Here is a 45,433-nt window from a genome sequence, read left to right as displayed (position 1 = left end):
CGACGAGCTAACGAGCGCGAAACAGGATGTTGAGCTGGGCCAGAGTCACATGGATGTGACTCTGAGCGTCTGGCGCGATAGCGAATTGGCATCATCAGCACAAGGGGTTTTCCGCTGCGTCGCGGGTCGCTGGGGGTTTGGAAAGGGGGCGAGTCGATACAGCCCCCTTTCCTCGGGTGTGGGGCGGCGAGTGTCGCGTAGCGACCGGCTACGAGCGAGAGCCAGGGATGGCGAACTGGCCCTTGTGCATGGATGCACTTGCTCCACGACTTTAGGCTGCTGGCACAGCGGCTATCATAGCTTTGCTTCTAGCTAAAAGTTCTTAAGTTAGTGCTGGCCTAGCTTCCGGCCACGGTGCAGCCCATCACCTGCGGTGCGCTCTCGCACAGGCGCTCCTGTGACTCGGCGTGAATACGTCCCTGTAGCCTCGACGAAAACGTCCCTGTTTTCGACGGTCACAGTTCCGCCTGTGCCTGGAATTAGGCGTATGCCTGTGGGTCTATCTGCAATTTCAAGCAACGCTATCATTACAGAATTGCACCGCTACCCCTCCGGAGCCGCCGCTGGCGTTGTTGCAAATTGGCGTAGCCGAGACAGGGAGGTCGAGGCTCGAAGGTCGAGCAGGGCGAATGTTGCGAAGCGACAAGTTCATGAGCGCGAGCCAAGGAAGGCGAGCTGGCCGTTATGCATGGATGCATTTGGCGAGTCCTGAGTGTAGCCAATTTGCTTCATAAGCCAGCAGGGATTTCGGCTACGTCGGGGTGTCCTTGGGGATGCAAGGGGCTTTGGACAAGCAAAGCCCCTTGCCCGGTGTGGAACACCACGACTTTAGGCCGCTGGCACAGCGGCTATCATAGCTTCAGGCAAAACTCACCAATGACCTTTGGTTTAGCTGCTGGTTTTAGCTGCCAGCTAAGCTGCAGCCCATCACCTGCGGTGCAGATGGACAGGAAGCCCATGGCAAGTGTGCCGCTAGTATTCAGCCCCAGCTTGCTCCTTCCCCAGCCGGGGAGTACCCTCTTTTGCAGCCAACCGTTTAAGCAGTATCGGGAATTGACCGCCATGCCAAAGGAAATATTTATACTACGCCACGGCCAGACTGAGTTTAATGCCGCCGGTAAGCTGCAGGGACACTGTAACTCACCGCTGACCGAACTCGGCAGGGCGCAGGCAAGAGCTTATGGTGTTGTCCTGCAACAACGACTGCAATCGGCAAGAAATCCTCAACAAGAATTTCAGCTGGTTTCCAGCCCGCTGGGAAGGGCCATGGAAACGGCGACTCTGGTGGCAGAAGTGCTTTGCCGGGATCCCGGCACCATTATTGCCGAGCCCAGGGTTATTGAATGCGGTTTAGGTGAATGGGAGCAGACCCGGGTCGCCGATATCCACGCCGCCAGACCCGAGCTTGCCGGGCGCAATGACTGGTATCTGCAGGGCCCGGGCGCAGAAACACTACCCCAGGTGCAACAGCGGCTGGCACATTGGCTGACCGATCCGGCAACCCCGGAGCGGGTGATCCTTGTGTCGCACGGCCTGACAGGGATTATCCTGCGCGCCCTGTTGCTGGGCCTGGATAACAAGGCACTTTGGCGTCAGGACAAACCTCAGGATGCCCTCTATCACTTTCACAGTGAGGCTCAGGAGAGACTCAAACGCATCTGTTGCTGACTCGCCAACCAGTCGAAGTGGCCCAACAAGGCCTGCAAATAGCGCTGCTCTTCCGCCGGGAGTTGCCCCTCAGCCGCGGCTATCTGTTGTAAATCGCTCAGCAGTTGCCTGACCAAAGGCTCGGTGCAGTAGCCCTTCCACAGTCTCAGGGCGGCTTTTTTCGGCGAATGGCTGTAGCGCCGCAGCTGAATATCGACAAACCAGTCGGCCCGCTCCCGGGCACTGGGCATCAGCGTCATCACATACCAGTTCATCCTCTCCTCCTCAGGCGGATAACTTGATCCTGTCGCGGCCATCGCTCTTGGCCCGGTACAGGGCTGTGTCCGCCGCGCTGAGCATGGCCTCGGCCGTGCGGTACTGGCCATTGATCTCAGTGGCAATCCCCTGGCTGACACTGACACAAACCTCACGGCTCAGCCCCAATTTGACAAAGTCCAGGCTACGAATGGCCTCGGCTATCTGCTCGGCCACCACCCAGGCCATGGCGCTGTTGAATCCGGGCAACACCAGGGCAAACTCCTCACCGCCAAAACGCGCCGCCAAACACTGGGGCGATGGCAACGCCGCGGCTATGGTCTTGGCCATCAATTTCAGGCATTCGTCCCCCATCAGGTGACCATGCTGATCGTTGAACTGCTTGAAATGGTCGGCATCTATGATCAAGGTGCTGATGGGCTTGTGCTTATCGACACACTGCTGCCACTGGCGTTCCAGTGTCTCGGTAAAGGTGCGACGATTGGCCAGTCCGGTCAAATAGTCGGTCGCCGCCAGGGTGGACAGGCGTTTAATCTCATCCCTGTGACCGCTGAGATCATGCAAACCAATCACAAACAGCGGCAGCAAGCCCTGAATAAAGGAGAGCGATAGATTCACCGGCAGCTCGACCCCATCGACACGTCTGAGCAATACCTCCCAGGGACCATGTTGCAGCGGTACCTGGCGACCGTATTGGCTGCTGAACATGCTGGCGTAGCGGCTACGATAAGGCGCCGCCAACCAGGTATGCCAGAATTCACCGGCAAAGGTTTCGCTCTGATCGCCCAGCAGCTCGGCCGCCGGAGAGTTCACCGCCAGCACTTTGCCATCACCATCGGCCAGCACCATAGGTTGCTGCATGCACTCAATCAGGGTCGCCAGAGCCTCGCTGTCACACTCACACTGACTAAAACCAGCTTCATTGCTGTAGGGGCTTGCCATGCTGTTCTCCCTCCCGACCTGCGGGTTGTTCAATTTCGACAGGGATAACTCTAGCGCGTACGTACAAGGCTAACCTTCTGATAAGCTTACGATGTAATTTATTGAAAAATATCGTTAATAATTCAAACCTTCTGTAGACAGGAAAGGCGTCCAACTACAGAAATGCGGCAATGATTGGCAACCATAGGAGCTTTTCGGGCGGGAAAGAATCCCCCGATCGGCACGGATCGGAGGGAATAATTACTTTATATCCTTAGTGACAGCTTTAAGATTAGAGCCCCCACACTGAAATGAGAACAAGCAGAATATCTCTAATGAGTGGCATCTGAGACAGACACCACTCCGATTAATGCAATCAAGCCGGATTTAAAGTTTGGGTCGATTAATAACCTGAGGATCCGGGCTGGCCAGCAAGAGCGACGATTCATCACTGCTGAACAGGAATTGATACTTGCCTGTGCCTGGGTTGCGCATAGAGTCATGCAGCTGCAGCGTCAGGCCATCGGCGCTGACCTCGACCCGATCGATATGACCATCGAAGGGATTGGTGAAGGCGGCACCAACAAACTTCAGCCCGGCCGGAGAATCTTCCAGGTTCAACAGTTGGTAGGTGAGCACCGCAGGTTCACTGACCACCACATCACCACTGCACTCCACGCCCTGCTGCGAATAGTGAAAGCTCGCCTGCCGGGCGTTATCCAGAGTAACACTCAGCACCACTGGCTCACTGACGTGACAGTAAGGTAAACGCGGCCTCAACAATAGGCTGTCGGTTTGGCTCAGCTGCGCCGCCTGGTCAAACTCGGCCATCCGTGACTGCCAGCCAAACAGCGCCAGGATCCGATAGACTTCCGAAGCACTCAGTTGTTGTTGCAACAGCCGGCGATCCAGCTTCACCAGCCCCTGCTCGTCAAACACCAAACTATTGATAAAGGCGGGTAAAGACTGCCCCAAGGGCTCCAACGGCGAAGGCTCGGCCAGCAAGAGTTGCAACTCGGCGTCACTCTTTACCGGCGCCATCGCCATATCGATCTCGGCCTGAGTAGCGGCACTCAGTGCCAGGGGAAAGCTTGCCAGCAACACGCTGACCATCAAAGCAATACGCATAACGACTCCATGTCAATTCGCTCCACATGCCTTATGTGGAGATAACAAACTTAATAAGTGGCATCAGAGACAGATACCACTCCAATTAGTGCAATCAAGCTGGGGTCAATATCAAAATTAGTCAGGTCTGTTAATGATCTCGGGGTCCTGGCTGGAAACCAGTAAAGTATTGCTGCTGTTACTGAGGATCAACCTAAAGCCTGTCTTACCCACTACAGAGTTGGTGTCCATCAGTATCAACATGTCCGGTGCCTCGGTTTTGACTGCATCGATAATGCCGTCGAAGGGAGTATCGAAAGAAGCGCCGACAAAGGCCAGATCCATATCTGTCTTGTCCTGCAGCTTATAGATAATATGAGTGTTGGGCTTATCTACCACTACTGGGCCGTCCGGCTCATAGGCAAACTGAGGCACGCGGTTATCATCCAGAGTAATGGTGACAATGATATTTTTTACGGGTACAGACATAACTTTCATCCTTGTTGTACAGGTTATTGATAGCCATCCAGCTTGGGATAGCCACGGGCTTTTAACTCGGCAAAAAGCTGCCGAGCAGTTTTTGGGTCATCAAGGCAATCTAACGATTTTAAGTAAGGCATAACAAACCCTGGTCTTTTATCTTTCTCGATAAAAGAGCTCAGACGAGTAGCAACCTTCTGACAATACTCAGAAACCATAATGTCAGTTGGGTTTGATGCTTTTAAAAGGCTCGCCTTTAATATTTCCCCATCCGATACATTAATAAGATATGAAACCTTTTTCGGACTTTTTTCATGCAATTTCTCAAATACTGCGATTGATTGAGTAACATAAGCACTCGCGGCACTATAATTCCCATTTTTTTCAAGTTGTCTTGACGCCGCCAAGTAAAGCAATCCACTCAACTCTTGCCGGGATAGCTCAGTCAAAATGTTGTCCTGCTTTATCTCACTTTCAAGATCGACCAACTCCCGTTTGATGTCTGAGTACGAGGTATCTGTTTTTAACGCAAGCATATATACCTGAAGATGGTAGGCATCCCTACGCCAAAGCATGTTTTCCGGATCCTGTTTCAATGCCTGCTTTGCAACCTTAAGAGCAAGGGTGGTAATGTTGAATGCCTCATCTTGTCTGTCAATACGATCCAGCAGCTCCACATACACTCTCAAATTGGCGACCAGCCGCTCCGCCAAATAGGCCTCGGAAATCTGTTCATCCCCCCCCAGTTCAGCCAGGATTTGTTGATGAATGGTCAACGCCGCCAAGATATCCCCATCTGCACTGGCAGCACTGGCTAGCCATGAGCGGGCATTGGCGACATCAGCCAGCCGCTGAGGGTCATCCGGCGACTCGGCCAGTGCGATCAGCTTGAGCCGCAGCGATTCTTCAAAGCCCTGGCGCGCCTTGCTGAAGTCCTGCAGCTTCATCGATAAAGACCCCAGAGAGTTATGGGCGTAGGAAAGTTCCATCAGCGCTTCGCTGTTGTCCGGCGCCAGTCGGTACATGGCCTGGCTGTGTTGCAGATAAGCCTCAAGCCAGGGGCGGGTGCCCTGCCAATCGCTCTGGTCATACTTGAGTTGCCCAAGCCAAAAGGCATTGGCGCCAAGGGTCTTTAACAGCTCCAGCTGATCTGTACTGCCGGACAGCAGTGGCAAGAGTTTGTCTCTGGCGGCCAGCAGCGCCTTTTCCGCTTCATCCACCCGGCCACGGGAATAGGCCACCTCACCCATGGCTTCCAGTGTCTGGCCATGGCGAAACAGCGCCGCCTCACTCAGGCTGCTGTCGGCCTCGCGAAAATAATCCAGCGCCTTGTTGCTGACACCATCGAGCAGATCCATCCGGCCTATGCTGCGCAGCTTGTCGGCAAAGTCACCCACCATAAAGCCCAGCAAGTCTTCTGCCGCCAGGCGCTTGGCCTGCGCCTGCTGCTCGGCTTCAACGCTGCGATAACTCATGAATACCGAGATGAGGGTCAAGAGGCATAAAAGCATGAAAGTCGCGCCCTTGAGGCGCCGCTGGCGCTGCCCTCTGGCGCTGGAGGCGGCAACATAGCTTTCGCTGACTGGATCCAGCTCCAGCAGGGGATCGTTTTTCAGCGCCAGCGCTTCGGTCAGTGGCTTGCCCTGGGGCAGCAGAAAATCGCGACTGCACTGCTGTTGCTGCCAGCGCCTGGCCTGATGGAATAGCCTGGCCTTGGCCGCCAGCCCTTCCCTGTGGCTATCTATCCAGTCTCTGGCCCTGGACCAACGTCTGAGCAAGGCTTCATGGGCTATGCTGAAACCGGGTTCGCTGTCCTCCAGATGGGAGACAAACAGCCGACTGTCGACCAAGGCCTGTACCAAGGCGCGCTCGGCATCCGTGGCCAATTCGGAATATCTGGCGCTGCGACTGGTGACCGACTGCTCATCTTCCCTGAGGGTCACCAGCAGCGACAGCACCCGCGGTAAGGCCGCCCTTTGCGAGCTCGACAAAGAGGCGATGGCATCTTCGGCGGCCTGGCCTATGGCTCCGGCCAGCCCACCCAAGCGGTGATAAACCGCCAGTTGCAACTGGTTGTCGTCACTGCGCTGCAGATACAGGGCCTGCAGCATATACTGCAACATGGGCAGGGCATCCGGGTTACTGGCGGCCTCACGGCACAGCAGCTCATCCAAGCCCAGTGCCGATTCAGGGTCAAATTCCCAACTCAAGCCTGCGGCTGCGGCCGGCAAGCGTATCATCTGCAGCAGTTCCTGACGGCTGGGCGGCAAGAGATCGAAATGGGCGCCATTGCCCTTGCCCGCCATCAAGCTGGGGCTGGCAACCACCTGAGGGTAGAATTCATTGCGACAGGCGCTGAGCAGCAATACGGCTCCGGAACGCGCCAGGGTGTCGAGCAGCGCCAGCCCCTGCTCACGGGCGGCGGCCGAGAAGCGCGGCGAAGACAGCAGCACTTCCAGACGGTCGACAAACAGGCCGAACCTGGGCTTCTGCCAACTTTGGGACGGCAGCGCCCGGCAGAGTTGGGCGCAGAGGCTGTCGATATCCTGTTCCAGTGCATGAGCCAGCGTTTCGGCGCTGTAGCCTGCCAAAACCGGCGCATCGTCCAGCTCCCAGTCGAGCATGGCGGCGGCCAATTCCAGCAGCAGTTGATCTTCGGCGACATCGGCCAGATCCAGTATCGAATAGCAGGCCAGGCCTATGCCGTGAAAGCCCTGAGGCGAAGTCAGATTGGGCAAAATGCCTGCGTTGATCAGCGACGACTTACCGCTGCCGCTGGGGCCAAGCAGCAAGCAAAACCCGCGGCCATGTTTAATCTGCCTGGCTATGCGTTCCAGTAAGGCGTTGATCTGTTCGCTGCGGCCGAAAAACACCCCGGCATAATCGGCGCTAAAGGGTTTTAACCCGGGAAATGGTGAGCCCTGGCTCCAGGCCAGCGACGGCAAACTGGCTTCGTGGCCGATGGGGAAACGGACATCGGCTACAATTCGATAGCCGCGTTTGCGGATAGTTTCGATGAAAGAAGGATCGCCGGCCTTGTCGTCCAGCCCCCGGCGCAGCTGATTGATGGTCTTATGCAGCGGGTTATCGCCCGTGTCGCTGCCGGGCCAACAGGCATCCAGCAGCTCATCGCTGCTGACTACCTCGCCGCTGCGACGACACAGATACAGCAGCACATCCATGGCTTTGGGTTCCAACTGCCGCAGGCGCTTTCCCAGCCGCAAACTATTGCTGCCGGGATCGACCTGCCAATCACCCAAAAAGAAGCTGCTGTCGCTCATGGAACCTACCGCGATAAGAGATTGACCGCATCTTACCCGGTATACAAAGTTAACACCATGATAACAGCGTTAAGTTTTACCTAATGAGCGTTAACTCAAATACTCAAACCCCAGAGCTCGAATGTCTCCCGGCACAGGGATTCGCGAAAATCCGGATGCGCTATGTCGATTAAGGCTCTGGCCCGCTCGCGGATACTGCGGCCCCTGAGGTTGGCACAACCATATTCGGTGGCAATATAGTGCACATGGGCCCGGGTAGTCACTACCCCGGCACCTGGGCTCAGCACAGGCGCGATACGGGAAAGCGCGCCATTGGCGGCCGTGCTCGGCAGGGCGATAACCGAGCGTCCGCCGGGAGAAAGACCGGCGCCGCGAATAAAGTCCATCTGCCCGCCTACCCCGGAATAGATTCGGGTACCTATGGAGTCGGCGCACACCTGGCCGGAAATATCCACTTGCAGCGCCGAGTTGATGGCCATTACCTGCGGGTTGCGGCGGATAACCGAGGTGTCATTAACCTGCTCTATATCCAGAAACAGTACTTCGGGGTTGTCATCGACAAAGTCATAGAGGGCGCGGCTGCCAAGCGCAAAGCCGGTGACCAACTTCCCCGGATGCACCTTCTTGCGGCTGTTGTTAATCGCCCCGGAGCGATAAAGCGCCAGAATGCCGTCGGAAAACAGCTCGGTGTGGATCCCTAAGTTTCGTCTGTCCGCCAACTGCCCCAATACGGCATCCGGAATGGCACCTATGCCCATCTGCAGGCAATCGCCGTCTTCAACCAGAGAGGCTACATGCTTGCCGATAGCCTGGCTGATGGCATCGGCTCCGGCCATGGGGTGTTCGGGCAAAGGCGAACTCTGTTCATACACGGCGGCAAAGCGGTCATAGGGTACAAAGCTGTCGCCATGGGTGCGCGGCATTTGCGGGTTGATATGGGCTATGATCCGGCCGGCCACATCACAAGCGGCGCGACTGGCTTCGACACTGATCCCCAGCGAACAGTTGCCATGGCTGTCCGGCGGTGACACCTGTACCAGCGCCGTATCTATGGGTTGCTCGCCGGAGCGAAACAGCTTGGGCACCTCGGATAAAAAGACAGGCACATAATCCGCCTCGCCACTGGCCAGCAGGGCGCGGGTCGGGGCGCCGCCAAAGAAACAGCGATGGCGCAGATGCCCCTTAAGCTCGGGCACACTCAACGCCTCGGCTTCCTCGGTATGCAGTTGCAGCAAGGTCAGATTCTGCCGCGTCATGGCATGCTGTGCCAGCGCCTCCAGCAAGACTCTGGGGGTGGCTCCCATAGAGTGGGTCCAGATATATTCATCATTCCCTATCAGGGATACCGCTTCCAATGCACTGGAACAAACTCTTGGCGCCATGCTGCTTCCTTATTAGCTCGGTGATTTGCTCCTAACCCTAGCCAGTTGCTCTGTGAAGGGCAATCCCTTGCGGCCAGCCAAGGCCCCTTGCCGGTGGAAAGTGGGCGCTACGCCACACTGGGCCTCAAGCCACGTCCAATTTCACAAAAATACCGCTGCGGTGGATAAGGCGTTTACCCTCAAGGTCTCAGTCGTTAGACTAGCCGGGCCCCAGGCTACAGCAGCAAGTTCCACTGAGTAGCTGCGCCCGGGCAGGACTCAAGTTTCAAGGAAGTAGTATGTCTCAGTTCGACAAGACCCTCAGCGTCAGCCTCAATCCAGAAGATCCCGCCAGCATCGCCCTGGCACTGCAGCAATACCGGCAACACCTGAACGACGGCAGCGCCTTTCGGCTCAATGGCTCCTTGCTGTTCAATATTGAGTTCGTCAATCAGCAGCAAAGGCCGCTTAACCGTGACGATGCCGGTGCCAACCGCCCCTTGTTGGAACACGCCCTCGATGCTGCCCGCCGGGATCACAGACTCAGCTTTTACACCGAACCGGTACTTTTTGCCGCAGCGCTGAACTTTCCCGAGCTATTGGACGAGCTCAAGGCCACAGCCGAGGCCATGGTGGCCTTCTCCCGCCGCCGCAACGACTCCAGCGATCTCTTTATCGATGACTACAACGTCTTCGGGGTGGAAGCCCTCTACATGCTGGCCAGGCAATATCCCGAGCTGAGCCATTATCTGGCCGCCTTTCTGGTGCCTTACTGGAACTTGGAAAGCTTCTACCAACCTGTGTTACTGCTGGGCAAACTGGTGGAGGAGTTCGGCTGGCGCCGCGAACTGATCCACGCCTATCTGCACTGCGACGGCGAACAGAATCGCCGCTGCTTTTTCCAGACCACAGAGGGTAATTCAGTCAACCTCAGCCTGCAGGAACATTTTGCCCGGCATCCGGACGATTACCCCTGGTTTAAGACGCAGCTGCTCAAGCGTCTCGAACAAACCCCGCTGCTGGCCTATGCCAGTGAACAACCGCTTGAACAAACCCAGACGGTACTGGAGTTCTTCTACAGTCTGGGTGACTGGCCGGTAGGGGCTGACATTGACGACACTGAACTGTGGCGGGATCGGGTCAAGCAGCAATTGATCTTGGGTCACCGGGTAGAGGATGAAGCACTTTCCTTGCTGGCGCAGCTGAGCGAGCAGAGCCAACCTCTGGTAATAGTGGCTGAGGCCTGGCGGGAAGACGACCGTCATAGTCTATGGCAAACCGTGGAAGAGCAGGCTCTGGCAGAGGACTATGACTGGGATCAGTATGATAGCGAGCCTGGCTCTGACTATGCCGCGCTATTTTATGACCTGGAAGAGCCGGAAGACTATCTCAGGATTGGTGAGCTGGAAGAGCTGGATGCCGAAGTGGGAGAGGCGATGCTTTGCGCGCTGGCCGAACTGCCCAAGAGCCTTGGCGCCTGCGCCTATGCCGCCTATCGCCTGAGCCGCCTGAACTCGCCGAACAGCTTAAGCCCGGAAGCCGACAAGGCCAACGAGGCCGCGGCGCTGCTTCGCTGGCTGGCGCAGCAGTTGCCGTTACAGTTTCAGCACCATATCTTCTATGAGGGCGGAGAGTACCAAAAGAAAAGGCGTGAACATCGCCTTCTCAAGAGCTGGCTCGCGGATATAGACACCGAGGGCGATGTTGCCAAGATGGCTCAAATTGCCTCTGAGATACTCTATACCAGTAAGGACGGAAAGCGTATTGCACTCTTATGGTCCAATGGCAATAAAGGATTCCAAAACGGCTTGTTGGCGCTGTATTTCCTGCTCTGCGCCCCGGAGCTCGAAGCGCCGCAGTGGCAGGCCTTGAAAACCCTGGCACAAAGGCATTGGCAGCTATGGCTGACACTGGATCCGCTGCAACTGATTGAAAAAATTTATTATTGCTGGGCTGACTACGCCTTCTATCCGGCCATTGATGATGAGCATATCGAGGCCGAATTGCGGCAAAATCTGCTCAAGCTGGGTGTCAGCGAGCCGCAGCTCGATGCTCATACTCTACTGACAGAACAACAGGTGGCTGCCTATCGCCCAGCCGATAAACGCTTCTGGCAAAGTTATATCACCAGGCTTAGCCGGTTTGCCGAAGCCGACCCAGAGGATGACAGCATAATAGGCCGCCGCCTCTGGCAGCAACTGCAGCAGTTGTTGCAAGCGCTTGACTCTGGCCGCGAGCTGCCGAGGCTGAGCTTTTTTGGTCATCTCAAGGCCAACTTCCCCGAGACTCCTCTGCCGCAGGCGTTTTTCGAACTGTTTGATCTTTGCCTGCGGCAAAGCTTCAGCAAATCATTTACCGAAGAGCAGGCGCAAAGCCTCTGCCGCCAGCTCAAGGCTTATCTGACATCGGGCGAAGGGCTTGAACCCTTGACGCCCCAAGCCACGGCCGAGTTACAGGACTGGGTGCCTTGCCGCTCGGACGACCCCGCCGATGCGGCTGAGCTTAGCGACTTTGTCTGGCTATTGCCCGAAGCGCAAGGGCGAGGTTTGGCCCTGTTTCTCGCAGGCCTTGGAACCCAAAGCCTGTATTGGCTTCACCGGCCGAGTGTGGAGACGGCCTATGTCAACCACCTCATTGCCGAGGGTGGTCTCTCGATGGCGCAGCGCTGGGAAGATCAAAGCGTAGGACACAAGCGTCACAGCGACTATGACACAGGGTTAGCCTTTCAGAGTGCCAAGGAAAACTGGGCTCTCTGCTGGCTGGACGGCATAGGCGTAGCGCCGCAAAGCACTGTCTATTTCGCCGTAAGCCAAGGCCGCGCCCCGGCGCCCTTCCTCAAACATTTGGCCGATGAGGGTCGACTGCCGGAGACCTCGCAGCTCTTGACCATAGACGGACGTGTACGCCTGCTGAAGTTGCTGGCACAAGCCGGGGTTGACGCCGAGCTTTTCAGCTCCTTCCTGCAAGACGAGTCTGCCGCGGTCCGGCAACTGGCCAAAGATTTGGCGCAAGGCTCTTAGAAGAGCTCTTAGATAGCAGGCTCTTAAGGAAGACATTGATAAAACAGCAGTTGGGAACACCCCAATAAACGAGTAATAACGGATAACTGCCGCGCCCTGACTCATGGCGCGGTCGCCGGTTGTTTAACAGGAAGTGCCTTACTGGCAGCGACCGGCAAAAGCATTAATTTAATATCAAGGAAGCAATATGCCCCAGTTCGACAAAACCCTCAGCATCAGCCTCAAGCCACAAGATCCCGCCAGCATCGCCCTGGCGCTGCAGCAATACCGGCAACACCTGCACGATGGCAGCGCCTTTCGTCTTGAAGGCTCCCTGCTGTTCAACATCGAGTTTGTCAACGAGCAACAGCAGCCACTCAGCAATGACGATGCCGGCGGCAACCGCAACTTGCTGGTGCATGCACTCAGCGCCGCTCGAGCGCACCACACCTTTAAATATTGCACTGAAGCCGTGCTGTTTGCCGCAGCGCTGAACTTCCCCGAGCTATTGGACGAGATCAAGGCAACAGCCGAGGCCATGGTGGCCTTCTCCCGCAGTCGTAACGACTTTAGCGATCTCTTTCTCGATGACTACAACGTCTTCGGGGTGGAAGCCCTCTACATGCTGGCCAGGCAATATCCCGAACTGAGTCATTATCTGGCCGCCTTTTTAGTGCCTTACTGGGATTTGGACAGCGGCTACACACCCGTGGAACTGCTGGGCAAACTGGTAGAGGAGTTCGGCTGGCGCCGCGAACTGATCCACGCCTATCTGCACTGTGATGGCGAACAGAGCCGCCGCTGTTTTTTCCAAACCGCCGAGGGTGATCCAGTCAACCCCAGCCTGCTGGAACACTTTACCGAGCATCCTGACGATTACGCCTGGTTTAAGGCGCAGCTGCTCAAACGTCTGGAGCAAACCCCGCTGCTGGTCTATGCCGATGAACAAACGCAGGAAGAAACCCAACCAATACTGGAATTCTTCTACAGCCTGGACGACTGGCCGGTAGAAGCGGAACTTGAAGACACTGAGCTGTGGCGGGATCAGGTCAAGAAGCAATTGATCTTGGGGCACAGGGTGGAAGATGAGGCGCTGGCGCTGCAGGATGCGCTCGGCGTTGAGCCCAAAGCACAGGTTGCCGAAGCCTGGCTGATGGACGACAGGCTCGCCCCCTGGCAGCAGGATAAAACCGATACCGGCAGCGCCCAGGCAGAGCAGGATAAAACCGATACCGGCAGCGCCCAGGCAGAGCAGGAAAGTGGCAAGAGCTCCGGGCAAACTCAAGGCGACTGCCAACTACCCAGCTTGGAAGAGCTGCCTTTTTTCCTGCTTAGCCATACCTGCAAGCAAAGTGACTTCGCACAGTTGGATGCAGCCATTGCCGATCGTCTGCCGGCGGCACTGGACAAGTTGCCGACCCACCTGGGAGGCGTTGCCTATGCCGCCTATCGGCTCGGCCGCCCCGAGTGCACAGCGGCAGAAACCCAGGCTCTGCTTGGTTGGCTGGAACAGCATTTCCTCACTGCCTATATGCGTGTCTTCAAGCGGCATGGTGGCAGTTTCAATAGCGATAATCCGCAGCATTTGACACTCAAGGCCTGGCTCACTGAGGCCAAGGAGCAGCAGGATGCAGGCACTATGGCCGCCGTTGCCGATTCGCTACTGGACAAGGATGGCGGAACCCGCGGAAGCCAGATAAGCCAGCATCAAGCGGCCTACTGGTTGTTTTTCCCGGACGATGGTTTCCAGTGCGGCCTGCTCAGCCTGTTTTTCCTGTTAAATAGCCAACTGCCACAGGCTCACACCGAACTGCAGATCCTGGCCAAGCGCCACTGGCAACTGCTTTTGAAACTGGCGCCTATGGTGCTTATCAGCCGCATCAGTCAGTTTTACGCAAACTATGAGGGATATGCCGCCATAGATGATCCGCAGACAGAACAGAGCCTGCATCAAAAGCTGCTGGCACTGGGAGTCAGCGAGGCGCAGCTGGATGCCCATACTTTGCTGCAAGACAGGCGTATCGCGCGCTATGCGCCGGCCAACGAGCGCTTCTGGCAACGTTACCTCGAGCGATTGGCAAGCTTTGCCGAAGGCGATCCCGAAGATAACAGCATGATAGGCCGCAGCCATTGGCTGGCTCAGCAAAAGCTGTTGGATGCCCTAAACTATTGCGATGAAACGGCCATGCTGGGGTTTATTGCCGATCTCAAGGCCTGTTTCCCGGAGCGCCCCTTGCCGCAGCAAGCCTTTGAGCTATTTAACCTCAGCCTGCAACGTGGTCTGGAGCAAAGACTCAAACCGGCAGCGGCGAAGGCTGTATATGACAAGTTACAGGCCTATTTGCAAAGCGGCGAAGGCTTGGAAAACCTGACACCACAAGCCTTGAAACTGCCGGTTCTACAAGGTTGGGATCCCTACAGCGATTATCGCGGCAAGGTTGGCGTGGCAGACTTTGTCTGGCTGTTGCCTACCGAGATGGGAGAGCGACTGGCACTGTTTCTCAGCGGTCTTGGGAAACGAGGGCTGCACTGGTTGGGCTGTCCCAGTGTCAGGGAAGCCTATGTCAACCATTTGGTTGCCGAAGGCCATCTGAATATGGCCGAGCGTTGGCAGGATGAAGCGCTTGGGCACTCAAGCATCGGCGATGTCGATGTGAGCCTGCAACTTGAAGCCGACAAGGAGTTCTGGGCGCTACTCTGGTTGGATAGGATAGGTGTGACGCCACAGGCCACTGTGTATTTTGCCATGCACGAAGGGCGGCAACCTGAGTCTTTTATTATTCACTTGGCCAGCCAGCAGCGGCTGCCGGATATGTCCAGGCAGCTGACCGCAGACGAGCGCAAACGCCTGCTGGAAATCATCGCCAAGTTTGATTGTCTGACCGAAGAAAACGCAGAGCCATTCAAGCAAGACGAGTCGAGCGTCGTCAAGCGTATGCTGGGCAAGTTGTTTTAAGGCTAAAGAGGCGTTGCCGGTCAATGCGGCAACGCCTCTTTAAGATAGTTTCAGCTGCCTTTGAGTGAGCGCAGGAACAAACCTATGCCACCTGTCAGCAATACCAGGATCACCAAGAGATCAAAACTGCTCATGCTGCGCAGGCTAAAGTGAATGGTAGAGATCACCCCGAAGATCATCGCTGTGATAGAGCCAATCGCCAATAACCAGCCAAGAATATTCTTGCCGTTATAGAAAATCATCCCAACCCCCAGAATAAAGGGCACCAGGATCATACCACCTGTGATCCCCCATTGGCTGCCAAATGCGGGGACACCATACAAGCGGGTGCCCAGACCAAAGCTGCTGGATACCCTAATGGCGTTGAGCAGCATGTAACCACCACCACACATCATGATAAGGCCAATAAAAAATTGACCGACACCGCCGGAACTCCCTCCCGCTCCATTCATGTAAAACATCCTATATTCAATTGATTTATGCGGCGAAAATTCTAGCCGTTTTAGGCCCGGGCGGCAAACCGGGCCATAAGGTTACGAGTCGCGGCCGTTGAGGCGTTCAATAATCTGCGCCTTGGCTTCTTCCTGCGCCTGCTGCGCTTCCTCTTCCTGTTTCTGCCGCATCAGTTCGTTGAAGGTAATACGGGCAGCCTGAGCTTGCTCCGAGGCTTGCAGCTTACGTTCCTTCGCCGCCATGGCTTCATCTGTGAGGCGCTGCAACTCGGCAAGTGACTCATCGGGCGCATCCCCCAACTCCAGGTGCGACTCACTGCGGCTCAAGGCTTCACGGCGCAGCTGTTTTTTCAGCTCCCAGATGGCATCCAGGGCTTCACGCTCGGCGTCGGCGGCTTCAATGGCGCTGTCCCGCAATTGCTCAAACTTGGCCAGTGCCTGACCTTCACGACTCCAGGGATCGACCTCAGGCAAATCCGAAATATTAATCACGGGATCCTCGTAACCATCCTGATGACTCAGGTCCAACATGGCCGCCTTGACCCCGGACATCATCAGCATCACGGCTATCACCAAGAGTGGCAAACCACCAACGATAGCCGCTGTCTGCAAAGTGGCGAGCCCCCCCATAAACATCAGTACCGAAGGCATAAAAGACAGAGTAAAGGCCCAGAACAAGCGGTTCCAGCGCAGTGGTTCCTCGGTGACATTGTTTTGCACCACAGACGCCAGAATATAAGAGATGGAATCAAAGGTAGTGGCGGTAAAGATGATACACAGGAGGGTGAAAACAGCGATCACCAGATAGCTGAACGGCAACTGCTCCAATACGGCGAATATCGCCCTGGTCGCCCCTTGATCATTGAGGATTGCCACCACATCCAGCTCACCGGATAATTGCAACGACAAGCCGAAGTTACCCAAGATCATAAAGTACATGGCACAGCCCAGGGAGCCGAAGAAAATCGAGCCGGCCACCATCTGTTTGATGGTTCGGCCGCGGGAGATCCGCGCCACAAACAGTCCCATGCTGGGGGCAAACACCAACCACCAGGCCCAATAGAAGATGGTCCAGTCCTGAGGAAAATGGGTGTTCTCAAAGGTGCCCAAACCACCGAAAGGCTCGGCCCAGGTCGCCATGATAAAGAAGTTGCTCAGCATCCGCCCCAGAGAGTCCAGGCCGGTTTCCAGCATAAAGATGGTAGGGCCGGCAAACAGAATAAATGCCAGCAGTGCCAGCGCGCCCCAGAAGTTGATATTACTCAGCACTTTAATGCCTTCGTCCATCCCCTTGTAGGAGGAATAGGCAAACAGTGCAGTACACAAAAGTAATACGGCTATCTGACTGCCTGTGGTCGATGGCAGATCAAACAGGTAACTCAGGCCTTCGTTGATCAGTGGCGCCGCCAACCCCAGAGTGGTAGCCGCCCCGCCGAGCAGACCGAAGATAAACAATACATCGATAAACTTGCCGAGCTTACCGTGACTGCGGCCTTCACCTATGACAGGCATCAAGGCCGCCGACACCTTGAGCACTGGTTGCCTGCGGACATAAAAGAAATAAGCGATGGGGATGGCCGGGATCAAATAGATGCTCCAGGCGATGGGCCCCCAGTGGAATATGCCGTAAGTGGCGGCCCAGCGCACGGCTTCTTCACTGCCGGCTTGAAGCTGGAACGGCGGGTGTTGATAGTAATAGGCCCACTCAATCGTGCCCCAATAGAGGATGCTGGCGCCTATACCGCCGCAAAACAGCATTGCCGCCCAGGAAGCTGTGGCAAACTCAGGTTTTTCATCGGCATCGCCGAGCTTGATCTGGCCGATATCCGAGAAGATGATATAAATCATGAAGAAGAATGCCGCCAAGCCGAGCGACAGGTAAGCAAAACCCAACTTATCCGTCATAAACGCCTTGGCCACGGCTATCCATTCGGCGCCTTCTGCAGGAAATAGAGCCAGCGGGATCACCACCGCAAGCAGCAAGCCCAGGGCGCCAAAGAAAGTGGTTTTATCTATGAGTTCGAAGTGTTTTTTCATATTTTTGCTCTTCTGTTCGTCCCCGTTCGGGAGCTGGGGCCGCGGCTGGGCCCATGCCGGATAAAATAGGCGCAAGTGGCCATTCAGTCGATTATCTTTATCCGGAAAACGTACGAAAAGTGACGTAAATCAATAGGATGTTACATGATGAGATGTTTGTGTCCAGCTTGTATGAATTGCTGAATCGCTCAGTCGTTGCTGATTAAAGCGCCTAAGACCATAAGGATTTATGCTCTTGATTGCAAGTTTGCCCAGTCTGGGAGGTGTCATTCATAAAAGCCAAGGGGCCCACAGTCACAGGGGCCCCATACAGACAAAGTACCAACAACCGGCAGAATCTGGCTGTCAGTCTGCCGCTTCGCTACTGCTTCAGCTTCATCCAGGCGGCCTGGGTTTCACGACTGCTTCTTGGGTCCTTTGGCACCAGCCAAAGCAGCATCATATTCAGCAGTGAAGTCGAAAGCATAGCTCCCCAAAGCAGCATGAGAGAGAGTGTGATAAGGATATAACTGGCGTAGGAGTCCATAAAGGACAGGGCCAGACTGATCACCACACCACTCCCGGGTAATAACAGCAGAGTAATAAACAGCATCAAACATACCGTCTTGGCGACTGACCACCCCAGATTACGAGCCCTGCGACTGATAATCCTGTAGCCGAAATAGAGGCTGGGCAGTAACCAAAACATGATGAGCGTCCCTGTCCCCTGCCCTTCAAGCCGCAGCAGAGAGCGCAACGCAAAAGAAGGGGAACCGGAAGTTTGCACCATAAAGATTAGACATCCGAGAAACAATCCGTTGCAGATCCCCAGTATCATGCTGCTGCGAAAGAAAGCCAACGCCGGCGTCTGACGATCGGGATCGCACCCCTTACGATGAGCCAGTAAAGGGTGTTCCGGTTCAACTTTTACCAAGGGAGGACGAAACAGGTAAATCAATAACTGCGCCACCAGCCAAACAACAGCGCAGCCCAAGGCAAACATCAAGCCAAGCCAAGGCATAGTCTTGTCAAACTGGATCATGCTCAGTAGCGTTGGATAAGAGAAGCCGAACAGGATGTTCACCAATGCCAGAGGCACACCGCCCAAATACCCGAACGCCCGTCGACCAATAGCAATATGCGCTGCCAGCAACCCAGCACCTATGCTGAGTTGTAGCCCAGTTGCCAAGATAGCCAACAGTGAAATAAAGAAGTCGACCTCTTGGATTGCCAGCAGCAGTGAAGGTGAGAACATGTACACCAGTTGCCACTGATAATGGATAGCCAGTATGGGCAGCAGCGCAATAAAATAGCGACTCCGGTCGCGGGCTTTTTCCGCCCCGCCAAACTCTGGCTGAACAAAGAGATCGCTAATCACCCTCGCCATGCTGTTGGCCGATTGTCTCAATCCCATTCCTCATCCTCCTCGGTATCAGAGTGCAAGCTCAAAAATGCTTGCCATTCAGGGCTGTTGCCATGGCGCAGACTCAATTGATACAAGGCATCGCCTTCACCACCAAAGAAGTTTTCATGGTCAACATCCAGTGCATTGCCGTATTCGGTAATAAGAGGCAGGTACTGCACATCCTGTAATCCCAACTGCAAGGCACAACTGGCCAGCGGCGTCCCCCAGTTGGCGCCATCACATTGATCACTGCCGTCAAAACTGCGGCAAAACTGCTGCAGAATTTGCGCCATCAGCGGCAAGGCTTCGGCGTGACAGGCTGAACGTTGGAAAAAACGGGCCTCATCCCATTGCTGTTTGCCATCGGTAAACCTAAAGGCCAAGGTCTTGCCGTGCAACAGCTTGCTGCAATCCTGAGTCAGTGACTGCAGTTGGCGCAGCGCGTCGAGCTGGCCTTCGGTACTTTCGAGATCGGCAACCTTTATCAGCGTATGTCCAAAACATTGCAGCGCCTGGCGCTGCGCCTCACTCAGCCTCCAGTTATGCTGCCAGTGACAGGACTCCAGGGATAACGGGATAGGGCTGCCTTGCCACTGTGCAGGCTCAGGGAAAGGGCAGCGCAGCAGTTCTTCGCGATCCGAGAAGATCAACTCTGTACCTACATGCAGCAGTTGCCCCTTTGCCAAGAGGGTCAAAGGCGGCGTTTGCGGATCCAATGCCAACCTGACCACCAAACCATCAGACCAACTCAGCCACAGCCCATCGGCCTGCCAGATAGAAGTATCCAACTGTTCGAGATGGAAAAGCGCATCCTCTTCGTCTTCACAAAGCCGCACAACTCCGGCCTCCGAGCGCTCACCATTGTCGAGATTGAGCCATTCAACTCCAATGACAACACCCGCATCTGTCTCTCGAATCACTGGGATGGCCGCCAGGGCTCGTTGCGGACAAACAGCAATCGCCCCAGGTTCAGGGTCCCATTCAAGCACTGAATCGTCCAGGGGAAATACCTTGAACTTCACCCCTTCTCCCTGGATATCAATGCGAACCATGTAGTGCAGTTCTTCGTCTTCATCTATGACATGCATAAGCAGGCTGTTGTCCGGCCCGGCATAAAGACGTTGATTGAGATTGGTGTTATTCAAACAAAAGTAAGGCCCATCTTCATCCAGATAGTCATAACCACCGCCAAAACAATCTTCATCATACAGCTGGGCTGAAATCTCGCTGACAGCGCTAACTTCAGGAATAAGAGGCAGGCGTTGCAAGGTTAAGTCCGTATCCTTGTCCATCTCATAAAACAGCACCAGCAAGGCATCACCATCACTGTTGACAACACCCTGTACACTACCAAATTTGCTTTTATAATCATGCAGTAAACGGCATTGCTGCTGCGCGGGGTCGTACAGATAGAAAGCGCCAAATTGGTTGCCAAAAACACAGGCGCCATCCCGGGTTTGCCCTTTCAGGGTCACCAGTCCCTTGGATGAACTCAACTCGGCAGCCCAAAGCAGTTCGGTGCCACCTTCATCGAACGGACGCATCTGCAATAGATGGAGAACCGGGCCACCTATATCAGACTTTACTTTCAGCAACCTGGGTCCCAATTCGCTGGCCCGAGCGTATCTCTCTGGATACGGGGCAAAATCCAAAATCTCAATCACAAAACAACCCTTTGTTATTTATGATAATTACCTTTAGTTAATCATCATTTCATTGATAATCGTCTTCATCCTGACGGCTCATTTCATATGGCAAGCAGCGGTTAAAGTCCTCGCCGCCAGGGGTATCGGCATACTTGCCGAGCAAGGTATCCAGATTGCCATCCTGTTGGAAAAACAGCTCATGATCGACATCGATACAGTTGAGGTATTGGGCCACCAGCGGCAGATATTGGCTGCCGGCCAATCCCAATTGCAACGCACAGTCGGCCAGCGCCGGCTTGCTGATGTGTGGATCGCTGTAACAGTAATGGAGCCGCTCATTGGCAATGAATAGCCCCAGCAGACGCGCCATATAGTTCCGGCCTTCCAATTGGAGGGCCACAGCCTCAAAGAAGCGCGCCTCATCCCAGCTTTCGTCGGCATCATAAAAACCGAGGCGCAAGTCTTTACCCGACTTGAGCGATTCAAAATCTGTCAATGCCCGCAGCACCAGCTTGTCCAAGGCCTCAAGCCTCGCACTCGCTGACTGCAGATCCCTGACTTCGATTCGCGAAAAACCGAGCAAAGGGGGAACTGTATCCTGCACCTGGGCCTGGGCATGGAAGCTGCTCCATTCTGTCTGCTGTAATTGCACAGCAAAGCTCGCCTCCATGGCGGCGGGCGCTTGGTTCATCTGGCTGGCCAGATCCAAAGTGGGGTTGGGATTGACGTTGGAATTGACACGCCACAGATAATGCCAGTCGGTCAGCAAAGCTCCCTTGCTGAGGAGCTTCATGCCCTCCTCGTCGTATAAGTCATCTTCGCCATCCGGGAGATACAGGGGTGAGCGCCACTGCCCGTCCAGAGAAACCTTGCGGGTCGCGCCGCCATGCCAGCCAAGCCAAAGCGCCGCTTCGTCATTGCAGTAGGCAATATCATCCAGCTGTAGCCAGAAACGCCCCTGGGCCTCTTGCCAGTCGAGATTGTCGACATCGGCCGGAGCCAACAGCATGTCGGCGTCATCGGCCAGTTGCTCACGGGTAAATTGACGCACGCAAAAACGGCCTATCTCGCGGCCAAGGCGCAAGTCGATGCGCTGCAACTGATACGCCAGCGCCTCGGTTTCAGCATCAGCTACCCGGCTCAACTCCATGGCCGGCAGGATAAGCTCACCACGCTCACTGTCCAGCGCCAGGGCACACTCCCAGAGCGCTTCATTCCCCGGCGGATTGGGCAGAGGCATGGCCGCCACCTGCAAGGGCTCGGAATAACGGCCCTGCCATTGAACTTGGTTAATGCTACTACCTACGGTGTCACTGCCGACGACAGCCATAGGGTCCAGCCGCAGCAAAAACTGCCAGGCCTGGGACCGACGACGCCTACTGCGGTGGCAATGCAGGATCAAGCTGTTATCCGGTCCTGCATAGAGGCGATCGGTAAAACTCAGCCCCATGCTATCCGGCAGTCCGGTCTCATCGACCTCGGCCCAAGGGCTGCCCTGATTATCCACCTCATCATTCAGCTGCATGGCAGCCGAGGGCGAGAGATCCCTGTCCTCCAGCCAGTGCCAGAGCATTAAATCGTAACAGCAGCGCCGGTCATTTTCGCCCAGTGATGCCAGGGTTCGGCCATCACTCAATACCGCGACTTTGAGATATTCCATCCCGGTATGAGCCAAAAACTCCTGCTGCCGACGCGCCAGATCCACCAAGTAGATACAGCCCTGCTGATCCCAGATAACGCAGCTCTGCTCACGCCCCGGCACTCCATGGAAACAGCCACTGACCTGCATAGTGCCCTCGGCCATGGGAAAGTCTGTGCTCCAGACGAGCCGATAACCCGAGCCTGTATCTGCCGCTCCATAGAGATACAGGCTCGGGCAGCCATTGTCCGCATCGATATAGATGAGTTTACCGTCGCCAACCGGCGAGCATGTGAATGACATATTTCCTCGTTCTTCAGATCATAGTGCTCTGGCTTTAAGCTGGGGCGATACACTTGAGACAGAGCCACACAAAGCGTGTTGTTGCATTGAACTCAGTCCAGATAAGCCCCATCCTCGAGGCGAAGCTCGGCAGGTAAGAGGTCGTAAAACTGCTTACCCTCCAGGGTATCGGCATACTTCTCCAGCAAGTCATGCAAATGGCCGTCCTGCTGGAAAAACAACTCATGATCCAGATCGATACACTTAAGGTAGCGCGCCACCATAGGCAAAAATCGACTGTGACTCAAACCCAGTTGCAACGCACAATCTGCCAGCGCCGGCTTACCCAGTGCCGGGTCACTAAAGCAGTTGTGGCATGATTTGTCGCGTATGAATGAGAGCAGCAACTGCAACATCAGATTCCAGGCCGGCTCCTGAGTCACGACGGCTTTAAAAAATTGCGCTTCATCCCAGCTCTCATCGGCATCATAAAATCCAAAGCGCAGGTCTTGGCCTGATTTGAGAGATTCATAACCACGCAAGGCCTCGCTCATCAAGGTCGTCAGAGCCTCGAGTCTGGCACTCTCGGATTGCAGATTGTTGACCTCAATCCGTTTATATCCAAGTAGAGGGGGGATCTCCTGCGGTTCTGCAGTTGCACTATTTAAGCTGCGCCAGTATTCGCTGCTTGTAGCAATGTCGCAGCTCGCTTCCATGGCAGCCGGTTCAGTATCTAGCTGGCTGGCCGCATCCAAGGCTGGATTGGGGTTGAAACTCCACAGATACTCCCAGTCGGTCAGCAAAGCGCCACTGCCGAGCAGATTCATTTCATCGGCATGGTATAAATCACGCTTGCCATCGGGGAGATAAAGGGGCGAGCGCCACTGCCCGTCCAGAGAAACCTTGCGGGTCGCGCCACCATGCCAGCAAAGCCAAAGTGCCGCTTCGTCATTGCAGTAGGCGATATCATCCAGCTGTAGCCAGAAACGCCCCTGCGCCTTTTGCCAGGCCAAATTGTCTAAATCTGCCGGGCCCAACAGCATGTCGGTATCGCCGGCCAGTTGCTCGTGGGTATAATGACGCACACAAAAACGCCCTATCTCGCGGCCAAGGCGCAAGTCGATACGCTGCAACTGATACGCCAGCGCCTCGGTTTCAGTATCCTGCGCCCGGCTTAACGTCATTGCCGGCAGGATAAGCTCGCCGCGCTCACTGTTCAGCGCCAGGGCACACTCCCAGAGTGCCTCGTTTCCTGGCGGAGTGGGCAGTGGCATGGCCGATAATTGCAAGAGTTCGGGATAACTTCCCTGCCATTGAACTTGGCTAAGATCACTGCCCACAACAGCCATGGGGTCCAACCGCAGCAGGAATTGCCAAGCCTCCACCTCATCGCGCTCACTGCGGTGACAGTGCAAGATCAAACTGTTATCCGGCCCGGCAAAGAGGCGATCGGTAAAACTCAGCCCCACTCTGTCCGGCAGTCCGGTCTCGTCGACCTCGGCCCAAGGGCCGCCCTGATTATCCACCTCATGGCTGATACACTGAACGGCTGAGGGCACGGGAACATTGCCATCCCGCCAATGCCAGAGACAGACTTCGTAGCAATAGCTAGACTTATTTTCACCCAATAATGCCAGTGTTCGGCCATCACTCAATACCACGACTTTGAGGTTTGCTATCCCAGTTTCGGCGAGTAGTTGCTGCTGCCGTTGCGCCAGGTCCACCAAATAGAGGCAGCCTTGCTGATCCCAGATAACGCAGCTCTGCTCACGCCCGGGTACTCCATGAAAACAACCACTGACCTGCATAATACCCTCGGCCTTGGGAAAGTCTGTGCTCCAAATGAGTCGATAGCCAGAGCCACTGTCTGCCGCTTCATAGAGATACAGGCAAGGGCAGCCATTGTCCGGGTCAATATAGATGAGTTTACCGTCGCCAACCGGCGAACTTGTGAATGACATACATCCTTATCCTTTTCTCATAAATGACAGTTACTTATAGTCATCATCGTCGTCAAATTCGTCGTCGTCGTCATAGTCGCCTTTCTCGGCCAGCTTAAACTCCGGGTCGTTATAGGGGCTTGGGACCGCCGCCAGGAAAGCCGCCAGCTCTTGCGAGCCCTGATGTTCGGCAAAGATCACTTTCAAGGTGCGATTGATATGAAATGGATGCACAGGCAAGGCGCTGAGAACATTGAAATAGTCCGCGAGTTGCGGCAAAGCCTGCCTGTGTTCACTGAGCGCCAAGGCTGCCTCGGCCAGCACTGGCTGCCCCTTGGCTCCCAGCAAACACCTGGCCTGGGGCAGACGGCAGTATGCCGCCAGGATGGCCGCAATCAACTCAGGCCCCTGCTCCAAACGCACGGCATAGTGGAAGAAGTCGTACTCGCTGTGCCGGTTCCCCAAACCATCGACAAAAGCAAACCAAAGCCTGCCAGGCTCAGTAACTGCACTATGAGTTATTTTCTGCTTCAAGCGGTCAAGCCAGCCGGCTCTGGTTGCTACAGGGGCTCTGGCTGTTACTGAGGCTAAGGGCGCTCCGCACGCCTCCCCCAGGCTCTGCTCCAATTTGGGGAGCACCGCCAGTAGCTGCTGCAAGAGTTGCAACCTGCCTTGATTTAATGTCAGATCGTCACAATAGAGAGTCACCCTGCCACTGGGGCAAGGCTCGGCCTGCAGTTGGCTGGGAATTTGCAGCGGCTTGGGTTGATAGCTGCAGCAATTGAGCGGGCACTTTTGCTGTTCGGCAGCCAGCAGGCTCTGGGGCACAGCAGCTTGGGAATCGATGTCGACCGAGTAGTGACTGGGCTCATCGAGATCACCGAATGCCAACCAGAGCCGCCCTTGGTTAACCCCCTTAATCATGACCAGATCACCACCATAGTGGCTCAAGGGGCGCCACTGCCCCGCAGCATCTTGGCTGCCCAGTTGGTACAGAGGGGAAAGCCTCTCGCCCTTCGGTGACACCTTTTGCATCAAACCCCCTTTCCAGCCCAGCCAGAAGACTTGCTCCTGCTCGCAAAAATAGCTGCAAGTCAGGCTGTTGAGCAGTTGCTGCCATTCGTCGTTATCCTGATGGGATATCTCACCGGCGGCAATCCGCTCCAGCGCTTCCTGAACCGCTTCGGCATCATATTCATCACAAATATCGGCCATGGCCGGCAAACGCACCCCGGCATCGATTTGACGGCCGAGATTCATATCTATCAGCTGCAACCTGGCTTCGTAACGCACAGGCTCGTCCTCGGTCTGATGACGGCTCACGCCATCGGCGGCCAGGGTAGTGATAAGGCCGTTGGCACGGTTCTGGAACCAATAATCCTGCGGTGAAACCTGCACTGGAGCCGGTTTCCCCGGCAGAGGCTGTTCGGACCAGGTTTCGTTTGACGGGTCAAAATACACCAGTTGCTGAAAGCGGAAGCGATAACCGCCATGCTCATTGCGACCATAAAAGGCCACGCGGCCATCCCGGGTCAGAATCAGTGACTCAGGTTCGATTTCGGCACTCACAGGCCAATGCTGCACCGGCTCCATGGCCGCGAGATCGACCTTGAGTAAGCTGTGGCCGCGGCGCGCAGCGATGCCTACCCGCCCGACCACCCACAGGGTCTGTTTGTGGCTATCGAGCCAGGCCCCGGGGGTTCCGGAGATTTGTAAATCCAGCACCTGCTCACAACTGCGCGCCTGATAATCGCAGACAAAAAGCAGTCCATTTTGGCCCAAGGCCAGGAAGCGAGTGTCATCCAGCCATTGCAACAAGGCCAGCTCGCCATCCTCGGTTCCTGGCAACTCACATTGCCACAACAAGGTGTCGGCCTCATCAGCGCTCTGGATAACCTGAATAAGCTCAGGGCCGATAAAAAACAGCTTGGCCTGTTGCAGGCGGATATTGGTTCTTACATTGGCATTCATGAAGTTATTCCTGTGATTTGCAATCAGGCGGGGGAAATCGGCCAGGGCAAATCCTGGACAAAACGGCGATATTGGCGGCTCTTGAGTAGCCCCTGGCCGTGACGCCGTTGAATAAGCGGCACTGAGTGCTGTTGATGGAAGGCGGCGCCTGGACCATCAGCCAGCATATTGAAATAACGGGCCAACAAAGGCAGATAAGCTATGTCATCACCGGCCAGCGCCAGCACTGTGTCCGACAAGGCCGGCTTATCGGCGCCGCTGCGCAGACTTGCCGCATCGGGATAGGCCAGCAGCTTCTCAACGGCTTCGGCCAACAGCTCGGCGCCGCCCGGCACAACTATCAGCGCGGCCACAAACTGCGCCTCGGTCCATTCACTGCCATTTCTGTCATTAAAGCGCCACTCCAGGCGCTCACCTTTGGCGCTGTTTGGTAAGTCGGCCAGACGGCTGACCATCTCTTTGGCGCTGGCCAGCAAACACTCCCCCATTTCCAGATAATCGGCCTCAATAAGATTGAGCCCCGCCTCACCATGGGCCAGGCTCTGCTGCTCACTCATCACCAATTCAGGTTTAGGCCAGAAATAACAGGGCAAACTCTGGCAATCGGCGTCCCCTGGCAGCATGGGCGTGACAGTACTGGTATCCAGTGCATATATCTCGAACCCCACCAGCAACAAACGATTGGACGTGGGTGAGGTCAATTGATAGTCGTAATGGTCAAAAGCGACCTGGGCAAAGGGATTGGCTTCGTCGCCGGGGAGTGGGCATTCGTTGGCGCGATAGCGAGGCGACAACGCCTTGAGGCGGAAGTGTTCCTCTGGTGCCAGATAGCCCTTAATCAGCTCGCCACTACGCAACCTCAGCCAAAAAGCGGCTTCATCCAGGCAAAGGCGGATACCACTCAGCCCGTCAGACAGGCTTTCGAGCGCGTCAGTCAGCTCTTCTTCATCACAGGCATCTTCACCGCTCCTGAGCGATTCAAGCAAAGTGGAAAACTCATCCGGATCCAACAAGCCATCATGGCTGTCAAACCAAAACACCGGCTGTTGCCAAAGCACGTCAAGGGATTCGAGTGCCACCAGTTGCAACTGCAACCCAATGCGTGGACTGTCACCGCTCTCATCCAACAGACACTCAGAAACCGGCAATAACGCCAACTGCCGCTCAGGGCAAAGGTGTATGCTCGAATAACGGCTAGCTTCAAGCTGCGGTTTGCCCTCAATCCGGTGAAATCGGCTCTGGCCATCGACCACATTGGTGCACCAGAAGCCATGCTCTCGCTGCGCCAGAGAGTCGCATTCACGTTCATAGAATAAAAAACAACCGTCTCGGCGCCGCACCATGGTGCTGCCAAGGCGGCGATCATCCAGATATTCAGGCAACCAGATATCCTTAATAGGTCGCCAGTCGGCCAGCGACCAGCCCAGGAGACAGGGATATTCATCATCCCCTCTTGGCTGCTCGGCCACATACCAGAACTCGCCTCTGTCTTTATCCAGCCAACCATGACCATAGATGCCAACATTTGGCAGATTGACCATCAGCCGAGGCCCGGTTTCGATATCACCGGCATAGATCTGCCCGGAGCGGGTGGCGACCACAAATTCACTGTCGCTGTAGAAGGCACTCAGCACCACTTCATCCTCGGCCTGGGGCAACTCATACTGCCAAAGCAATTGCTGACGGCCGTCAGCCAGCGGCGTCAACAGCTGCAACTGCGGGGCACCGGTCTGCTTCGGGGAATGTAAAATCCATTTGGCAGCTGTCATCTGAGACTCCTGTTGTTAACAGTAAAGAGATAGCCGAGCCCGTAAATCGAAACGGCATAATGAGATAGCCCAAAGGCACCCATCAAACATAAAACCAACTTGGCATGGCTAATGGGGCTTGCCAGGTGCGTATGCAGAGCAAATAAAGGGGAAGGAAGCGTTTGGCCTAGATTAACCAGCAGCCTAATGGGAAACTGAACGACAATAGCAGTTTTCAAAACAATCCTTTTCGATGGCCTTAAGGCCTGGGCCCATCCAGGGCTCACAGATGTAAGCTAGGCAGCACTATTGGTTTATGCCCCCTAGAGTAAAGAGAGTGAATTTTGACGCTCAAACCGCTCCATGACAAGCTTGAAAGCCATTAAAGTGATGCCAATCAATAGCAAGTAAATAAAAATGAAACAGCAGATGAACATGAAAAAGGCTTTTATGCTCATCACTGCCTCTTATCGATCAGTTAAAGTATTCAGGCAAACCTGTCGTCGGAAAGGGTTTGCAGTGGATCTCTGCCCTGCTCGTACCAACCATCACGGGTGTTTTGCACGCAATCAAATGCCTGAATATAGGGTTTGATATCTATGATGGGGGTACCGTTGAGCATATCGATCCCCTTAACATGGATACGGTTGCCCTCTAAACGGTCAATCTCCAAAATCGATAGGCCTATGGGGTTGGGACGCTTGGGTGAGCGGGTCGCAAATACACCGCGCAATTGATTATCGAGAAAAGGTTTAACCTTGAGTGCTCCCTGCTTGCATTGATGCAGATGAAATAGCACATAAACATGGGAAAAACCATCGAGGTCGGCCAACCCTTCGGCATAGTCGGGATGGATCACCAAAACCCCTTGGTTATCGGCGACCTTGCTGCCCTGAATCGGCATATTGGCCAGTTCTGTGTACTGGGTTTCGGCATGGCCTATGGCGGTAAAGCTGACAACTTGCATAACAACTCCGTTGCAAATACAGAATTGCAGTCTACCTCAAGGCTCAAAGGGGATCCTCAAGACAACTCACATTCCCGCCTCAGGGAACGCTGAGCAAGGTTTCTTCATCAAAGTACTTTTGCCGCAGACGCCGCCCCTCTTCCGAACTCAAAACACGGTTCAGCACAGCCTGAAAGTCACTCACCAATTGTGCAGGGATACCGGTACTGAATGCGAAACACAAAGGCTTATGACTGACCTCAAGCAAAGGCGCCATCATGCCCGGTTCATAGCCTTGCCGCTTAAGGGTACTCACCAAGGTTAATCGGTTGCTGGACAGTAAATCGGCGCGGCCACTACTGAGCACCCTAACCGCCTGCTCCAGACTGCTGGTACGTACCAATAAGGCAGGATTAAAGCCATGACTCAACAGCAGCTGCTCACCCACATCTTCTCTGACTGCCACCACCACTAGCCGCTTGGCGTCATCCAGGCGGGTTAATCTCGGCGCCGTCTGTTTGAATGCATACAGATTTAACTCCAGGGTGCCCAGACTGCAGGCCCATTGAAACAGGGGAGCCCTGGCATCTGTGCGAGCCGTTGAAAACAACACCACGTTATCGCGGTTTGCCAACAGGTAGTAGCCTCTGGCCCATGGCAATATCTCTATGGGTTGCGGCTCAACCGCCATCTCCCGCCAAACAAGATGCAAAATGTCGATTGTGAATCCGGAAACCTGACCCTGTTCCGAACTGAAATTGTACGGAGGGTATTCTTCGGTGAGATACCTGAGCTGGCTCAGATCCGCAGCCGCCTGCACACTGCAACAATAGAGCAATAGCGGAAAAAGTAAGCGCATAATTATCCCCCAAGACAACGGTATCTATAGGAAGGACCTCTGCAGGTCTTCAGTCCTATGCCTTGAACGCCAATTGTTGTCCAAGCCACTCTCGACAAAAGAGAAGATCACTAGGATTTACTCGCGCCCTGCTTAAGTGTTGCCAAAGGCGGCTAAATATACAAACCCAAGTTTCAATGCTTATTAACTCATTGTATTTATGCTTTTTTTAACAAAACCATTCGAAAGTAAAGTCCTCGCATCCAGCAAGCCACGTCAGCAGCCCGTAAAGGGCTTGAATTATTTTTCACTACGCCTTGAGCATGGAACCCAGTTAAAGACTCTCAAAATGTCGATTTACCCCCTTAAAATCGCGATTTAATCACTTCTCAAAACTATGATTTTAAAGGTTTTATTTTTAGTGATATTCCAGAGTGCCGATGTTAGCCTGCAAAGGTTGTTGGGAAGGCGCGAACCAACCCCATGTTTGCCTGCCTAGGCAAAGCTCGCCGAAAGAGTTAGCACCCTCCCTGATTAAAGGAAGCCGTATGGATATTATTGATAAAGTTTTTCAGCAAGAGGATTTCTCACGCCAGGATTTGAGTGACAGCCGTTTTCGCCGCTGCCGCTTTTATCAGTGTGACTTCAGCCACTGTCAGCTGCAGGATGCCAGTTTCGAGGATTGCAGTTTCATTGAAAGCGGCGCCGTTGAAGGGTGTCACTTCAGCTATGCCGATCTGCGCGATGCCAGTTTCAAGGCCTGCCGTCTGTCTTTGGCCAACTTCAGCGGTGCCAACTGCTTTGGCATAGAGTTCAGGGAGTGCGATCTCAAGGGCGCCAACTTTTCCCGGGCCCGCTTCTACAATCAAGTCAGCCATAAGATGTACTTCTGCTCGGCTTATATCTCAGGTTGCAACCTGGCCTATACCAACTTGAGTGGCCAATGCCTGGAAAAATGCGAGCTGTTTGAAAACAACTGGAGCAATGCCAATCTCAGCGGCGCTTCCTTGATGGGCTCAGATCTCAGCCGCGGCACCTTCTCCCGCGACTGTTGGCAACAGGTCAATCTGCGGGGCTGTGACCTAACCTTTGCCGATCTGGATGGGCTCGACCCCAGACGGGTCAACCTCGAAGGAGTCAAGATCTGTGCCTGGCAACAGGAGCAACTGCTGGAACCCTTGGGAGTAATAGTGCTGCCGGATTAGCTCGAATGCAAACACAAGAGGCAAATATCACTTGAGTTCCGCGCTACAACAAGGCAGATTCTGCTATAGCAGAGTATTACCGCCGGAATGCCGTTTCTCTGCTGCCGCAGCCGACGTTATACCTTCCCTTCAAAGGAGGCATTATGAAGACTCAACTTCACGCCGAGCTGGCTCAGGTCAAGCGCTCTTTGGCAATCACCCAACTACTGGGAGCACCAGGCATCTTACTCATAGGCTTGGCACTCTATGGCCTGGTCATCGCCGAAGGAGATGCCTTCATCCAGGCGCTCAATAATCCTATAAATTGCTATCTATTAATCGCCATAGGCTCGGCCATCACGCTCTGGGAAGCACTTAAGATTATCAAGCTCTCCAAACAACAAACTCAGCTCCTCAAACAACTCGATGAATGCAATGAGTTACCGGAAAAGAAAAACATTTAAGGCTGAAAATCATCTTAAAAAGTTAGACAAGTAAGGAGAAATAATGGAACTGGAGATTCAAGTTACTTTTCGCACAGGAGACAGCATAAGAACCCGACGCTACAAGAGTGAACAAGGTGCCTTACGGGGCATTTGGAAATGGCTCAACAAACATCAGGAGCAGGGAGATATTCAAGCCAGCTTCTTTTCCCCCGAACAGGGCCACCGCATCTTTACACAACCAGAGCAGCTCAGTGAATTTGAGCCCAAAACCATAGATAACTTTTATCAATCCAGAGCCTGGCTGGCACTCAGATATCAGGTGCTGCAAACTCACGAGCACAAATGTGTAGAGTGCAATCGCACTAAAGCCGAACACAATATAGTGCTGCATGTTGACCATATTTTGCCCCGCAGCAAGTACCCGCACAAAGCGCTGGACATTAATAACATGCAAATACTTTGTGAAGATTGCAATCTGGGTAAGTTGGATAAATGATCACTATGACTTGTCGCCCTATTTAGGGTGAGGTATTCTGTAACCTGTTTGTAAAGATTGACTCAAGGAAGAGGGGCGGCCAGGGCTGTTGCAACAGGGACACCTCACAAAAATCAAACCTTTCCTTTATATGTCAATTGTTTGACTCGACTCAAAAAACTTTGATCTCAAACTGTTAGAGTCGCGGTTTAATTTATTATTCGCTTCTGCCGAGCCTGTGCCCTTGACACTGCTGTTGGCCGGAACTGTACCCCAGACCAGCGGCGCTTCGAGAGAATGCCACAGGCGATCACAAGCCAGCACGGAAGTAGAACACCGAAAAAAACGGAAGTTAGCTCATGAAGAATATAATAATCGCTATCGTTTTGACCGGCCTGATGGCCTGCAGCACTACCCCCAACACCATAGTCTTCGACGGCAGCAGTGCTGAGTCGACCCAACAGGATGTCATCAGACTCATGGCGCAGCTGAACTCCCATGACAAGCAGGAATTTGTCATGGCCTTGTTGGCAATCCAACTGGCCGAGTTCGACACCCCATTGGCAGCGCTGAACCACTCGGATCGCAACGGCCAGATGGACTTCGGCCTGATAGGGCAAAAGATTAATGGTCTGGACTTTGAACAAGTACTTGAACTGGCACACAGCAAAAGTGACAAGGCCAAGCCCCGCCAACCGCTGCCTTAACCCGGCAAGAGAAAGTTCTATCTCGGCTTCTTGGTGTGGTTTCAGATCATGGCGTTAAATCATGACTTTAAATCATGACTTTAAATCATGGCCTGAAACATTAGCCAATTTCTGCGGTCGGCTGCCCCGGCCGCAATCCCAACCTGGCGCACTTGCCATGGGTACTCGGCGGCAAATAAAGCTAAGTGAAAGCTAAGTGATTGAATTTATATTTGCCTTATGGTGGCAAACTGATTACCATGCGCCCGCATCGCTCACCATTCATTCACTGTAGAGGAGAAAACATCATGCAAAACACATCAACCTCCTTTGCAGGTCTTGTCCGCTAAATAGCAGAAAGCTATCCACTGATTTCATAGCTTTCTGGTAAAGCTATCGCTTCGGTCAACTGGCCTGCCAATACGTTTATCGTTTAAATCCTGTTTAAAGGAATTGGTCTATGGGCAGATCCGTCCAAAAACTTACTGAAAGCGTCAGCCTGATTGCATCCAAAGAAACCTGGGTAGAAGGGCTGGCAATACAACAACTGATTAAAACCTCTGAATTGGCCTGTATGCAGCACGTGGCGGGAATGCCGGATCTGCACCCCGGCAGAGGCTATCCCATTGGTGCGGCGTTTTTTGCCATCAACAGAATCTATCCTGCCTTGGTCGGCAACGACATTGGCTGCGGCATGTCACTGTGGCAGAGCTCGCTGAAGCTATCCAAGGTCAAGCTGGATAAGATGGCGAACAAGTTCAAACAGATAGAACAGCCTCTGGATGAAACCTGGGCGCAAACAATTGCCGAGCGCAAGCGGGAAAAAAGCATAGCCATCACAGGCTTTGACCAGGCGCTGGGCACCATAGGTGCCGGTAACCATTTTGCCGAGTTTCAGGCGATAGAAACTGTCTATGACCTGGCGGCGCTGCAAGAGCTGGGGCTGGACAACCGCTATCTGCAACTGCTGGTGCATTCCGGCTCCAGAGGCCTGGGGCAGGCCATTTTGCAGGAACATATCCGCCGCCACAGCCACCAAGGCCTGAGTCCGGAAGATAGCGAGTTCAGCGACTATCTGGCCAAACACGATGAGGCGGTACGCTGGGCCGAATTAAACCGCGAGCTGATAGCCTGTCGCTTCCTGGAAGCAATCAACAGCTCTGGCAGCTTGGTGTTGGATGTGAACCACAATCTGGTATCCCCCAAGTGCATAAACGGAACCCAAGGCTGGCTGCATCGAAAAGGCGCCACCCCGAGCGATAAGGGTTATGTGGTGATCCCGGGATCCCGCGGCGACTACAGCTATCTGGTGAAACCCTGCGCCGCTGCGGGCAACGCCGCCGATATCAGCCTGTTTTCCCTGGCTCATGGTGCCGGGAGGAAATGGCAGCGCGGCGAGTGTCAGGGCCGTCTGGCGCACAAGTTCAGCCGTGAAGATCTCTACCTCACCGCCCTGGGAAGCCGGGTGATCTGCGGTAACAAGACACTGCTGTATGACGAAGCGCCCCAGGCCTACAAAAAATGTGCGACTGTGGTTGGCGATATGGTCGATGCCGGTTTGATTGAGGTTGTTGCCAGGCTGCGCCCTGTGCTGACCTTCAAAACCAACGGGGAGTGCTGCTGATGATACTGCTGCAACTGTCGGCTGGAACCGGCCCGATTGAATGCTGCCGCGCCGTGGCCCTGGCGGTGCAAACCATAGAGCGGGAGTGTCAGACGCAAGGCATAGGCTGCGAGTTGTTGGAGGTGACTCAGGCTAACGCTAAAACCGGCGTCGCCTGTTTCAAGTCGGCCTTGCTGCAACTCAGTGCCAATGATGAAGCCAGGGCCAAGCACTTGGCGCTGGCTTGGCAGGGAGCCATGCTCTGGAGCTGCCAAAGCCGCTTTAGGCCCGGGCACAAACGCAAAAACTGGTTCTTCAGCGGCCAGATGTTTGAGGTCAATGACAAGGCTCTGGATAAGCAAATCCACTTTCAGGCCTGCCGCGCCTCGGGCGCCGGAGGGCAGCACGTGAACACCACAGACTCGGCCATCCGCGCGACCCATATCGCCAGCGGCCTGTCGGTGCGGGTTGAAACCGAGCGCAGCCAACATGCCAACAAACGCCTGGCAACGGCCCTGCTGTTTCAAAAGCTGGAGGCGCTGAAGCAAGAGCAGATGAACCGGGAAGAGCAACAGCGTTGGCAACAACACTGGGAACTGCAGCGGGGCAATCCGCGAAAAAGCTTTAAAGGCGAAAAGTTTATTCCGCTCGACTAAAGCTTAGGTAAAGGAACAGGCCGGGAGCCGGGATTGGCGCTCGGGCCTGCTTCCTATCTGTCACTGCGGCTCACTCAGCTGAGTCCGCTCAGCTGGGTCTATCAGTTACGCCACCTTGAGCAAATTCATATTCTTGGCCAATGCCTGCATTCGCGGCGCCACGATTTCAAGGGTAAACAGCGCCGCCTTCTGACGGGCCGAATGGCGCTGGCTCGGCTCCAGCATGGCCTCAATATTGCGGCTGCGCGCCACGGCAATATCAGATTCGGAGCACTGGCTGGCAACACGGGCCCAGACATAGGCCTCAGCCAAATCGCCTCTGGCAGCATACAGCATGGACAAACGATACTGGGCAGCGGGCTCACCTTGTCTTGCCGCCATCAGATAACTGTCGATGGCGGCCTCGGTATCGGCCGCTATGCCTATGCCATGCTCCAAACAGTAGCCCAGATTCAAGGCCGCCAGCTTATCCCCATGTTCAAGCCCCTGCCGAAAGCAGGCGACAGCCTCGGCAAAGCGCTGCTGCTCGGGAAGGTCAATCGGCCAATCTTCGCCATTGGCGGGTTCTCGCAGCAACATCAGCCCGCGGGCGGTAATGGCATTGGCAATGCCGCCCTGCTCCGCCGCGGTCAACAGCTCAAGCGCCGAGCGGTATTCGGGTTTGCCTCCCAGCCCCATCAGCTGCATCATCCCCAGATAATAGGCCGCCGCCGGGTCCTGCTGTTTCTACCAGGCCCTAAGACACCAACGCTTGGCACTGCCCACAGTGGATCCCACAGGCGTTACCCCCGATACGGCTGAGGTTATGTTGAAACCAGGCCTCAAGTGGCGTCAACCCTTGCCAAGCCTCAAGCAAACGCCGATAGTGCCGTGGTTCGCCTTCTGCATAAATTGCCGCACTGGGCGCATCCCAGTAGGTAAACAAGCGCTCGCTGCCCTGCTTATCCAACCAGCCCTGCATCAGGGTCGGCTTACGCCGCGTCTCAACCAGCCACATAACTCCCAGGGTCAGCGCCAGCAGCACCACAATAAACAAAATCGGGCCAAGCTCTTGATCCATGTTTTGTATCCCTACCGTCATCAGCCAAACAGTTTCGATGAAACCATTTAGAAGCTATTTCTAAAGTTCCATCTCATTGATTTGGGGGGCAATATCCAAATAGCGCTCACACCTTGCCAATAACTGTGCTTTGTAGCTCGCCACAAACGCCTGCTCATCGTTATCCAATCCATTGAGCATTGCGATAACACCGTCTATTTCTTGGCTTATTCTGGTCGCCATTCTGGTTAGGCTATTGCTCACCAAGGCTCTGGGTAACCCTATATCCTCGCTGAACGCGGCCAATTGATAGGCGTAGATCTTGTCTGGGTCGAATTCATCATCAATCGCCATCGCCAGCTCTTGCTCAAATTCTTCATACAAGGCCACGCAAACCAAGTCATACCAAGGCGTAGGCACCATACCTGTCGGTGTCATGAAGAAGGAGTAGTTTTTACCATGAGCATCGGCGTTGCCACTCAGTAGATTAAACAGCGTCCACTGCAGCATATCCTGTTTGGCCGCCGCCGGATTAGCGCATTGCTCCGCAAGAGCAAACAGCCTGGGCAGGCTCACGCCTTCGCGAATATCTCTGACATCACGGCCATTACCAAAATTTCGTTCGTATTTCTTATTCACACTAAAGCCAAGGGCTTGGCAGCTATCGATAATATGCCTTCTCAGCACCCGCTGTTCAGCGGGCAAATAACGACGATCAAAGCGTTCGACACACAATGATTTGTGCCGGCCAAAATGGCGGATCTCAACATTCGCGACATTCATGGCTATCGCCTTCGCCAAACGCATAGTGAGAAACTCGTTGATGACTAAATGTCGCTGCTTTTCGAACTTCAGGATATTGGTCGATGATAAGGCGCCTTCACCGAAACCAAATTGCTTACCGTTGTAGAACAGATTCAGTTTCGACTGTACCCCGGCTACCGACAGCCTGGGCTTGCCATCCCACACCTCCATTGGCCAGAGTTCAGGCTCTTCCAGGCGCAAAATGATTTCATCATCACTGATTTCTCGAAATGCCGTCTGTGGCAGTTCAGTCCCCTTGGGAGAAAAGGCAACGGCACCGGCAGTATCCAAGCCAATGGCTCGGATAAGGGCAAAGGTATTGCCCCTGGATACACCGAGAGATTCGATGAGGTAATCCAAGCCCCTGTTTTCAGGCAACAGGTTGCCGAGAAACATGGCGATCTGTGTGCTGCTTCCTGTGCCATCCAAAGGGATCATGGGTGATATGGGAAAGCCGTTTTGCTGCCAATCTTGGCTGTAACTGACGGCAAAACTCTCGGTGGCGGGGTCGAATGACAACTCACCTATGATTCGATCACCAAGATGCATATCCAAGACAAGGTTTGCTGCTCCACTCATATCTAGTACCACCCGGTCGAATCAACATCAGGCTTGGGCTGCGCCAGCAGATGGATCCCCAAGCCATCGAGTATCTTGAAGACAGTAGAGATGTAGACATCTTCACCCTTCTCGACCCGGATGAAGGTTTTCTTGGTGACACCACAAAGCATTGCCGCCACATCCAGAGTGAGTGCAGCTTCTTTTCTACGGGCCTTAATTAAAGCGCCCAATGAATGTGGAGTTAATGGCGAGACCATAAGATAGACTCAAAGTGTACTTTGCTACACTTTAGCCGTGTTTTAGGGCTGACTCAATATAAAAGTGTATCAACATACACTTTTATACCCTTGGAGACTCGACACAATAAAAAAGTGTACTTAAATACACTTTTTCATCCATTCAAGCCGAAAACGCCTTAAAAGTGTAGCTTGTTACACTTTTAAGGCGCTGAAATAGCCTTGTTAGCTACTGTGGGAACAGATCGGCGATACCGGCGATAATGGCCGCGGGCAGGATTGCCACCACAGCAAGCACGGCAACGGCGCTGCCGAGGCAACCGGAAAGCTGGCTCTGCCTGGCCTTAAGCTCAGCCTCTTGTATCGGCCCAAAGTCCTGCTCAGCCGCCTGAATTCTTTGCTGCAACTGCCGCTCGGCAGCAAGGGCCATCTCTTTGGTGTCACAGGGCTGCTTTTCAGTGACCAGGGCCAACTCGCCCTTGAAAGCATGGCCGGTAAAGCGATAGTTGCCTTCGGAGAAGGTCTTCTTTTCAAACTCGAGCCCGAGCACGGCATTACAGCCACACTGCTTAGCCAGTTGCTCTATATATTGGCGCCCCTTGGCCGGATCTTTGAAAAAACGGGTCGAAATAGGCAAGCGCAACGCGGCATCACCATGCTTGGGGTTGCTACCCTTGGAGGTGAAGAAATTCAGCAGTCGCTCTCTTATATAGACCTCAGGAATACGGACCTGCTTGGCAGACAATCCTTTGGGAGTTGGCGTAGGGTCAAACTCGACCAGCACATTCTTAGGGAAGGTGCGAACAAGTCCCATGTGTGCTCTGCGTCGGCTTACGGGCTTGGATGCAAGGCGTGGTTCGCAGCAAATGGCCTAGTCCTTTGCAAGAAGCACAACACAGCAGACAGGTCTGTAAGCCACGCCCTTCGGGGCTTTCACAGCAACCGGCTTTCTGCGTTATCCGACTTAGACAGGCCCCGGCATGCCTTCAGTCAGATGCCTTGAACGCCAATTGCTGTGCAAGCCAGAGTGCCACGAGGACTTATTCGCACCTTCCTTAACCAGCTTAGCCTCATCACTCCTGTTCACCAGGGCCGAAACATGCAAAAAATAGCTTTCACCATCATCCCCATTGATAAAGCCAAATTTTTTAGATGAGACATACGAAACGACTTTTCCTTTCACTACACAATCCCGATAACTTTCTCTACGACTTCCAAAGCCCTATACAACAACAGCCACAAAAAACCGCCGCAGCAACAGAACAGATTCAAGCAAGCGATACTAACATCTCAACCCGGCAGCAACTGCTGCAACATCCTCAAAAACCAGTTAAAACCGTTCACTTTTCCCTAAAAATCATCGCCGTTCCCCGCCAGACACTTTTTGCCAGTTAACAGACCAGCAAAGTCATTTACTGAAGCGGTTAACTCAGGCAGGCAACTCAAGCGAATCACTTAAGCCAAACAGCACAACAAAACCCCATGCGGTAAAGCTTGTTTTTCACCGCAGCAATATTGTAGGATTGGCTAGGCTTTTAACAAAAAATCAACGAAAAGCAATACTTAAGCGTCAGCTAAAGTGAGAACAACAATCAGGGATGGCAGCCGCTCTCACCCGGAGCAGGCAAAGGGCAAGGATAAGCTTTCAATACCTCACCTCATCTTACCCCCCTGACAAAAACCACTTTAACCGCTGTGCAACTTGTGACCTAAGCTAAGGTTTCATCGGCAACAAATTGTTAGCTTAAACGTTGTTTTAAAAGAATATTCAACATGACAGAAACTGCTGTCTGATAGCCAAAATCAGGGGCGGTAGCGTCAAAATTACGGGTAATAGCGGCGCATTTCAGTAGACGCCAGTTTCCAAGCTTATTCTACCCTCCTCAGTAGTATCTCGGCGCAATGGGCTCGCTCCCGACCTCGGAATAGCTGAACCCTAACCAAAAAATCAATCTTAGCGCTGTATTTTCAAAGGAATGAATCTAGATGCAAGACGTCAAAGTCAACCTATACGACTGCAAGCACTGCTCTGGTACAGGAACCTGCAGTAGTGGAAAAGATAACACCTCGTGTGAAGTCTGTGCCAAGAAGAATGAACTACCATTCTGGCGCAGACGAAATCAACATGGACTGCTTTGTGGTTCATGCGGTGGCATAGGAAAAGCAGAACCTTTAACAGAAAGAATAAACAAGCGAATAGCCCCTCTATTGGCAATTTATTTAGTTTTCACTCTATTGATTATCATCGGCGTATCGGCTCTATTTGAGAACAAATACTTCTCTGAAATACTTGCATTTTCAGGGGCGATTATAGGTTCGGTATGCGGTTTTTATTTCTCAGCAATCAAGAGCCAAAGTTAACTAACACTCAATAAAACCAAGTACTAAAAATATGAAAGAAAGAGAAAAAATCGCCGTATTTATTGATGCCGATAATGCTCCTGCCCGAAAGTTCGATGTCATTTTGGCAGAACTGGCCAAACATGGTGTGGTAAGCATACGCAAAGCCTATGGTAACTGGAAAAGCCCGGGGCTGAAGCAATGGGAAGATATTCTGCACGAATACGCCATTCAACCGATTCAGCAGTTCGACCTAACCAAAGGCAAGAACGCTACCGACATTGCACTGGTCATAGATGCAATGGACATACTCTATACCAAGGACATAGATATCATTTGTCTCATCTCCTCTGACTGCGACTTCACCCCTTTGGTCACCAGAGTGCTCTCAGATGGTAAAACCGTATTCGGCTTTGGTGAGCGTAAAGCCCCCAACGCATTCGTTAACAGCTGCTCCCGCTTCCTCTACCTAGATGCAGAACCCGAAGTCGAAACCGAAGTAGAAGTGTCTATAGAGAAAGTCGCTGAACAAGCCACAGAGAAAGAGATTAAAACTGCGAATACAACAAAAGCGAACTCATCCCCCAAATGCAGCCTCAAAAGTGACACGAAGCTAATTCACCTATTACGACAAGCAATTGAGGCAACCGAAGAAGATGATAGTTGGTCACGACTTGGCGCAATCGGCTCACATATTTCAAACCACAGTTCTTTCGACCAAAGAAACTACGGTTTTAAAAAGCTTGTAGACCTATTTGCAGCAATTGATCTATTCGAAATACGAAAACCAAATAAAACAATGGTTTTGGTTAGAGACATAAAACGCGCAAAAAGAAATGGTAGATAGATAATGCGAAGGTGATGGAGGCCTCGCTCTTTGCACCATATTCACCTAATAACGTCAGGTAAAGTACTAATGAAAGTAAAAGATATAGGTAAGGCAATCGGGGAGTTTGAATTAAACAACATCCCTAAACTAATCAGTTATATATTTAAAATCATCACTTTACTAACCTTGCGACTAATGTATTTTCTCACAAACTTAATTAAAAAGTATTGGTATATTTACTTTGCAGTTTTTACTTGGCTGTTTACAAGAAGTTCAAAGCTAATGGTTTGGGATAAAGATCATAGTAGTTATAACAACATTGGTCCAATTAGTATCAGTGAGGAAGGCTTCTACACTATCGGGATGGTTATTGGCGGATATATAGTCGCTCACAAGATAGCAAACAAGTTAGCACCTATTTTCAAACATTAAGCGAAATGAGAATTGTGGGTGTCCTCACTCTGTTTTGACTACATAGAATAAAAACCAGCGGGTGTATAAAATGAAGATTGAAGCTAGTGATAAAGAAATACAGGAAGTTTTATCCTCAGGGTATTTTGAAATACCAAGATTCCAGAGGCCGTATTCGTGGGGTAGAGAAGAAGTAGAAAATTTCTGGAACGATATAATTGGTGATAAAACTAACAGCTACTTCATTGGCTCAATGGTTGTATATCAAACTAAAAAACCATACTTTGGGATTGTAGATGGCCAACAAAGACTGACAACAATTACAATTATTCTCTCTGTAATTAGAGATGCTTTCATCATTCTAGGGGAAATAAACTTTGCCAAGGGTATACATAAGTATATCGAAACCCCTAACAATGACTTTGAAAATGAATTCGTGTTAAATACCGAAACATCTTTTCCATATTTACAAAACCACATACAAACATTTAAGGATAATGTTGGTGATATACATATCGAATGTGATGTTGGTGTTGAGGAGTCAAATTTAAAGTACGCTTACGAACTAATATATAAAAAACTAGAGGAGCAGACTCCACTAAACCAAGCAGGCCAGTTGGAGATATTTGAGTCAGATACACCAATAGCTAAACTTAAACAGTTAAGGGATAAATTTCTCTCACTAAAGCTAGTTTTTATCCAACTGGATAATGAGGAGGATGCGTATTTAATCTTCGAGACACTCAATGCAAGAGGTCAAGATTTAAAAACATCTGACTTAGTAAAGAATCTTTTACTAAAAACAATAAAATCAACAAATCATATTCTAGATAGTCCAAAAGAAGCTTGGAACTCAATTATAAAAAAATTCGATGATATATCTGAAAGTAATATGATGGAGTCATTTTTACTGCATTTCTGGATTTCAACAAAAGAATATAGCACAGACAAAAGACTATTCAGCAATATAAAAAAGTATATACGTGACGACTCTTCAAATGCTAGAAAGTTACTAAATGACCTTACGACTTATTCTAAGTTGTATTGTAAAATGATAAATCCTGATAGCTTTAATTGGTCAAAAGAAAGCACTTCAGTGAAAACAAGCTTAAAATATCTTAATGTTTTCAAGGTAAAGCAACAGTCGTCTTTTGTCTTAGCACTGTTAAACTCTTATGAAAATAAGCTTCTAACCCTTAAACAACTTAAGTCCACTCTAGAAAAAATAGAATATTTCCACTTCGTGTTTAATGCAATAACTCAGCAGAGGTCTAGTGGCGGCATCGCATCAATATACTCACAACATTCCATCTTGCTAACTAAAGCATCAAACAATGATGATGTTCAGAGGATACTAAGCAGTTTTTATGAAAAGTTAAGGGAGAAGTTACCATCATATGATGAATTTTCAGTAAAGTTTATGGAATTAAATTATCTTTCAAACAAAACAAGAAACAAAACAATTATCAAGTATGCGTTGTGTAAAATACTAGGTGATAATCACGGTGGTTTAGATATTGACCATGACAATCTAACCATCGAACACCTAACACCTGAATCAAAGATAAAATATGGGGCTTCACAAGACTCTGTTGGATGTATTGGAAATTTAATTCTTACCGACCAAAACACTAATGGTTCTATTTTAAGCGACAAGGCTCCTGAAATTAAAATTTCTCATTTAAAAAGCAGCGGATACCCAGTTACTCAGAATTTCTTAGATGTATCCATATGGGATGAGCATAAAATACAGGAAAGAGCAGGGAAGAGCAGGGAAGATAGCTAATCGCTTATACTACAAGGTTAAAATATAAAATAACATACACCCATAATTAATAAATGTTCAATATAATTTTGAATTCATTAGATAGAAGTCATAGAAGTCAGGACACCCACAAAAAGAGTTAGCAAAGAGTTAGGACAGCCAAAGCACTTCACCCGCAGATTGCACCAAATGACCCAGCATATGCGCATCAGTGACCGTCGCCAACATGGATGTTGGCGCCGAGCTTACAAGGACGTATTCACAGCGTGTCACTGAGGTGCATATGCATAAGGCCTGCGGCAGGCAATGAGTTACACAATCAGCCGGAAGCCATTTCAAACCACTCTCCCGCCCTCGGCAGAAACCTCTGAAATGGAAAAGGCTCGCGTTCGAGGCACGGGCCTTTTCCTTTCTCGGAATAAGCAAAAGCCCCAATACTGTTAAGTATCGGGGCTTTTATTCTTTTGGTTCAGGCTGTTAGGCTTAAGACCAGCAGAGTATTTTACGTGGTATAAATCTTGTTAGAGCAAGGCGCTTTACCGCGACGTTTAGTGAACTAAACGAGTGGTGAAGCAACGCAGCTATCACAGATTTAGGCCAGTAAAATTTACATCATGCCGCCCATTCCGCCCATACCACCCATACCGCCCATATCAGGCGCAGCCTCTTCCTTTGGCAGCTCGGCTACCATGGCTTCGGTGGTGATCATCAGACCGGCTACAGAGGCCGCGAACTGCAGCGCAGAACGGGTAACTTTGGTTGGATCCAGGATACCCATTTCCAGCATGTCGCCGTAAGTGTCGTTACCGGCGTTGTAACCATAGTTACCGCTGCCGTTCTTGACGTTGTTGGCGACAACAGAGGCTTCTTCACCTGCGTTGGTAGCGATCTGGCGCAGTGGGGCTTCCATGGCGCGCAGGGCGATAACCACACCGTGCTTCTGATCTTCGTTGCTCACGTCCAGCTCACCAATCTTGGAGGCAACGCGAACCAGGGCAACACCGCCCCCAGGAACCACACCTTCTTCAACGGCGGCGCGGGTAGCGTGCAGCGCATCTTCAACGCGGGCTTTCTTCTCTTTCATTTCCACTTCGGTAGCGGCACCGACTTTGATTACCGCAACACCTCCGGCCAGCTTGGCCATACGCTCTTGCAGTTTTTCTTTGTCGTAATCTGAAGTCGATTCTTCAACCTGCTGCTTGATCTGGGCAACACGGGCTTGAATTTGAGACTCTTCACCGCTGCCATCGATGATGGTGGTGTTGTCTTTGGTGATAACCACGCGCTTGGCGGTACCCAGGTCTTCCAGAGTGGCTTTTTCCAGCTCCAGACCGATTTCTTCGGCGATAACAGTACCACCAGTCAGGATAGCGATATCCTGCAGCATGGCCTTACGACGGTCACCGAAACCAGGCGCCTTAACGGCAGCCACTTTAACGATACCGCGCATGTTGTTGACCACCAGAGTCGCCAGGGCTTCGCCTTCAACGTCTTCGGCAACGATCAGCAGTGGCTTGCCAGTCTTGGCCAGGCCTTCGAGGATAGGCAGCAGCTCACGGATGTTGGAGATCTTCTTGTCAACCAGCAGGATGAATGGGTTGTCCAGTTCAACAGAGCCGGTTTCAGCCTTGTTGATGAAGTAAGGAGACAGATAACCGCGGTCGAACTGCATACCTTCAACTACGTCCAGTTCGTTTTCCAGCGCCTGACCTTCTTCAACTGTGATCACGCCTTCTTTGCCCACTTTTTCCATCGCGGTGGCGATGATTTCACCGATAGACTCATCAGAGTTGGCAGAGATGGTACCTACCTGAGCGATAGACTTGGAGTCGGAGCAATCCTGAGACAGGGCTTTCAGCTCGGCAACGGCGGCGATTACAGCCTTGTCGATACCGCGCTTCAGATCCATTGGGTTCATACCGGCGGCAACGGCTTTCAGACCTTCGGTCACGATAGCCTGGGCCAGTACTGTGGCGGTAGTGGTACCGTCACCGGCAGCGTCGTTGGCCTTGGAAGCAACTTCCTTAACCATTTGCGCGCCCATGTTTTCAAACTTGTCTTCCAGTTCAATCTCTTTGGCGACTGAAACACCGTCTTTGGTGATCAGTGGTGCACCGAAGCTCTTTTCCAGAACGACGTTGCGGCCTTTAGGGCCCAGAGTCACTTTTACTGCGTTAGCCAGAACATTCACACCCGCCAGCATTTTTACGCGAGCGTCATTGCCAAATTTTACTTCTTTAGCTGCCATGTTGATTATCCTTAAATTTTTCGATTACTTTGGAAGGTTTTCAATGGTTCGAGTGGCTTATTCCACTACGGCCATCAGGTCAGCTTCTGACAGGATCAGGACTTCTTCACCGTCAATCTTCTCTTTCTTGACACCGTAACCTTCGTTGAAGATCACTACGTCACCTACCTTCACGTCCAATGGCTTAATGTCACCGTTTTCGAGGATGCGGCCATTGCCAACAGCCAGTACTTCACCAC

At 52.8% G+C, this 45,433-nt stretch carries 37 protein-coding genes and 1 pseudogene (1 of these 38 running past the window's edge); 14 read left to right on the top strand and 24 right to left on the bottom strand.

Annotated elements, in window-relative coordinates; genetic code table 11:
* Positions 1–1,062 precede the first annotated feature (1,062 nt).
* On the top strand, positions 1,063–1,668 hold the full coding sequence (locus ACMHXI_RS04355; protein WP_187575133.1) for a histidine phosphatase family protein: 606 nt from the start codon (positions 1,063–1,065) through the stop codon (positions 1,666–1,668).
* On the opposite strand, the gene ACMHXI_RS04350 is transcribed toward ACMHXI_RS04355, so the two are convergent.
* The 6 genes from ACMHXI_RS04350 to ACMHXI_RS04325 form a co-directional block, all read right to left on the bottom strand.
* Positions 1,638–1,922, bottom strand: coding sequence for a hypothetical protein (locus tag ACMHXI_RS04350; protein WP_028779536.1), 285 nt, complete (start codon positions 1,920–1,922; stop codon positions 1,638–1,640). The two genes, ACMHXI_RS04355 and ACMHXI_RS04350, sit on opposite strands and share 31 nt — an antisense overlap.
* Positions 1,923–1,932: 10 nt before the next feature.
* On the bottom strand, positions 1,933–2,865 hold the full coding sequence (locus tag ACMHXI_RS04345) for a sensor domain-containing diguanylate cyclase (protein WP_109248681.1): 933 nt from the start codon (positions 2,863–2,865) through the stop codon (positions 1,933–1,935).
* A 366-nt stretch (positions 2,866–3,231) separates the two neighbouring features.
* Entirely contained in the window at positions 3,232–3,972 is a 741-nt protein-coding gene (locus ACMHXI_RS04340) for a DP-EP family protein (protein WP_109248682.1), read from the bottom strand.
* A gap of 117 nt (positions 3,973–4,089) precedes the next feature.
* Entirely contained in the window at positions 4,090–4,440 is a 351-nt protein-coding gene (locus tag ACMHXI_RS04335; protein WP_218997615.1) for a DP-EP family protein, read from the bottom strand.
* A 23-nt stretch (positions 4,441–4,463) separates the two neighbouring features.
* The gene (locus ACMHXI_RS04330; protein ID WP_413734112.1) at positions 4,464–7,712 is read right to left on the bottom strand and encodes a winged helix-turn-helix domain-containing protein; all 3,249 of its coding nucleotides are present in this window, start codon (positions 7,710–7,712) and stop codon (positions 4,464–4,466) included.
* Between the two features lie 95 nt (positions 7,713–7,807).
* On the bottom strand, positions 7,808–9,094 hold the full coding sequence (locus ACMHXI_RS04325; protein WP_107110468.1) for an acetyl-CoA hydrolase/transferase family protein: 1,287 nt from the start codon (positions 9,092–9,094) through the stop codon (positions 7,808–7,810).
* Between the two features lie 278 nt (positions 9,095–9,372).
* Here ACMHXI_RS04325 and ACMHXI_RS04320 point away from each other — a divergent pair, with 278 nt between their 5' ends.
* Both ACMHXI_RS04320 and ACMHXI_RS04315 read left to right on the top strand, forming a co-directional pair.
* Positions 9,373–12,093: a hypothetical protein gene (locus ACMHXI_RS04320; protein ID WP_413734110.1), complete on the top strand. Its 2,721-nt coding sequence runs from the start codon at positions 9,373–9,375 to the stop codon at positions 12,091–12,093.
* A 187-nt stretch (positions 12,094–12,280) separates the two neighbouring features.
* Entirely contained in the window at positions 12,281–15,028 is a 2,748-nt protein-coding gene (locus ACMHXI_RS04315; RefSeq protein WP_413734108.1) for a hypothetical protein, read from the top strand.
* 50 nt (positions 15,029–15,078) lie between these two features.
* Here ACMHXI_RS04315 and ACMHXI_RS04310 read toward each other — a convergent pair whose 3' ends face one another.
* The 10 genes from ACMHXI_RS04310 to ACMHXI_RS04265 form a co-directional block, all read right to left on the bottom strand.
* The gene (locus ACMHXI_RS04310) at positions 15,079–15,480 is read right to left on the bottom strand and encodes a hypothetical protein (protein ID WP_028779543.1); all 402 of its coding nucleotides are present in this window, start codon (positions 15,478–15,480) and stop codon (positions 15,079–15,081) included.
* An 81-nt stretch (positions 15,481–15,561) separates the two neighbouring features.
* A complete protein-coding gene (locus ACMHXI_RS04305; RefSeq protein WP_025888042.1) occupies positions 15,562–17,517 on the bottom strand; it encodes a BCCT family transporter in 1,956 nt (651 codons plus the stop codon).
* Positions 17,518–17,878: 361 nt separating this feature from the next.
* Positions 17,879–18,910 carry a hypothetical protein gene (locus ACMHXI_RS04300; RefSeq protein ID WP_025888040.1) on the bottom strand — a complete coding sequence of 344 codons (1,032 nt, stop codon included), beginning with the start codon at positions 18,908–18,910 and terminating at the stop codon, positions 17,879–17,881.
* On the bottom strand, positions 18,901–20,565 hold the full coding sequence (locus tag ACMHXI_RS04295; RefSeq protein WP_413734105.1) for a hypothetical protein: 1,665 nt from the start codon (positions 20,563–20,565) through the stop codon (positions 18,901–18,903). Before ACMHXI_RS04295 ends, ACMHXI_RS04300 begins: the two co-directional genes overlap by 10 nt.
* A 49-nt stretch (positions 20,566–20,614) precedes the next feature.
* The gene (locus ACMHXI_RS04290; RefSeq protein ID WP_413734103.1) at positions 20,615–22,489 is read right to left on the bottom strand and encodes a hypothetical protein; all 1,875 of its coding nucleotides are present in this window, start codon (positions 22,487–22,489) and stop codon (positions 20,615–20,617) included.
* A 92-nt stretch (positions 22,490–22,581) separates the two neighbouring features.
* The gene (locus tag ACMHXI_RS04285) at positions 22,582–24,429 is read right to left on the bottom strand and encodes a hypothetical protein (protein WP_412496826.1); all 1,848 of its coding nucleotides are present in this window, start codon (positions 24,427–24,429) and stop codon (positions 22,582–22,584) included.
* Between the two features lie 30 nt (positions 24,430–24,459).
* On the bottom strand, positions 24,460–26,379 hold the full coding sequence (locus ACMHXI_RS04280; protein WP_413734101.1) for a hypothetical protein: 1,920 nt from the start codon (positions 26,377–26,379) through the stop codon (positions 24,460–24,462).
* 23 nt (positions 26,380–26,402) lie between these two features.
* Positions 26,403–28,148, bottom strand: a complete 1,746-nt coding sequence (locus tag ACMHXI_RS04275; RefSeq protein ID WP_413734099.1) for a hypothetical protein — start codon at positions 28,146–28,148, stop codon at positions 26,403–26,405.
* Between the two features lie 466 nt (positions 28,149–28,614).
* Entirely contained in the window at positions 28,615–29,094 is a 480-nt protein-coding gene (tsaA, locus tag ACMHXI_RS04270) for a tRNA (N6-threonylcarbamoyladenosine(37)-N6)-methyltransferase TrmO (protein ID WP_101056735.1), read from the bottom strand.
* Between the two features lie 79 nt (positions 29,095–29,173).
* Positions 29,174–29,932 carry a substrate-binding periplasmic protein gene (locus ACMHXI_RS04265; RefSeq protein WP_101056736.1) on the bottom strand — a complete coding sequence of 253 codons (759 nt, stop codon included), beginning with the start codon at positions 29,930–29,932 and terminating at the stop codon, positions 29,174–29,176.
* A 527-nt stretch (positions 29,933–30,459) separates the two neighbouring features.
* Between ACMHXI_RS04265 and ACMHXI_RS04260 the strand changes: the two genes are divergently transcribed.
* From ACMHXI_RS04260 to prfH, 6 genes are all read left to right on the top strand, one after another.
* The gene (locus ACMHXI_RS04260; RefSeq protein ID WP_012579084.1) at positions 30,460–31,116 is read left to right on the top strand and encodes a quinolone resistance pentapeptide repeat protein QnrA1; all 657 of its coding nucleotides are present in this window, start codon (positions 30,460–30,462) and stop codon (positions 31,114–31,116) included.
* 143 nt (positions 31,117–31,259) lie between these two features.
* On the top strand, positions 31,260–31,559 hold the full coding sequence (locus ACMHXI_RS04255; RefSeq protein ID WP_019705996.1) for a hypothetical protein: 300 nt from the start codon (positions 31,260–31,262) through the stop codon (positions 31,557–31,559).
* 43 nt (positions 31,560–31,602) lie between these two features.
* Positions 31,603–32,037 carry an HNH endonuclease gene (locus ACMHXI_RS04250; RefSeq protein WP_342188276.1) on the top strand — a complete coding sequence of 145 codons (435 nt, stop codon included), beginning with the start codon at positions 31,603–31,605 and terminating at the stop codon, positions 32,035–32,037.
* A gap of 338 nt (positions 32,038–32,375) precedes the next feature.
* Positions 32,376–32,723 carry a hypothetical protein gene (locus tag ACMHXI_RS04245; RefSeq protein ID WP_025011793.1) on the top strand — a complete coding sequence of 116 codons (348 nt, stop codon included), beginning with the start codon at positions 32,376–32,378 and terminating at the stop codon, positions 32,721–32,723.
* A 439-nt stretch (positions 32,724–33,162) separates the two neighbouring features.
* Complete coding sequence (locus tag ACMHXI_RS04240) at positions 33,163–34,326, top strand: RNA ligase RtcB family protein (protein ID WP_413734096.1); 1,164 nt, start codon at positions 33,163–33,165, stop codon at positions 34,324–34,326.
* Positions 34,326–34,961 carry a peptide chain release factor H gene (prfH, locus tag ACMHXI_RS04235; RefSeq protein ID WP_107110489.1) on the top strand — a complete coding sequence of 212 codons (636 nt, stop codon included), beginning with the start codon at positions 34,326–34,328 and terminating at the stop codon, positions 34,959–34,961. Before ACMHXI_RS04240 ends, prfH begins: the two co-directional genes overlap by 1 nt.
* Before the next feature lie 105 nt (positions 34,962–35,066).
* Here the strand turns inward: prfH and ACMHXI_RS04230 are convergent, their stop codons facing one another.
* From ACMHXI_RS04230 to ACMHXI_RS04205, 6 genes and pseudogenes are all read right to left on the bottom strand, one after another.
* Complete coding sequence (locus tag ACMHXI_RS04230) at positions 35,067–35,594, bottom strand: hypothetical protein (protein ID WP_342188313.1); 528 nt, start codon at positions 35,592–35,594, stop codon at positions 35,067–35,069.
* Positions 35,595–35,663: pseudogene (locus ACMHXI_RS04225) on the bottom strand (hypothetical protein); the annotation flags it as partial. It lies immediately after the preceding gene.
* A 34-nt stretch (positions 35,664–35,697) separates the two neighbouring features.
* Positions 35,698–36,021: a hypothetical protein gene (locus ACMHXI_RS04220; RefSeq protein WP_107110454.1), complete on the bottom strand. Its 324-nt coding sequence runs from the start codon at positions 36,019–36,021 to the stop codon at positions 35,698–35,700.
* 60 nt (positions 36,022–36,081) lie between these two features.
* A complete protein-coding gene (locus ACMHXI_RS04215) occupies positions 36,082–37,383 on the bottom strand; it encodes a HipA domain-containing protein (protein ID WP_413734093.1) in 1,302 nt (433 codons plus the stop codon).
* Positions 37,384–37,385: 2 nt separating this feature from the next.
* Positions 37,386–37,622 carry a helix-turn-helix domain-containing protein gene (locus ACMHXI_RS04210; protein WP_071238726.1) on the bottom strand — a complete coding sequence of 79 codons (237 nt, stop codon included), beginning with the start codon at positions 37,620–37,622 and terminating at the stop codon, positions 37,386–37,388.
* Between the two features lie 208 nt (positions 37,623–37,830).
* The gene (locus ACMHXI_RS04205; protein ID WP_413734091.1) at positions 37,831–38,415 is read right to left on the bottom strand and encodes a cold shock domain-containing protein; all 585 of its coding nucleotides are present in this window, start codon (positions 38,413–38,415) and stop codon (positions 37,831–37,833) included.
* A 338-nt stretch (positions 38,416–38,753) separates the two neighbouring features.
* Here ACMHXI_RS04205 and ACMHXI_RS04200 point away from each other — a divergent pair, with 338 nt between their 5' ends.
* The 5 genes from ACMHXI_RS04200 (at position 38,754) to ACMHXI_RS04180 (ending at position 42,967) form a co-directional block, all read left to right on the top strand.
* Positions 38,754–38,996 carry a hypothetical protein gene (locus tag ACMHXI_RS04200; RefSeq protein ID WP_208166509.1) on the top strand — a complete coding sequence of 81 codons (243 nt, stop codon included), beginning with the start codon at positions 38,754–38,756 and terminating at the stop codon, positions 38,994–38,996.
* 591 nt (positions 38,997–39,587) lie between these two features.
* Entirely contained in the window at positions 39,588–39,962 is a 375-nt protein-coding gene (locus tag ACMHXI_RS04195; protein WP_107110451.1) for a molecular chaperone DnaJ, read from the top strand.
* A gap of 31 nt (positions 39,963–39,993) precedes the next feature.
* Complete coding sequence (locus ACMHXI_RS04190) at positions 39,994–40,788, top strand: NYN domain-containing protein (RefSeq protein WP_144128538.1); 795 nt, start codon at positions 39,994–39,996, stop codon at positions 40,786–40,788.
* Positions 40,789–40,857: 69 nt separating this feature from the next.
* Positions 40,858–41,202 carry a hypothetical protein gene (locus tag ACMHXI_RS04185; protein ID WP_144128539.1) on the top strand — a complete coding sequence of 115 codons (345 nt, stop codon included), beginning with the start codon at positions 40,858–40,860 and terminating at the stop codon, positions 41,200–41,202.
* 70 nt (positions 41,203–41,272) lie between these two features.
* Positions 41,273–42,967: a DUF262 domain-containing protein gene (locus ACMHXI_RS04180; protein WP_413734088.1), complete on the top strand. Its 1,695-nt coding sequence runs from the start codon at positions 41,273–41,275 to the stop codon at positions 42,965–42,967.
* A gap of 586 nt (positions 42,968–43,553) precedes the next feature.
* Here ACMHXI_RS04180 and groL read toward each other — a convergent pair.
* Both groL and ACMHXI_RS04170 read right to left on the bottom strand, forming a co-directional pair.
* Entirely contained in the window at positions 43,554–45,194 is a 1,641-nt protein-coding gene (gene groL, locus ACMHXI_RS04175; RefSeq protein WP_028780602.1) for a chaperonin GroEL, read from the bottom strand.
* Between the two features lie 57 nt (positions 45,195–45,251).
* A protein-coding gene (locus ACMHXI_RS04170) for a co-chaperone GroES (RefSeq protein WP_025010152.1) crosses the window boundary here: on the bottom strand, positions 45,252–45,433 show its 3' portion. The gene runs 109 nt beyond the window's last position; the window shows 182 of its 291 coding nt (coding positions 110–291); the start codon falls outside the window, past its right edge; the stop codon is at positions 45,252–45,254.

Origin of the sequence: Shewanella sp. BJSY2023SW005 (assembly GCF_047314585.1) — a bacterium.
Taxonomy (GTDB): Bacteria; Pseudomonadota; Gammaproteobacteria; order Enterobacterales; family Shewanellaceae; genus Shewanella; species Shewanella algae.
The sequence above is the reverse complement of the archived record's forward strand: the minus strand, read 5'-3'. Positions and strand labels throughout refer to the sequence as shown.

Coding starts and splice junctions, on each gene's coding strand:
- ACMHXI_RS04355 (WP_187575133.1), top strand. CDS start 1,063: ATGCCAAAGGAAATATTTATACTACGCCACGGCCAGACTGAGTTTAAT.
- ACMHXI_RS04350 (WP_028779536.1), bottom strand. CDS start 1,922: ATGAACTGGTATGTGATGACGCTGATGCCCAGTGCCCGGGAGCGGGCC.
- ACMHXI_RS04345 (WP_109248681.1), bottom strand. CDS start 2,865: ATGGCAAGCCCCTACAGCAATGAAGCTGGTTTTAGTCAGTGTGAGTGT.
- ACMHXI_RS04340 (WP_109248682.1), bottom strand. CDS start 3,972: ATGCGTATTGCTTTGATGGTCAGCGTGTTGCTGGCAAGCTTTCCCCTG.
- ACMHXI_RS04335 (WP_218997615.1), bottom strand. CDS start 4,440: ATGTCTGTACCCGTAAAAAATATCATTGTCACCATTACTCTGGATGAT.
- ACMHXI_RS04330 (WP_413734112.1), bottom strand. CDS start 7,712: ATGAGCGACAGCAGCTTCTTTTTGGGTGATTGGCAGGTCGATCCCGGC.
- ACMHXI_RS04325 (WP_107110468.1), bottom strand. CDS start 9,094: ATGGCGCCAAGAGTTTGTTCCAGTGCATTGGAAGCGGTATCCCTGATA.
- ACMHXI_RS04320 (WP_413734110.1), top strand. CDS start 9,373: ATGTCTCAGTTCGACAAGACCCTCAGCGTCAGCCTCAATCCAGAAGAT.
- ACMHXI_RS04315 (WP_413734108.1), top strand. CDS start 12,281: ATGCCCCAGTTCGACAAAACCCTCAGCATCAGCCTCAAGCCACAAGAT.
- ACMHXI_RS04310 (WP_028779543.1), bottom strand. CDS start 15,480: ATGAATGGAGCGGGAGGGAGTTCCGGCGGTGTCGGTCAATTTTTTATT.
- ACMHXI_RS04305 (WP_025888042.1), bottom strand. CDS start 17,517: ATGAAAAAACACTTCGAACTCATAGATAAAACCACTTTCTTTGGCGCC.
- ACMHXI_RS04300 (WP_025888040.1), bottom strand. CDS start 18,910: ATGGGATTGAGACAATCGGCCAACAGCATGGCGAGGGTGATTAGCGAT.
- ACMHXI_RS04290 (WP_413734103.1), bottom strand. CDS start 22,489: ATGTCATTCACATGCTCGCCGGTTGGCGACGGTAAACTCATCTATATC.
- ACMHXI_RS04285 (WP_412496826.1), bottom strand. CDS start 24,429: ATGTCATTCACAAGTTCGCCGGTTGGCGACGGTAAACTCATCTATATT.
- ACMHXI_RS04280 (WP_413734101.1), bottom strand. CDS start 26,379: ATGAATGCCAATGTAAGAACCAATATCCGCCTGCAACAGGCCAAGCTG.
- ACMHXI_RS04275 (WP_413734099.1), bottom strand. CDS start 28,148: ATGACAGCTGCCAAATGGATTTTACATTCCCCGAAGCAGACCGGTGCC.
- tsaA (WP_101056735.1), bottom strand. CDS start 29,094: ATGCAAGTTGTCAGCTTTACCGCCATAGGCCATGCCGAAACCCAGTAC.
- ACMHXI_RS04265 (WP_101056736.1), bottom strand. CDS start 29,932: ATGCGCTTACTTTTTCCGCTATTGCTCTATTGTTGCAGTGTGCAGGCG.
- ACMHXI_RS04260 (WP_012579084.1), top strand. CDS start 30,460: ATGGATATTATTGATAAAGTTTTTCAGCAAGAGGATTTCTCACGCCAG.
- ACMHXI_RS04255 (WP_019705996.1), top strand. CDS start 31,260: ATGAAGACTCAACTTCACGCCGAGCTGGCTCAGGTCAAGCGCTCTTTG.
- ACMHXI_RS04250 (WP_342188276.1), top strand. CDS start 31,603: ATGGAACTGGAGATTCAAGTTACTTTTCGCACAGGAGACAGCATAAGA.
- ACMHXI_RS04245 (WP_025011793.1), top strand. CDS start 32,376: ATGAAGAATATAATAATCGCTATCGTTTTGACCGGCCTGATGGCCTGC.
- ACMHXI_RS04240 (WP_413734096.1), top strand. CDS start 33,163: ATGGGCAGATCCGTCCAAAAACTTACTGAAAGCGTCAGCCTGATTGCA.
- prfH (WP_107110489.1), top strand. CDS start 34,326: ATGATACTGCTGCAACTGTCGGCTGGAACCGGCCCGATTGAATGCTGC.
- ACMHXI_RS04220 (WP_107110454.1), bottom strand. CDS start 36,021: ATGGATCAAGAGCTTGGCCCGATTTTGTTTATTGTGGTGCTGCTGGCG.
- ACMHXI_RS04215 (WP_413734093.1), bottom strand. CDS start 37,383: ATGAGTGGAGCAGCAAACCTTGTCTTGGATATGCATCTTGGTGATCGA.
- ACMHXI_RS04210 (WP_071238726.1), bottom strand. CDS start 37,622: ATGGTCTCGCCATTAACTCCACATTCATTGGGCGCTTTAATTAAGGCC.
- ACMHXI_RS04205 (WP_413734091.1), bottom strand. CDS start 38,415: ATGGGACTTGTTCGCACCTTCCCTAAGAATGTGCTGGTCGAGTTTGAC.
- ACMHXI_RS04200 (WP_208166509.1), top strand. CDS start 38,754: ATGAGACATACGAAACGACTTTTCCTTTCACTACACAATCCCGATAAC.
- ACMHXI_RS04195 (WP_107110451.1), top strand. CDS start 39,588: ATGCAAGACGTCAAAGTCAACCTATACGACTGCAAGCACTGCTCTGGT.
- ACMHXI_RS04190 (WP_144128538.1), top strand. CDS start 39,994: ATGAAAGAAAGAGAAAAAATCGCCGTATTTATTGATGCCGATAATGCT.
- ACMHXI_RS04185 (WP_144128539.1), top strand. CDS start 40,858: ATGAAAGTAAAAGATATAGGTAAGGCAATCGGGGAGTTTGAATTAAAC.
- ACMHXI_RS04180 (WP_413734088.1), top strand. CDS start 41,273: ATGAAGATTGAAGCTAGTGATAAAGAAATACAGGAAGTTTTATCCTCA.
- groL (WP_028780602.1), bottom strand. CDS start 45,194: ATGGCAGCTAAAGAAGTAAAATTTGGCAATGACGCTCGCGTAAAAATG.